Origin of the sequence: Kitasatospora sp. NPDC056184 (assembly GCF_042268405.1) — a bacterium.
Taxonomy (GTDB): domain Bacteria; phylum Actinomycetota; class Actinomycetes; order Streptomycetales; family Streptomycetaceae; genus Kitasatospora.
Genome location: NZ_JBHJUI010000010.1, coordinates 168287 through 225957, shown reverse-complemented (window position 1 = coordinate 225957; position 57671 = coordinate 168287). Strand labels below are relative to the sequence as shown.

General features: G+C 74.7%; 34 protein-coding genes (2 of these 34 running past the window's edge). 15 read left to right on the top strand and 19 right to left on the bottom strand.

The window, feature by feature from the left end; genetic code table 11:
- Nucleotides 1-2009 carry the 5' portion of a transglycosylase domain-containing protein gene (locus tag ACFC0B_RS21540; protein WP_376087868.1) on the bottom strand. It extends 208 nt beyond the left edge of the window, so 2009 of the gene's 2217 nt are visible here — the first part of the coding sequence; its start codon is at nucleotides 2007-2009; its stop codon lies off the left edge, out of view.
- 402 nt (nucleotides 2010-2411) lie between these two features.
- On the opposite strand from ACFC0B_RS21540, the gene ACFC0B_RS21535 reads away from it, so the two are divergent.
- Nucleotides 2412-3356, top strand: coding sequence for an ROK family protein (locus ACFC0B_RS21535; protein WP_376087865.1), 945 nt, complete (start codon nucleotides 2412-2414; stop codon nucleotides 3354-3356).
- 178 nt (nucleotides 3357-3534) lie between these two features.
- Here ACFC0B_RS21535 and ACFC0B_RS21530 read toward each other — a convergent pair whose 3' ends face one another.
- From ACFC0B_RS21530 to ACFC0B_RS21520, 3 genes are all read right to left on the bottom strand, one after another.
- A complete protein-coding gene (locus ACFC0B_RS21530; RefSeq protein WP_376087862.1) occupies nucleotides 3535-4131 on the bottom strand; it encodes an acyl-CoA thioesterase in 597 nt (198 codons plus the stop codon).
- A complete protein-coding gene (locus ACFC0B_RS21525) occupies nucleotides 4128-4433 on the bottom strand; it encodes a hypothetical protein (protein ID WP_376087859.1) in 306 nt (101 codons plus the stop codon). Before ACFC0B_RS21525 ends, ACFC0B_RS21530 begins: the two co-directional genes overlap by 4 nt.
- A 305-nt stretch (nucleotides 4434-4738) precedes the next feature.
- A complete protein-coding gene (locus tag ACFC0B_RS21520) occupies nucleotides 4739-5731 on the bottom strand; it encodes a DUF6528 family protein (protein WP_376087856.1) in 993 nt (330 codons plus the stop codon).
- Between the two features lie 155 nt (nucleotides 5732-5886).
- Here ACFC0B_RS21520 and ACFC0B_RS21515 point away from each other — a divergent pair, with 155 nt between their 5' ends.
- Nucleotides 5887-8277 carry an ATP-binding cassette domain-containing protein gene (locus ACFC0B_RS21515; RefSeq protein ID WP_376087853.1) on the top strand — a complete coding sequence of 797 codons (2391 nt, stop codon included), beginning with the start codon at nucleotides 5887-5889 and terminating at the stop codon, nucleotides 8275-8277.
- Between the two features lie 64 nt (nucleotides 8278-8341).
- Here ACFC0B_RS21515 and ACFC0B_RS21510 read toward each other — a convergent pair whose 3' ends face one another.
- From ACFC0B_RS21510 to ACFC0B_RS21500, 3 genes are all read right to left on the bottom strand, one after another.
- Nucleotides 8342-9715, bottom strand: coding sequence for an NAD(P)/FAD-dependent oxidoreductase (locus ACFC0B_RS21510; RefSeq protein ID WP_376087850.1), 1374 nt, complete (start codon nucleotides 9713-9715; stop codon nucleotides 8342-8344).
- A gap of 130 nt (nucleotides 9716-9845) precedes the next feature.
- Nucleotides 9846-10439 (bottom strand): hypothetical protein, encoded by a 594-nt coding sequence (locus tag ACFC0B_RS21505; RefSeq protein ID WP_376087847.1) that lies wholly within the window; start codon nucleotides 10437-10439, stop codon nucleotides 9846-9848.
- A 107-nt stretch (nucleotides 10440-10546) separates the two neighbouring features.
- Nucleotides 10547-11029 (bottom strand): cysteine/serine endopeptidase inhibitor, encoded by a 483-nt coding sequence (locus ACFC0B_RS21500; RefSeq protein ID WP_376087844.1) that lies wholly within the window; start codon nucleotides 11027-11029, stop codon nucleotides 10547-10549.
- 192 nt (nucleotides 11030-11221) lie between these two features.
- Between ACFC0B_RS21500 and ACFC0B_RS21495 the strand changes: the two genes are divergently transcribed.
- The 9 genes from ACFC0B_RS21495 (at nucleotide 11222) to ACFC0B_RS21455 (ending at nucleotide 22369) form a co-directional block, all read left to right on the top strand.
- A complete protein-coding gene (locus tag ACFC0B_RS21495) occupies nucleotides 11222-11428 on the top strand; it encodes a hypothetical protein (RefSeq protein WP_376087841.1) in 207 nt (68 codons plus the stop codon).
- A gap of 532 nt (nucleotides 11429-11960) precedes the next feature.
- Complete coding sequence (locus ACFC0B_RS21490; protein ID WP_376087838.1) at nucleotides 11961-12926, top strand: TauD/TfdA dioxygenase family protein; 966 nt, start codon at nucleotides 11961-11963, stop codon at nucleotides 12924-12926.
- A gap of 28 nt (nucleotides 12927-12954) precedes the next feature.
- Nucleotides 12955-14223, top strand: a complete 1269-nt coding sequence (locus tag ACFC0B_RS21485; RefSeq protein ID WP_376087835.1) for an ROK family protein — start codon at nucleotides 12955-12957, stop codon at nucleotides 14221-14223.
- A complete protein-coding gene (locus tag ACFC0B_RS21480; protein WP_376087832.1) occupies nucleotides 14220-15803 on the top strand; it encodes an ABC transporter substrate-binding protein in 1584 nt (527 codons plus the stop codon). Before ACFC0B_RS21485 ends, ACFC0B_RS21480 begins: the two co-directional genes overlap by 4 nt.
- An 18-nt stretch (nucleotides 15804-15821) precedes the next feature.
- Nucleotides 15822-16766, top strand: coding sequence for an ABC transporter permease (locus ACFC0B_RS21475; RefSeq protein WP_376087829.1), 945 nt, complete (start codon nucleotides 15822-15824; stop codon nucleotides 16764-16766).
- Nucleotides 16767-16769: 3 nt separating this feature from the next.
- A complete protein-coding gene (locus ACFC0B_RS21470) occupies nucleotides 16770-17630 on the top strand; it encodes an ABC transporter permease (RefSeq protein WP_376087826.1) in 861 nt (286 codons plus the stop codon).
- Nucleotides 17627-19276: an ABC transporter ATP-binding protein gene (locus ACFC0B_RS21465; RefSeq protein ID WP_376087823.1), complete on the top strand. Its 1650-nt coding sequence runs from the start codon at nucleotides 17627-17629 to the stop codon at nucleotides 19274-19276. The genes ACFC0B_RS21470 and ACFC0B_RS21465 overlap by 4 nt, the downstream gene beginning before the upstream one ends.
- Nucleotides 19273-21645 carry an arylsulfatase gene (locus ACFC0B_RS21460; RefSeq protein ID WP_376087820.1) on the top strand — a complete coding sequence of 791 codons (2373 nt, stop codon included), beginning with the start codon at nucleotides 19273-19275 and terminating at the stop codon, nucleotides 21643-21645. Before ACFC0B_RS21465 ends, ACFC0B_RS21460 begins: the two co-directional genes overlap by 4 nt.
- An 88-nt stretch (nucleotides 21646-21733) precedes the next feature.
- Nucleotides 21734-22369: a 4'-phosphopantetheinyl transferase gene (locus ACFC0B_RS21455; protein WP_376087817.1), complete on the top strand. Its 636-nt coding sequence runs from the start codon at nucleotides 21734-21736 to the stop codon at nucleotides 22367-22369.
- 165 nt (nucleotides 22370-22534) lie between these two features.
- On the opposite strand, the gene ACFC0B_RS21450 is transcribed toward ACFC0B_RS21455, so the two are convergent.
- A complete protein-coding gene (locus ACFC0B_RS21450; protein ID WP_376087814.1) occupies nucleotides 22535-23101 on the bottom strand; it encodes a response regulator transcription factor in 567 nt (188 codons plus the stop codon).
- 253 nt (nucleotides 23102-23354) lie between these two features.
- On the opposite strand from ACFC0B_RS21450, the gene ACFC0B_RS21445 reads away from it, so the two are divergent.
- Both ACFC0B_RS21445 and ACFC0B_RS21440 read left to right on the top strand, forming a co-directional pair.
- A complete protein-coding gene (locus ACFC0B_RS21445) occupies nucleotides 23355-23939 on the top strand; it encodes a hypothetical protein (protein WP_376087811.1) in 585 nt (194 codons plus the stop codon).
- Nucleotides 23940-23958: 19 nt separating this feature from the next.
- Nucleotides 23959-25200: a sensor histidine kinase gene (locus ACFC0B_RS21440; RefSeq protein WP_376087808.1), complete on the top strand. Its 1242-nt coding sequence runs from the start codon at nucleotides 23959-23961 to the stop codon at nucleotides 25198-25200.
- 31 nt (nucleotides 25201-25231) lie between these two features.
- Here ACFC0B_RS21440 and ACFC0B_RS21435 read toward each other — a convergent pair whose 3' ends face one another.
- Nucleotides 25232-26311 carry a polysaccharide deacetylase family protein gene (locus ACFC0B_RS21435; RefSeq protein WP_376087805.1) on the bottom strand — a complete coding sequence of 360 codons (1080 nt, stop codon included), beginning with the start codon at nucleotides 26309-26311 and terminating at the stop codon, nucleotides 25232-25234.
- 192 nt (nucleotides 26312-26503) lie between these two features.
- Here ACFC0B_RS21435 and ACFC0B_RS21430 point away from each other — a divergent pair, with 192 nt between their 5' ends.
- Entirely contained in the window at nucleotides 26504-28102 is a 1599-nt protein-coding gene (locus ACFC0B_RS21430; protein WP_376087802.1) for a CehA/McbA family metallohydrolase, read from the top strand.
- A gap of 287 nt (nucleotides 28103-28389) precedes the next feature.
- On the top strand, nucleotides 28390-28818 hold the full coding sequence (locus ACFC0B_RS21425; protein ID WP_376087799.1) for a hypothetical protein: 429 nt from the start codon (nucleotides 28390-28392) through the stop codon (nucleotides 28816-28818).
- A 301-nt stretch (nucleotides 28819-29119) separates the two neighbouring features.
- Here the strand turns inward: ACFC0B_RS21425 and ACFC0B_RS21420 are convergent, their stop codons facing one another.
- From ACFC0B_RS21420 to ACFC0B_RS21375, 10 genes are all read right to left on the bottom strand, one after another.
- Nucleotides 29120-29716, bottom strand: coding sequence for a sigma-70 family RNA polymerase sigma factor (locus ACFC0B_RS21420; protein WP_376087796.1), 597 nt, complete (start codon nucleotides 29714-29716; stop codon nucleotides 29120-29122).
- Between the two features lie 277 nt (nucleotides 29717-29993).
- Entirely contained in the window at nucleotides 29994-31163 is a 1170-nt protein-coding gene (locus ACFC0B_RS21415; protein ID WP_376087793.1) for a S8 family serine peptidase, read from the bottom strand.
- 602 nt (nucleotides 31164-31765) lie between these two features.
- Nucleotides 31766-35137, bottom strand: a complete 3372-nt coding sequence (locus tag ACFC0B_RS21410) for a right-handed parallel beta-helix repeat-containing protein (protein WP_376087790.1) — start codon at nucleotides 35135-35137, stop codon at nucleotides 31766-31768.
- 92 nt (nucleotides 35138-35229) lie between these two features.
- A complete protein-coding gene (locus ACFC0B_RS21405; protein WP_376087787.1) occupies nucleotides 35230-36705 on the bottom strand; it encodes a hypothetical protein in 1476 nt (491 codons plus the stop codon).
- A gap of 106 nt (nucleotides 36706-36811) precedes the next feature.
- On the bottom strand, nucleotides 36812-53905 hold the full coding sequence (locus ACFC0B_RS21400; protein ID WP_376087784.1) for an EndoU domain-containing protein: 17094 nt from the start codon (nucleotides 53903-53905) through the stop codon (nucleotides 36812-36814).
- A 70-nt stretch (nucleotides 53906-53975) separates the two neighbouring features.
- Nucleotides 53976-54293 (bottom strand): hypothetical protein, encoded by a 318-nt coding sequence (locus ACFC0B_RS21395; protein WP_376087781.1) that lies wholly within the window; start codon nucleotides 54291-54293, stop codon nucleotides 53976-53978.
- Nucleotides 54286-54720, bottom strand: coding sequence for a YbaB/EbfC family nucleoid-associated protein (locus tag ACFC0B_RS21390; protein ID WP_376087778.1), 435 nt, complete (start codon nucleotides 54718-54720; stop codon nucleotides 54286-54288). Before ACFC0B_RS21390 ends, ACFC0B_RS21395 begins: the two co-directional genes overlap by 8 nt.
- 109 nt (nucleotides 54721-54829) lie before the next feature.
- On the bottom strand, nucleotides 54830-56974 hold the full coding sequence (locus tag ACFC0B_RS21385) for a hypothetical protein (RefSeq protein ID WP_376087775.1): 2145 nt from the start codon (nucleotides 56972-56974) through the stop codon (nucleotides 54830-54832).
- Nucleotides 56975-57091: 117 nt separating this feature from the next.
- On the bottom strand, nucleotides 57092-57529 hold the full coding sequence (locus tag ACFC0B_RS21380) for a hypothetical protein (protein ID WP_376087772.1): 438 nt from the start codon (nucleotides 57527-57529) through the stop codon (nucleotides 57092-57094).
- Between the two features lie 19 nt (nucleotides 57530-57548).
- Nucleotides 57549-57671, bottom strand: partial view of a hypothetical protein gene (locus tag ACFC0B_RS21375; RefSeq protein ID WP_376087769.1) — the end only. Its footprint extends 180 nt past the window's final position; only the last 123 of its 303 coding nucleotides appear in the window; the start codon falls outside the window, past its right edge — the gene reads right to left on this strand; the stop codon is at nucleotides 57549-57551.

Below are 57671 nucleotides of genomic sequence, written 5' to 3'. Positions count from 1 at the left end.
GCGCGGTACTTCCCGTTGATGGTGATGTTGCGCATCTCCACACCCCCGGCCGGGCCGCCGAGCCAGACCGAGGTGGCGAGCTGCGGGGTGTAGCCGCTGAACCAGGCGGCCTTCTTGTGGTCCGAGGTGCCGGTCTTGCCCGCGATCTGCCGGTCGCCCTCCAGGCTGAGCGCCGAACCGGTGCCGCCGCTCTCGGTCACCCCGTTCAGGATGGTGTTCAGCACCTTGGCGGTGTTCTCGGAGAACGCCGTCTCGCAGCGGGCGGGCGGGACCGTGACGTCCTTGCCCTCGACGGTGGTGATCTTGTTGATGGCGACCGGGGCGCAGTACGTGCCGCCGGACGCGAAGGCCGCGTAGACGCCGGCCATCGTCAGCGGGCTGACCTCCTCGACGCCCAGGGCCATCGCGGGGACCTCGTCCAGCGGCTTGCCGCTGGCCCGGGAGGTGATGCCGAGCTTGTTGGCCATCTGCTTGACCGCGCAGAGGCCGATCTCCTGCTCCATCTGCACGAAGTAGGTGTTCACCGAGAGGGCCATCGCCTGCTTCAGCTGGTACGGCCCCTTCTCGCTCGCGGACTCGTTGGGCACCGTCGTCTTGGGCTTGCCGGTGTTCTTCCAGGTGCCGTCGCAGGTCTTCATCGTCGGGTACTCGATCCGGTTCGGGGACGAGTACTCCTGGGTCGGCGGCAGCCCCGCCTCCATCGCCGCGGCCGCGACGACCGGCTTGAAGGTGGAACCGGGCTGGAAGCCGTTGCCGCCGCCCATCGCCGCGTCGACGTTGAGGTTGACGACGGTCTGGTTCTTGGAGGGCTCCAGGCCGTACGGGCGGGTCTGGGCCATCGCCAGGATCTTGCCGGAGCCCGGCTCGACCATGCTGGCCGCGGCCGAGACGCTGTCGGTGACCCGCACGTTGGAGCTCACCGCCTTCTGCGCGGCGGCCTGCTTCTCCGGGTCGAGGGTGGTGTAGATGTTCAGACCGCCCTGGTCCCAGAACTTCTTGCGCTCGGCGGCGGTTCCGCCGAAGACCGGGTCGTGCTTCACCACCTGCCGGACGTAGTCGCAGAAGAAGCCCATGCCCTCCTGGGCGGTGATGCAGCCCCGCTGCGGGTCCTTGTACTTCAGGCCCAGCGGAGTCGCCTTGGCCTCCTTCGCCTGTTCCTCCGTGATGTGCTTGTTCTCCAGCATCTTGTCGATCACGGTGTTGCGGCGGTTCAGCGCGGCCTGCGGGTGCGCCTTCGGGTCGTACTGCGAGGGGTTCTGGACCAGGCCGGCCAGGGTGGCGGCCTCGGCGACGGTGAGGTCCTTGTTGGACTTGCTGAAGTAGCGCTGGGACGCGGCCTCCACGCCATAGGCGCCGTTCCCGTAGTACGTGATGTTGAGGTAGTTGGTGAGGATCTGGTCCTTCGTCAGGTCCTCCTCCAGCTTGATCGAGATCTTCAGCTCCTGGATCTTGCGGCCCAGGGTCTTGCGCATGGCCTCCCGGACGGCGTCCTGGTCGTCGCCGGCCTTCTCGATGTTCACGTTCTTCACGTACTGCTGGGTCAGCGTCGAGGCGCCCTGGGAGGCGGTGCCGCTCTCCGCGTTCTTGCTGATCGCGCGCAGCACGCCCTTGAGGTCGACGGCGCCGTGCTCGTAGAAGCGCGCGTCCTCGATGTCGACCTGCGCCTGCCGCATGTACGGCGACATCTGCTCGGCGGTGACGACGGTGCGGTCGCGCTCGTAGACCTTGGCGATCAGCCCGCCCTTGGCGTCGAAGACCTGGGTGGCCTGGGTCAGCGGCGGCGTCTTGAAGTCGTCCGGAATGTCGTCGAACCCCTCCGCCGTGTTCTTGGCGGTCAATCCGAGTGCGCCCGCGGCGGGCAGGGCGAGGCCGGCGAGCAGTGCACCGGACACCACGCTCACCCCCAGAAAGGTCGCGCCGTAGCGGGCGAACCGCAGCGCTGAATTCCGGGAAGGAGCGGGAGGCTCGTCTTCGGGTGCACTCCATATCGGGGGGAGATTCGATGCCATGTCGGAATGCTAGCCCTCGATCCTTGTGGATCGAACAGTTTTTCGCGGCGGACTGTCACAGCTCTGCAACAGGCCGGGCGGGCGACCGGAACCCGACAAATTGTGCACGAACTTCGATGTTGCGAAAGGGTATTGGGCACGGCACCCCGACACCACTGTGACGCGGTGGGAGCGGCGAAAGGTTGCGCACCCCCGGGAAGGATCCGGGCCGCCGGTTCGGACCGGAACGGCCCGAAAGGGCAGCCGGTCCGCCCCGCCGCCCCTTCCACCCCGCGCTTCACGCCGCCGACCCGATCCTGTTTGCTGGTGCTGTCCTGTCCCACCCAGCACTGTCCCGTCCAGTCCTGTCCCGCCCGGTCCGCCGGACGCCCCCACCCTCACCCCCGCCCGGAGCCACCCGCCATGACCGCACCCTCGCCCCACGCCTCCGGCCCGCTGTTCGCCGCCGTCGACATCGGCGGGACCAAGATCGCCGGGGCGCTCGTCGACTCCGCCGGGGCACTCGCCCACCGCGTCCAACTGCCCACCCCGGCACGGGAGACGGGAGCCGAGGTGCTGGCCGTCGTGCACAAGGTGCTGGACCACCTGGCCGCCGCGCCGGAGTGGGGCGAGGCCACCGCCGTCGGTCTCGGCAGCGCCGGCCCGGTGGACCTCGCCCGGGGCACCGTCAGCCCGGTCAACATCCCCGGCTGGCGGGAGTTCCCGCTCACCGCCGAGGTCGCCGCCCACCCCGCGGTGGGCACCCGCCCGGTGGCGCTGGCCGGGGACGGCGTGGCGATGGCGGCCGCCGAGCACTGGCGCGGCGCGGCCCGCGGCGCCGACAACGCGCTCTGCCTGGTGGTCTCCACCGGGGTCGGCGCCGGCCTGGTGCTGGACGGGGCCGTGCGCCCCGGCCCCAGCGGCAACGCCGGGCACCTCGGCCACATCACCGTCGACCTCGACGGCGAGCCCTGCCCGTGCGGCTCGCGCGGCTGCCTGGAGGGCATCGCCAGCGGCACCGCGATCGCCCGCCGGGCCCTCGCCGGGGGCTGGCGGCCCGCCGGGGACGACCGCTCGGCGCGCGCGGTCGCCGAGGACGCGCTGGCCGGGCATCCGGTGGCCCTGGCCGCCTTCGACCGGGCGGCCCAGGCGCTGGCCGCCGGGATCGCCGCCACCGCCGCCCTGGTCGACCTGCGGCGGGTGGTGGTCGGCGGCGGGGTGGCCATGGCCGGCCCGGTCCTGTTCGAGCCGCTCGCCCGCCATCTGGACCGCTACGCCGCGCTGCCCTACGTCCGCGGGCTGGACGTGCGGCGCGCCGAACTCGGCACCGACGCCGGGCTGATCGGCGCGGCCGCGCTCTGCCGCTGACCGGCGGCACCCGGTCCCCCGTCGCATCCCCCGCCACCGCATCGGAGTTCGTCCCCCGGCGGCTCGACCTTCCGGCCCGACCGCACCCCCGGCCGTCGCCCCGTCCCCTGTCCGCACAACCAAGCAGGATCCTGCCCCAGCAGGATCCTGCCACTCATCGATCGGGTCGCGGCGGAGGTCAGCGGGCGCGACGCCCGTCCGGGATCACCGAAACGCCCCTGGTGAGGGCAGCGGGGTTCGGCAGGCATCGACGGGCCTGGTGGTGCCCGGAGGACGCCGTGGAGAGCGACCCGCGCGGCGAGGCGATCGCCACCCGGGGCGGTACCGCCGGAGCCGCCTCGTCGGAGAGGAACCCGGAGAGGAACCGTCGCTCCGACGGGCTGAGCGTGCGGGACCGGCCGGAGACCGCGTCCCTGGCGACCACGACCGTCCGCGCCCGCATGAACGTGTGCGTGTCACGGCACACCTTGACCACCACGTGTGCGGAACTGCGCCCCAGCCGTTCGACCGCGAGCCGCACCAGCAACGGTTCCGGCCGGTGGTGCAGTTGTTCCAGATAATCGATCTCGTGCCGGGCGATCAGGAATCCGGACGGGAACAGCGATTCCCGGACGGCGACCGCGTGGTGGCAGAACAGGTCGTAAATTCCCTCCTGCACGTACGAGACCAGCCGGGCGTTGTTGATGTGCCCGTTCTCGTCGACGTCGGCCCACCGGGTGGGACAGACCACCACATGGGCGTTGACGTCCACCGCCTGGGTGGCTGCCGCGCTCACCGCTGCTCTGCCGTGGAACCGGTGAGCAGCAGCGCCCGGCGCAACCGCGCGTAGTAGACGGCGTGTTCGGACGCCATCCGGGCCGCGGTCCAGCCCTCCTCGGCGGCCTCGGCGGCGGCTTCGACGACCAGGCTGTCGAGCACGCCGTCGACCGCCCGGCACAGATCCGCCACCGCCGCGAGGCGGTTGACGACCTCCGTTCCGCGGAACGCCGCGCGGGCCGGGAAGGCCGCCAGCGATTCCACTGCGAGCCGCAGCTCGTCGACGGCCTCCGACCTCGATTCCGAAACGAAATTGCGCACAGTTCTCTCCCTGAATGGATGGGGATGGGTAGGGCATTTCTGGATGGTGCGAACCCGCCGAGCGGGCCCGGATCCCCCCGGCGCCATGGACGCTATCCCAGCCCGGGGCGCTACCGGGAGGTATACGGAACCGGAGCGGAAACTGACCACTATTGGAGTAGTTTGGCGTTGCATAAAATCAGCCGCATCCACCGAATGCCAGCCCGGTCCGGCCCGTCCCCCGCCCCTTCCCCCGGTCGTTCCCCAGGTCCTTCCCCCCGTCCCTCCCCCCGTCCGTCCCCCGGTGCCGCCGACCGCCCCCGGGCTCATGCCCCGCTCCCCCAACTGGTCCACCAGCGCGCCTTGTAGAGGTGCGTGCCGGGCAGGCTCCGGCTGCCGTCCGGGCGGTGCAGGGTGAGCACCGAGGTGCACCAGGAGCAGGGCCCGGCGTGGTCGGGGGCGGCGGTGAGCAGCCGCCCGGTGACGGGCTCGTCGCCCACGCTCTTGATATCCCGCTCGGCCCCCTCGGCGCCCAGCCGGATCCGGGTGAAGCGGTCCGCCGCCGGGTCGAAGCGCCACAGGTGCGCCGCCGTGCTCACCCAGAACCGTCCGGGCGCGGCGAGCACCGGCGCCAGGTCGTGGCCGCCCGGCTCGGGCAGCGGCACCGTCCGCACGGCGGTGAGCACCGGCGCGGCCGCGGTGCCGCCCACCCGCAGCGCGGTCAGCGTGTCGTCGCCGAGGGCCCAGAGCAGGCCGGTGCGCCGGTCCCAGTGCACCCCGTGGGCACCCGGCAGCCGGAACTCGGCGTGCGCGGTGCTGCGCGGTCCGCGGGAGGCGGTGTACAACCGCACCCAGCCGCCGGTGGAGGCGGCGACGGCCACGTTGCCGTCGGGCAGCAACTCGGCGCTGTGCGGGTTGGCGTGCGGTCCGGTGTCGGCGGCCCACGCGGCCGCGCCGGTCACGGTGTCGACGAGGGCCGCCAGGCCCCCGGAGGCGGTGACCAGCAGGTACCGACGGCCGTCCCGCACCCGGCTCTTCGCCTCGTCCGGCAGCGCCCAGGTGCGGCGCGGGTCGAGGTCGGCGAGGTCGCCGGCGGTGTCCGCGGACCACGACCAGACCACCGGCTGCCGGTCCGGCCCGCGGTAGGCGATCAGCTCGTCCGCGCCCTGCACCACCAGCACCCGCCGCGAGGCCTGGTCCACCACGGCCACCGCCCACCCGAGCCGCACCCCGGCGGCCGTCGCCGGTACCGCGCCGGCGCCCACGACCAGGGCCGCCAGGGCCGCCGTCGTCCGCCACAGCCGTGCCCGCTTCGACACCGCCGGCACCTCCCGTCGTCCGTGCCCCGCCACCACCGTGCGGTGCGCCCCGGCCGGCCGCCAGCGCGCGGCCTCCGACCGGCCTAAACACCGCTTGTCGTACCCGGCTGGTTAGATCGGAACCGGAGGGCACGGCGAGAGGAACCGGAGAGACGATGAGCACGGGCACGAGGAGCGGCGCGCAGGACCCCGAGCCGCACGCGGCCGACACCCACGATCTGATCCGCGTGCACGGCGCGCGCGAGAACAACCTCAAGGACGTCAGCATCGAGATACCGAAGCGCCGGCTGACGGTGTTCACGGGCGTCTCCGGCTCGGGCAAGAGCTCCCTGGTGTTCGACACCGTCGCGGCGGAGTCGCAGCGGCTGATCAACGAGACGTACAGCGCGTTCGTGCAGGGCTTCATGCCGTCGGTGGCCCGGCCCGACGTGGACGTGCTGGACGGCCTGACCACCGCGATCATCGTCGACCAGCAGCGGTTGGGCGCGGACCCGCGCTCCACCGTGGGCACCGCGACCGACACCAACGCGATGCTGCGGATCCTGTTCAGCCGGCTCGGGCAGCCGCACATCGGCTCGGCCAAGGCGTTCTCCTTCAACGTCGCCTCGATCAGCGGGGCGGGCGCGGTCACCGTGGAGCGCGCCGGCAAGACGGTCAAGGAGCGGCGCAGCTTCAGCATCACCGGCGGCATGTGTCCGCGCTGCGAGGGCCGGGGCTCGGTCTCGGACATCGACCTCGCCCAGCTCTTCGACGACACCAAGTCGCTCGCCGAGGGCGCGATCACGGTGCCCGGCTACACCGGGGACGGCTGGATGACGCGGATCTTCAGCGGCTCCGGCTTCCTCGACCCGGACAAGGCGATCCGCGACTACAGCGAGCGGGAGTTGCAGGACTTCCTGTACCGCGAGCCGACCAAGGTGAAGGTCAGCGGCATCAACCTCACCTACGAGGGGCTGGTCCCGAAGGTCCAGAAGTCCATCCTGTCCAAGGACCGGGAGGCGATGCAGCCGCACATCCGGGCGTTCGTGGACCGGGCGGTCACCTTCGCCGCCTGCCCCGCGTGCGACGGCACCCGGCTGACCGGGGCCGCCCGTTCCTCGAAGATCGGCGGGATCAGCATCGCCGACGCCTGCCGGATGCAGATCAGCGACCTCGCCGCGTGGGTGCGCGGCCTCGACGAGCCCTCGGTGGCCCCGCTGCTCGCCGCGCTCCGGCAGACCCTCGACTCCTTCGTGGAGATCGGCCTCGGCTACCTCTCGCTGGAGCGGCCGGCCGGCACCCTGTCGGGCGGCGAGGCGCAGCGGGTGAAGATGATCCGCCACCTCGGCTCCTCGCTCACCGACGTCACCTACGTCTTCGACGAGCCCAGCACCGGCCTGCACCCGCACGACATCCAGCGGATGAACGGCCTGCTGCGGCAGCTGCGGGACAAGGGCAACACGGTGCTGGTGGTGGAGCACAAGCCCGAGGTGATCGCGATCGCCGACCACGTGGTGGACCTCGGTCCGGGCGCGGGCTCGGCGGGCGGCACGGTCTGCTACGAGGGCTCGCTGGAGGGCCTGCGCTCGGCCGGCACGGTCACCGGCCGGCACCTCGACGACCGGGCCTCGGTGAAGAAGGCGGTCCGCACGCCCACCGGCAAGCTGGCCGTGCGCGGCGCCTCCGCGCACAATCTGCGGGACGTCGACGTGGACGTCCCGCTCGGCGTGCTGGTCGTCGTCACCGGGGTGGCCGGGTCGGGCAAGAGCTCGCTGGTGCACGGCTCGATCCCGGCCGGGGAGGGCGTGGTGTCCGTCGACCAGAGCGCGATCCGCGGCTCGCGGCGCAGCAACCCGGCCACCTACACCGGTCTGCTGGAGCCGATCCGCAAGGCGTTCGCCAAGGCCAACGGGGTCAAGCCGGCCCTGTTCAGCGCCAACTCCGAGGGCGCCTGCCCGACCTGCAACGGCGCGGGCGTCGTCTACACGGACCTGGCGATGATGGCCGGTGTGGCCACCACCTGTGAGGACTGCGAGGGCCGGCGGTTCGACGCCTCGGTGCTGGAGTACCGTTTCGGCGGCCGGGACATCAGCGAGGTGCTGGCGATGCCGGTGACCGAGGCGGAGGCCTTCTTCGCCGACGGCGAGGCCCGCACCCCCGCCGCCCACCGCATCCTGTCCCGCCTGGTCGACGTCGGCCTCGGCTACGTCAGCCTCGGCCAGCCGCTCACCACCCTCTCCGGCGGCGAGCGGCAGCGCCTCAAGCTGGCCACCCACATGGGCGACAAGGGCGGCGTCTACGTCCTCGACGAGCCGACCACCGGTCTCCACCTGGCCGACGTCGAACAGCTCCTGGGCCTGCTGGACCGCCTGGTCGACTCCGGCAAGTCCGTCATCGTCGTCGAGCACCACCAGGCGGTGATGGCCCACGCCGACTGGATCATCGACCTGGGCCCGGGCGCCGGCCACGACGGCGGCCGCGTCGTCTTCGAGGGCACCCCGGCCGACCTCGTCGCCGCCCGCACCACCCTCACCGGGCAGCACCTCGCGGAGTACGTGGGCGCCTGAGTCCCCGCTGCCCCGCTGCCCCCGGGCCCGGCCGTTCCACCGGCCGGGCCCGGGGGCTTCCCGTCTACCGGCCGGCGACGGTGTCGGCGAGGCGGGCGAGCGGGGAGGTGGTGGGTCGGCGGCGGGCGGCCTCCCGGCGGTCGGCGGTGTGGTAGGCAGCGTAGAGGGCGTGGACGCCGAGCCAGCGGAGGGGTTCGGGCTCCCAGCGGCGGACGGTGTGGCCGACCCAGGGCAGGCGGGTGAGTTCGGTGTCGTGGCCGAGGACGAGGTCGCGCAGGGTGCGGCCGGCCAGGTTGGTGGTGGTCACCCCGCTGCCGACGTAACCGCCGGCCCAGCCGAGGCCGGTACGGGGGTCGAGGTCGACGGTGGCGCACCAGTCGCGGGGCACGCCGAGCACCCCGGCCCAGGCGTGCTCGATCCGGGCGGTGCGGGCGGCCGGGAAGAACGCGTGCAGGATCTCGCGCAGTTGGCGGACGGTCGCGGGCTGGGTGGCGCCGTCGACGTCCGTGCGGGAGCCGAAGCGGTACGGGACGCCGCGTCCGCCGAGGGCGATCCGGTCGTCGGCGGTGCGCTGGGCGTACATGTAGGCGTGGGCGAAGTCGCCGAGCACCTCGCGGCCCTCCCAGCCGGCCTCGGCCCAGAAGGAGGCCGGGAGCGGTTCGGTGGCGATCATCGCCGAGTTCATCGGCAGCCAGGTGCGGTGTTCGCCCGCGAGGCCCGCGGTGAAGCCCTCGGTGGCGCGCAGGACGTACCGGGCGGTGACGGTGCCGTACGGGGTGACGGCCCGGGGGGTGCGGCCGCCGCGGATCCCGGTGACCGGGGTGCTCTCGTAGAGGTCGACGCCCAGCCGCTCGACGACGTCGGCGAGGCCGGCGGCGAGCTTGGCGGGCTGGACGCGCGCGCCGTGCGGGCTCCAGACGCCGCCGAGGGCGCCGGCGACGCGCAGCCGCTCGGCGGTCTCGGACGCGCCCAACTCCTGGACGCGGTCCGGTCCGTAGCCGCGTTCGGCCTCGGCGAAGGCACGCAGGCGGGCGAGTTGGGCGGGGGTGCGGGCGACCTCCAGGACGCCGCCCCGCACCACGTCGGCGTCGATGCCCTCGGCGTCCAGGGTGTCGGCGACCTCGCCGACCGCGGCGTCCATCACCCGCTGCATCGCGGCGGCGGGCTCCCGGCCGTAGCGGCGGGCGAAGGCGCCGCGCCCGGCGAAGCCGTTGTAGAGCCAGCCGCCGTTGCGCCCGGAGGCTCCGTAGCCGCAGAAGCGCTGCTCCAGGACGGCGATCCGCAGTCCCGGCTCGGCCTTCTTGAGGTAGTAGGCCGTCCAGAGGCCGGTGTAGCCGCCGCCGACCACGCAGACGTCGACCTCCCGGTTGCCGGGCAGCGCCGGCCGCGGCTCGGGCAGCCCGAGCCGGCCCCACCAGAAGGACACTCCGCCGTTCACACCCGTGCCACCGGATCCCACGGACCCCGACCTCCACCTCGCGCCGACCGTTTCCCGGACGCTATGCCCGCCCGCCGCCCGGGAACCACCGACAGCCTGCAAGAATCCGGGCCCGGGCCCGAGCACCCTGTCAGGTCCGCAGCCGGTCGAGGACCTCCCCGGCCTCCGCGTCCTCGTCCGCCTCGCAGGCGGCGAGGCGGGCGTCGAAGGCCGCGTCGCGGGCGCGGGCTAGGGCGGCGGCGTCCCGGTCGGGGTCGAGGAAGGCGGAGCGCTTCGGGGCCAGGTGCAGCAGGACGGTCCCGCCGCTCCAGTCGGCGGTGAGCTCGACGAGGCCGGTGTCCTCGCCGGCCATGGCGTCGGCCAGGCCGCGCAGGGCGGTGAGCGCCCAGATCAGGCCGGGGAGTTCGAAGTCCACGCGGGTGTCGAAGTCCACGGCGAGGGCGCCGGTGGACCCGTCGTGGCGGAGGGTGAGGCCGCCGTCCTCGTCGAGGCCGTGGAGGAGGGCGGCGTGGTCGCCCTCGATCCAGCGGTCGCACTCCGCGAGGGCGGCGGGCAGTTCGGCGCGATAGCGCCGGCGGAGGGCCTCGTCGGGCCAGGCGTCGCAGAGGCCGGTCCAGTCGGACCCGGGCCTGGTGGAGGGCGGGGCGACCGGTGAGCGGAGGAACTCCCGCAGCCGCGCCCGCTCCATGGTGACCGCCGCCGCCACCGTGACGTACCTCGCCATGTCCACTCCTCCGCCGGTCCCCCGCCGCGCCCGGTGCGCGGGGCCGATTCTGCCCGCCCCCGCCGACAGTCGGGGCGGGGGCGGGCAGGGCGTCGCGGGGGCGGGCCTCAGCCGAGGGTGGAGGCGGTGACGGGCTCGCCGATCGGGACGTCCCGGCCGGTCAGGCCGGTCTTGACGAACTGCCAGGTCAGCCCGTTGATCACACCCTGGCCGAGGGGTGCGAACTTGGCGAACGCGGGCTGGCTGAGGTCGATGTGGGTGGCGTCGCAGGACGGACACTGGTCCTTGACGGGCACGGTGAGGGTCTTGCCCTGGTAGCTGACCTTGACCGAGATGCCCTGGCAGACCGGGTCGTTGTTGGGGTTGGCGGTGGTCCACCAGGTGTGCGAGACGGCGACGAGCAGTTGGGTGGCGGCGTTGATCCGGGTACCGCAGGCGCCGTAGCCGGCGTCGTTGTAGTAGGTGGCCTTGCCGGTCATGGGCTGGTTGACCGGTATCGCGGCGCTCGCGCTCCCGGCGCTCAGGGCGACGATCGCGGCGGCCGCCAGCGGGACGCCGGCCAGGACCCGGAGCTTCGGAACAACACGCATGCAGTCCTCCCCAGTTGGGTTGTCGGGAAGGACAGTAGGCGGCGGCCGGAGAGGCGGTACAGACATGTGACGTGTTGTCATGAACACAAGTCAAGGAGCTTTACCGGACCGGCCGAAGGAGGGACGATACGTGACCGCACGACCCTTCCGCGCGTTCTGCAGGACGCCCGTTCCCACGCCCTCGGAGGCCCCGTGCGCACCCTCGTCAAGCTCACCGTCCTCACCGCCGTCCTCACCGGAGCGCCGGCCGCCGCCCTCACCGCGCCGGCCGCCGCCGCGCCGGCGCCCCGGGAGGTCAACCAGGGCTACAGCATCCCGGTCGGCGCCGTCACCGACCTCGGCGCGCTCCCCGTGCTCGGCGGCCTCGGCCTGGACTTCGCCCGGCTGCTGGGCGTCTGACCACGCCCGCCCCGCGGGGGCCCGCCCGGACGCACGCCCTCCGGGCGGGCCCCCGCGCCGCCGGCGGAGTTTCTTCCGCTGCGAAAGTTAGTAATCCCGACACGCCCCCGACAGGCGGGAACACGCAGTCGCAGCCCTGCCGTCACCGCCCGACCATCGCCCGCAACACGGCGCCACGCTGCCGCAACACCCCTTCTCAGCGGGCAGAACGGGTGATTGACAGGGAGGCAAGGGCTTCAGCACGATGAGCGCCGAGCCCACTCGCAGCGCCCCGGACCCGGAAGGAGGGCCGATGAGCACCGTTCACCGCACCGCGCCGGCCCGCCGCCGCTGTCGCTGTTGTCGCGGGGCACTCGCCCGCTGACGTCCGGCCCTCCGGCCGCCCGCTCCCCCGGCACCCGTGTGCCGTCCCGCACCCCCTTCCACCGCCCTGCCCGCCCCTCGCCCTGCCTGCCCCTCGCCCTGCCCGGGTGAGCCGCCGGGGCGTACCCGCGCATCCCCATGCCCGCTCCACGAGAGTCGAGGAACCGCCATGCCCACCGCCACCACCCCCGCCCTGCGCCTCACCCCCGCCGCCGGCCGGATCGGCGCGATCGTGCACGACGTCCGCCTCGGCGGCGACCTGCCGGCCGAGACCGTCGCCGCCCTCGAAGCCGCGCTGTACGAGCACAAGGTGCTCTTCTTCCGCGGCCAGCAGCACCTCGACGACGCCGAACACGAGGCGTTCGCCCGCCTGTTGGGCCACCCGGTCGGCCACCCGACGGTCCCGAGCGCCGACGGCCGGTACGTCTTCGAGCTGGACGCCACCAAGGGCGTGCGCGCCAACAACTGGCACACCGACGTCACCTTCGTCCCCTCCTACCCCAAGGCCTCGATCCTGCGCGCCCTGGAGCTGCCGCCGGCCGGCGGCTCCACGGTGTGGGCCAACACCGCCGCCGCCTACCAGGACCTGCCGCAGCCGCTGAAGGTGCTGGCCGAGTCGCTGCGCGCCGTGCACACCAACGACTACGACTACGCGGCGAGCCTCGCGCTGCGCCCCGAGCTCGCCGACAACGCCGAGGTCGCCGACCTCTTCCGCCGGGTCTTCGTCTCCACCGCGTTCAAGACCGAGCACCCGGTGGTCCGCGTCCACCCCGTGACCGGCGAGAAGAGCCTCCTGCTCGGCGCGTTCGCCCAGCGGATCCAGGGCGTCTCGGGCGCCGACAGCAAGGCGCTGATCGCGCTGTTCCAGCGGTACGTGGAGCGGCTGGAGAACACCGTGCGCTGGGACTGGCAGGTCGGCGACGTCGCGCTCTGGGACAACCGCGCCACCCAGCACTACGCCGTCAACGACTACGGCGACGAGCCGCGCCTGGTGCGCCGGATCACCCTGGACGGCGACCTCCCGGCGGGCGTGGACGGCACGCCGAGCCGGCTGCTGGAGCCCGCCGAGCCGCCGCGGGTGGCCGGCCTGGTGCCGGCCGAGCAGCTGGAGGCGGAGGCCGTCCGGAACTCCTGAGCGACCAGAACTCCCGGGAAGGCGAAGCATGTTCACGCAGGACCCGACCGCCACCGCCGCCCGGACGCGCACCGGGGACGCGCGGCGGGACGTCAACGCCGCCGCCGTCCTGCGGGCGGTGCTGGACCACGGTCCGGTGGCCCGCAGCCGGGTCGCCGCGCTCACCGGCCTGAGCCCGGCCGCCGTCTCCCGGCAGGTGGTCGACCTCGCGCGGCTCGGACTGCTCCGCGAGCGGCCCGAGTTGGCGTCCCCCGGCGCCGGGGCGGTCGGCCGCCCGCAGCTCCCGGTGGACGTGGACACCGGCCGGATCGCGGTGGCCGGCCTGCACATCGGCCTGCCGATGACCACCTTCGCCTTCCTGGACCCCCGCGGAAACGTGCTGCACCGGCGGGAGTTGAGCAACCGGGGCCGCACCGGGGCGGCCGTGCTGCGGCCGCTGCTGGAGCGGCTTCCCGGGCTGCTCGCCGCCGTCCCGGACGGCCGCACCGTGGTCGGCCTCGGCGCCGTCACCGGCGGCGCGGTCGACCGCGAGAGCGGGCTGATCCTCCGTCACGATCCGCTCGGCTGGCGGGACCTGCCGCTCGGCGAGCTGCTGTCGGCCGCCTCCGGGCTGCCCGTCCAGGTGGACAACCACGCCCGGGCGCTGGCCCAGGCGGAGATCCTGTTCGGGCACCCGGCGGCCCGGCGCTCGATGGTGCACCTGTTCGTCGGCCACGTGGTGGACGCGGCGCTGGCCGTGGCCGGCACCGTGCACGCCGGCCCGGCCTCGCCGACCGGGGAGATCGCCCATCTGCCGGTGCCGGACAGCGACGCGCCCTGCCACTGCGGCCGGACCGGCTGTCTGGCGGCCGCCGCCTCGGACACCACGCTGTTCGACGCGGCGGCCGCCGAGGGGATCACCGAACGGCCCGACCGCGCCGCGCTGGTGGCCGCCGTCCGGGCCGGCGACCCGCGGGCCGACCGGCTGGTGCGGCGGCGCGCGAAGACCGTCGGCCGGGCGCTCGGCCTGCTGGCCGACGTGATCAACCCCGACCTGCTGGTCCTGACCGAGCACTTCACCTCCCTCGACCCGGCCTACCTGGAGGTGGTGCGCGCCGCGTTCGCGCGCGGCTCGCACCTGCGGCGCGACACCGGCCTGGTGATCGCCCAGCGGCGCGGCGCCGACGTCCTCGCCGTGGCCGCCGGGGCGGCCGCGCTCGGCGCCCTGTACGCCCGACCGGTGCACGCCCTGACGACCGCCCCTCCGCCCCACCGACCGACCCCGACAGCTCCTTCCCGCAGAGGATCCCACTCGTGACCAGCCTCCCCACCGCCTCCCCGCTCTCCCGCCGGGCGCTGCTCCGCGGCGGCCTCGCCGGCGCCGGACTGCTGGCCCTGGCCGCCTGCCGCTCGGCCGCCGACACCGCCGCCGGCCGGTCCTCCGGCGACGCGTCGGGACCGCGCCGCGGCGGCGTGCTCACGGTCGGCACCGGCGTCGACTTCACCCCGGCCCTGCTGTTCGCCCAGAGCGCCAACACGCTCGTCCAGCGCCTGGTCTTCAACACCCTGACCCGCTACGACGACCAGCTGAAGCCGCAGCCCGAGCTGGCCACCTCCTGGCAGGTCGCCCCGGACGGCACGAGCGTGACCCTCAAGCTGCGCGAGGACGTCACCTTCCACGGCGGGCGCCGGTTCACCGCCGACGACGTGGTGTTCGCCGTGAAGAACCTGCAGAACCCGGCCCGCTCCGCCCAGTTGCGCTCGACCGCCGCCGCCGTCACGGACTTCCGCAAGAACGGCGACTTCGAGCTCACCCTCGTCCTCGCCCATCCGGTGAGCAACATCTTCGACCTCTTCGAGTTCATGATCATCCCCGACTCCGCCACCGTCGAGGAGGCCTTCGCCGGGACGAAGCTGGTCGGCACCGGCCCCTACACCTTCACCGAGCGCAAGCCCGGCAGCTCGCTCACCTTCGCCCGCAACGCCTCCTACTGGAACCCGGGCCGCCCCTACCTGGACGGCGTCGAGATCCGGGTCGTCCCCCAGGCGGAATCGCTGCTCTCCTCGCTGAAGACCGGCCAGACCCACCTGTCCTACAGCGTCCGCGGCAAGGACGTCGCCACGCTCAAGGGCGACCCGCAGTTCCGCATCACCCCCTACGACACCGGCTCCGGCGCCCACTACATCGGCGTCAACCTGACCGCCGAGCACGTCGGCGACCGCCGGGTGCGCCAGGCCATCGCCTGGGCCGTCGACCGCGAGCGGCTGGTCCAGCAGGCGCTCGGCGGCTACGGCACCGTCTCCGCCACGCCCTGGCCCAGGTCCTCCCCCGCGTACAGCGCGGACGCCGCCGCCCGCTACCGCCACGACCCGGACCGCGCCCGGCAGTTGCTCAAGGACGCCGGCCTCTCCGGGATCAGCCTGCCGTTCGCGCACAGCAACGACCCCGGCAACACCGCCATCGCGCAGATCCTCCAGTACGACCTCCAGCAGGTCGGCATCGAGACCGTGCTGCAGCCCACCGACTCGCCCACCATGCAGAAGCAGCTCATCTCCCAGACCATGCCCGCGCTGTGGACGCTGAGCCACGGCTTCGCCCAACTCCACCCCGCGACCCTGGCGGTGAGCGCCTACCCGTTCAACGAGGCCAAGAACAGCTCGCACTTCACCTCGCCCGCCTACACCGACATCGTCCGGCGCGCCTGGAAGCGGCCGGACAGCGACAGCGACGAGGCCAAGGAGCTCTACCGGCAGATCACCGACGTCCTGCTGGAGGAGCAGTTCGTGATCGACCTCGCCATCGCCGGCCTCACCGAGGTCGCCGGCGGCAAGGTCCGCGGCGCCACGCTCAACAAGTTCGGCTACCTCAACCTCGACGACGCCTACCTCACGGCCTGACGGGACGGCCCGAACCCGATGCGAAGCTTCCTCCTCAAGCGGCTGCCCTCCGGGCTGCTCGTCCTCCTCCTCGCCTCCTTCCTGGTCTTCCTCATCCTGCGCCTGATCCCCGGCGACCCCGCCACCACACTGGCCGGCCCCGACGCCGGACCGCAGGCCGTCGCCGCGATCCGCGCCCAGCTCGGCCTCGACCGGCCGCTGCTGTCCCAGTACCTGAGCTGGCTCGGCGACCTGCTCACGGGGGACCTCGGCCCCAGCTACGCGATCGGCGGCCAGGTCGCCGACCTGATCGGCGACGGCCTCGGCGCGACCGTCCAACTCACCGCCGCCGCCCTGCTGCTGGTCGTCCTGCTGGCCCTGCCGCTGGGCGTGCTCGGCGCCACCGCCCGGCGCCGCCCGGTCGCCGCCGCCGTACGCGCCTTCACCACCGCCGTGCTGGCCGTGCCGCCGTTCGTCACCGGTGTGCTGCTGGTCCTGCTGTTCGCCGTCACCCTCGGCCTGCTGCCGGCCGGCGGCCACGAGTCACTGCTCGACGCCCCCGACCTCGCGCTGCAGTACCTGCTGCTGCCCGCCGTCTGCCTCGCCCTGCCCAGCGCCGCGGTGCTCGCCCGCTACCTCACCGACGGCATCGACCGGGCGCTCGCCGAGGACTACGTGCGCACCGCCACCGCCGTCGGCGTCTCGCGGCGCCGGATCGTCTGGCGGCACGCCCTGCCCAACGCGCTGCCCTCCGCCGTCACCGTGCTCGGCCTGCAGATCGGCCACCTGGTCGCCGGGGCCGTGCTGGTGGAGCGGATCTTCGCCTGGCCCGGGCTCGGCCAGCTCGTCGAACAGGGCGTGCTGCGCCGCGACTACCCCGTGGTGCAGGCCCTGCTGCTGCTGATCGTCGCCGGCTACGTCGCCGTCCAACTGCTCACCGACCTCGCGTACGCCTGGCTCGACCCCCGGATCCGGTGGGAGTAACCGATGACCGCCCTCACTGCCCCCGCCCCGGCGCGCCCCGCGCGCGCCACCGTCCGCAACCGGTACCTCGCCGGGCTGCTGACCGCGCGCGGCCTGACCGGGCTCGCCCTGGTCGGCACCGTCGCCCTGGCCGGCCTGCTCGCCCCGCTGCTCACCGACCGCGATCCCGACGCGCAGGGCCCGCTGGCACTCGCCGGGCCGAGCGCCGAGCACCCGTTCGGCACCGACGACCTCGGGCGGGACCTGCTCAGCCGGGTCCTGCACGGCATCACCACCGACCTCGCGCTGACCTTCGGCGCCGTGCCGGTCGGGGCGCTGCTCGGCTGCTCGCTCGCCCTGCTGGCGGCCTCCCACCGCTGGGCCGACACCGCCGTGCAGCGGGCGTTCGACCTGGTGCTCGCCTTCCCCGGGCTGATCCTGGCGCTGGCCGTCACGGCCGTGCTCGGCCCGGGCCGGTGGCCGGTGTTCATCGTCATCGCGCTCGCCGAAGTGCCGCTGTTCGGACGCCAGCTGCGCTCCGGCATCCTGGTCCAGCGGGAGCGCGAGTACGCGCTGGCCGCCCGGGTCGGCGGCGCCTCCCGGGTCCGGGTGCTGCTGCGGCACGTCCTGCCGAACGCCGTCGACCCGCTGATCGTGCAGACCGCGGTGGCGCTGTCGGTCGGCGTGTTCATCGAGGGCGCGATGAGCTTCCTCGGGCTCGGCGTGCGCCCGCCGGAGCCGACCCTCGGCTCGATCCTCAGCCAGTCCGTCGGCTACCTCTCCACCCATCCGACCTTCGCGGCCGTCCCGCTGGCCGCGACCACCGCGCTGGTGCTCGGCTTCACGCTGATCGCCGAGGCCCTGAACCGGGGGATCCGCCGATGACCAGCAGCACACCCCACCGCACCGTCCTGCGGGTCAGCGGCCTCACGGTGGCCTTCGACGGCACCACCGCCGTGGACGGCGTCGGCTTCGAGCTCGCCGCCGGGGACACCCTCGGCCTGGTCGGCGAGTCCGGCTCCGGCAAGTCCACCACCGCGCTCGCCCTGCTGCACATGCTCCCGGCCGGCGGCCGGATCACCGGCGGCTCGGTCGAGCTGGCCGGCCAGGACCTCGCCGCCCTGCCCGAGAGCGCCCTTCGCGCCGTCCGCGGCCGGCGGATCGCCATGGTCTTCCAGGACCCGATGTCCTCGCTCAACCCCGTCCTCACCGTCGGCAAGCAGCTCGACGAGGCGCTGCGGGCCCACGGCACCCACCCCGACAAGCGTGGACGCGCCGCCCGGGCCTTGGAGTTGCTCGATCTGGTCGGCATCCCCGACGCCGCCGGGCGGCTGCGGGACCACCCGCACCAGTTCTCCGGCGGCCAGCGCCAGCGCATCATGATCGCCCTCGCGCTGGCCAACGACGCCGAGGTGCTCGTCGCCGACGAACCGACGACCGCCCTCGACCCGACCGTCCAGCAGCAGATCCTGCGCCTGCTCACCCGGATCAACCGGGAGACCGGCACCGCGCTGGTGGTGATCAGCCACGACCTCGGGGTGATCGCGCAGACCTGCCGCCGGCTGCTGGTCATGCGGCACGGCCGGATCGTCGAGTCCGGCGACACCGCCGAGGTGCTCACCGCGCCGCAACACCCGTACACCAAGCAGCTGCTGGCCGCCGTCCCGCGTCTGGAGGCGCCCTCGGAGGCCGCCGCCAACAGCGCGCCCGGGCCCGAGCCGCTGCTCACCGTCACCGGCCTGCGCAAGACCTACGGCCCGCGCCGGCGCGCGGTCACCGCGCTGGACGGCGTCGACCTGGTGCTGCACCCCGGCGAGACGCTCGGCCTGGTCGGCGAGTCCGGCTCCGGCAAGTCCACGCTGGCCCGCGCGCTGGTCCAGGTGCACGCCCCGAGCGGCGGCGAGATCCGCTTCCGGGGCCGGGAGTTCGGGCGCGGCGGCGAGCGGGCCGCCCGGCGCGAGGTCCAACTGGTCTTCCAGGACCCCTACGCCTCGCTCAACCCCCGGATGACCGCCGGGCAGATCGTCGCCGAGCCGCTGATCGCCCACGGCCTGGGCGACCGGGCCGCGCGCCGGCGGCGGGTCGCCGACCTGCTGGAGCAGGTCGGCCTCGACCCCGACAGCGCCGACCGCCACCCGCGCGCCTTCTCCGGCGGACAGCGCCAGCGCATCGGCATCGCCCGGGCGTTGGCGCCCGAGCCGAGCGTGCTGATCTGCGACGAGCCGGTCTCCGCGCTGGACGTCTCGGTGCAGGCGCAGGTGCTGGACCTGCTCGCCCGCCTCCAGCGCGACCTCGGCCTCGCCCTGCTGTTCATCGCCCACGACCTCGCGGTGGTCCGGCAGGTGAGCCACCGGATCGCCGTCATGCACCGCGGCCGGATCGTCGAGACCGGACCGGCCGACCGGGTCGTCACCGCGCCCGAACACCCGTACACCGCCGAACTCCTGGCCGCGGTCCCGCGCCTGGACGCCCGCCCTGACACCCGCCCGGACACCCGGCCCGCCACCCTCACCGCCCGGAGCACCGCATGACCGCCTCCCCCGCCTCCCCCGCCTCCCCCGCCTCCCCGGCGTCCCCCGACGCCGCGCCGCACCGCGACCCGTACGCCGGCTTCCCCGGCACCGTCGGCCGCACCTTCCGCGAGTCCACCCCCGCCTGGCCCGACCGGGTCCGCCCGCGCGAGGGCTCGCCCAACATCGTCGTCGTCCTGGTCGACGACCTCGGGTACAGCGACATCGGCCCGTTCGGCGCCGAGATCCCCACCCCGGCCCTCGACGGCCTCGCCGAGCGCGGCGTCAAGCTCGCCAACTACCACACCATGCCGCTCTGCTCCCCCGCCCGGGCCGCCCTGCTCACCGGCCTCAACCCGCACCGGGTCGGCTACTCCTTCGTCGCCAACGCCGACCCCGGCTTCCCCGGCTACGGCATGGAGGTCGCCGACGACATCCCCACCCTCGCCGAGCTGCTGCACGACGCCGGCTACGCCACCTACGCCGTCGGCAAGTGGCACCTCACCCGCGACTCCGCCTCCAACGCCGCCGACAACCGCGCCAACTGGCCGCTGCAGAAGGGCTTCGACCAGTACTACGGCGTCCTGGAAGGCCTGACCAGCCTCTTCCACCCGCACCAACTCGTCCGCGACAACAGCCCGCTGGACATCGACGAACTCCCCGACGGCTACTACTACACCGACGACATCACCGACCGCGCCATCGACATGGTGACCTCGCTGCGCGCCCACGACGGCGACAAGCCGTTCTTCCTCTACCTCGCCCACAACGCCGTGCACGGCCCGCTGCAGGCCAAGCCCGAGGACCTCGCCCGCCACCGGGGCCGCTACGACGGCGGCTGGGACGAGCTGCGCGCCGCCCGCTTCGCCCGCCAGCTCGCCGCCGGCCACTTCCCGCCCGGCACCGAACTGCCGGAGCGCAACGCCGAATCCGGCTACGAGGTCGGCCCGTGGAGCGCGCTCACCCCCGCGCAGCGGCAGCTCTACGCCCGCTACATGGAGGTCTACGCCGCCATGGTCGACAACGTCGACCAGAACCTCGGCCGGCTGCTGGACACCCTCGACGCGCTCGGCGAACTCGACAACACCATCGTGGTGTTCACCTCCGACAACGGCGGCACCGGCGAGGGCGGCGCCGAGGGCACCCGCAGCTACTTCAGCCGCTTCGTCCACCACCCCGCCCTCCCCGAGGACTGGAACCCCGACGTCGAACGGGAGGTCGAACTGATCGGCGGCCCGCGCTCGCTGGTCCACTACCCGCGCGGCTGGGGCATGGCCTCCAACACCCCGTTCCGCCTCTACAAGGGCCAGACCCACGCGGGCGGCGTCCGCGTCCCCTTCGTGCTCTCCTGGCCCGCCGGCCTCCCGCGCGCCGAGGGCGACCCCGGCGTGCGCACCCAGTACCAGTACGTCACCGACCTGCTGCCCACCCTGCTCGACCTGGCCGGCGTCGAACGGCCCGCGCGGCGCGGCGGCACCCCCGTGCAGTCCCCGGACGGCTTCGCCTTCAGCTCCGTGCTGCGCGACCCGGCCGCCGACTCCACCCACCCCGAGCAGTACTGCGAGATGACCGGCAACCGCAGCTACTACCGCGACGGCTGGAAGCTCGTCACCCTGCACCGCCCCGGCGCCCCGCACGACGACGGCGAATGGGCGCTGCACGACCTGCGCACCGACCCCACCGAGATCCACGACCTGGCCGCGGAACACCCCGGCCTGGTCAAGGAGTTGTCCGCCGCCTGGGAGGCCGCCGCCTGGCGCAACGGCGTCTTCCCGCTCGCCGACGGCAGCGGCGCGCTCGCCCGCCGCCACCCCGACGACGCCCGGCTGCGCCGCCCGCTGCGGCTGCTCGCCGGCACCCCCGAGCTGGAGCGGTACCGCTCGTCGCGGCTGATCTCCTTCCGCTCCTTCACCATCGAGGTCGAACTCGCCCGGCACGGCGCCGAGGACGCGGGCGTGCTGGTCTCGCACGGCGACCAGGGCGGCGGCTACAGCCTCTACGTCGAGGACGGCCGGCTGCGCTTCGCCTACAACCAGTACGGCGAGCTCTTCGAGGCCGACGCCGGCCCGCTCGCCCCCGGCGCCCGCCTGGTCACCGTCGAGGCGACGGCGGTGGCGGGCCTGCGCTGGGAGTTCCGGCTGCTGGTCGACGGCGCCGGGACCGGCCGGCTCGGCCCCGTCCACCAGCTCATCGGGATGGCCCCGTTCCAGGGCATCAGCGTCGGCGTCGACCGGAAGTCCCCGGTCTCCTGGCCGCTGTACGAGCGCCACCGCTCCTTCCGCTACAGCGGCGGCCTGCGCGCCGTCACCTACCTGCCCGGCGACCCCGCCCCCGACGACCCGGCGACCGTCGCCGACGCCCTGCGGAAGGCGGCCGCCGCCTTCGAATAACCGATCAATCCGCCGATCATTCAGCCGATCATCACGCTATCCTCCGGATGGCTCGTGTCATCCGTCGTCCGTCCTGTCCGGGGGAACAGTGATCAGCGAAATCCTGCCCGTGCCCGTCGTCGTCGAGACCGCCTACTCCGACCCGCCCGAGGCCCGCCTCGAACCCGAGGAGCAGGCGGTCATCGCCCCCGCCGTCGAATCCCGCCGCCGCGAGTTCACCACCGTGCGCCACTGCGCCCGCCTCGCCCTGACCCGCCTCGGCGTCCCGTACCGGCCCCTCCTGCCCGGCCTGCGCGGCGCCCCCGGCTGGCCCGACGGCGTCATCGGCTCGCTCACCCACTGCGCCGGCTTCCGCGCCGCCGCCGTGGCCCGCGCCGAGGAGGTCCTCTCCGTCGGCATCGACGCCGAACCCGCCCTCCCCCTCCCCGAAGGCGTCCTCGACGCCATCGCCCTCCCCGCCGAACAGCGGCGCAACACCGCCCTCACCGCCGCCCATCCCGACGTCCCCTGGGACCGCATCCTCTTCAGCGCCAAGGAATCCGTCTACAAGACCTGGTTCCCGCTCACCCAGCGCTTCCTCGACTTCTCCGAGGCCGACCTCACCCTCCACCCCGACGGCACCTTCACCGCCACCCTCCTCGTCCCCTCCCCCCTCCCCACCCTCTCCGGCCGCTGGCGCGTCCACGAGGGCCACCTCGCCACGGCCATCACCGTCCTGCGGTAGGCGCCCCGCCACCCGTGCGTCCGTCGCTGCCGGCGCCCACGGCGCGCCCGTGCGGCAGGGGGTCGCCGGCGAGGAGTCCGTCCGCGAAGCCCGCGGGTTCGATCTTCGAGCCGACCTGCGGGAAGCGCGGCGGCGCAGCCCGATCCGCTGATCGCCGGGCGGTCGTCAGATCCAGCCGTGGCGGCGGGCGTGGTGGAGGGTGGCGGCGGGGTGGGGGGTGCCGAGTTTGGTGGCGGCGGTGGTGAGGTGGTGGCGGACGGTGACCGGGGGGAGGGTGGTGGGGGTGCCGGTGGCGGCGAGGTCGAGGATGTCGAGTTCGTCGGCGGTCAGGACGGTGGTGTCCGGGGCCAGGGTGTCCGGGTGGACGTAGCGGGCTCCGGCGTGGACGGTGCGGACGACCTGGGCGAGGTGGGCGGCGGAGACGCCGCGCGGCAGGAAGCCCCGGGCGCCGGCGCGCAGGGCGCGGCGCAGGTCGCCCGGGCGGTCGTGGGTCGTGATGATCACGGTCGGGCAGGGCGGGAGCGGTGCGCCGTCGAGGGCCGGGGAGCGCAGGGCGAGGACGGCGACGTCGGGTCGCCGGCGGACGGCCAGGGCCGTCGCGGACGGGGCGGAGTCGGCCTCGGCGACGACGGTGAGGCCCTCCTCCAGGGCCAGCAGGGCAGCCAGCACCGCCCGGCGGCCGGGCTCGTCGTCGGCCAGCAGGACGCGGAGGGTGGGGAGGCGCTCGGTCATGCGGTTCAGCCTCTCAGCGGCCCCGGGGTGACAGAAGTGCGTGTACTCACCGAGGGTAGTCAACTTTCTCATGGGCGGCCCGTGACAAATGTCATGACGGAGCGTCACCGGATGGGACCGGAGCCGGAAAGTTCGCAGGTCGGGGCAGAGGTGGGGCCGGAGGCTCATGCTCCTGGGACAAGGGGGGAGGGAGGGTGGGGGTAGGTCGCCCGCAGCGCTGGAACGCGGGCGGAGATGATCACGAGGTGTCACCATGAGTAACGATTCTGTGAGCGGTATCCCCGCGCTGGCGGTGAGTGTGCACACTCAGGAGAACGGCGGGGTGGTCGGCGAGCGGCTGGGCTACGGGCTGCTGACCAGTACGGCGACGGTTCTGGTGCCCGATCCGCCCGAGGCGCTGGCCAATCCGTGGCGGAGGTTCACGGCCCGGATCTCGCCGTCGCCGGGAGGCGGCGAGGAGGCGGTCGTGGTACCGATCGGCGGCGTCAGCATCACGGCACTCAACGGCGACGGGATCACCACGGCGGCGGCGGTGCTGACCCTGGTCTGGGACGAACCGTTCCCGGTGGTGGCCGTCAAGGCCACGAGTGCGCGGTTGGCCGACACCCTGCTGCACAACCACGGCGACCAGTGGGCGACGTACGCCGAACTGGGCTTCCGGGTGGTGCGGCCCGAGCAGGCCGGTCCGCCGGACACCTGGTGGCTCAAGGCCTCCGAGTCCGGCACCGGGGTCGCCGGGAGTGCCAGTGACTACGCACGGGGTACCTGCTGCAGCAGCCGGGTCTGCTGCAAGGCGCCGCCGCAAAAGGCTGCGGGCATCGGCTCGGCGGCGGCGTGAACCGGGGCGGCGGGTCGTGATGGCAGCGGTCGCACAGGAGCGGGGGCAGGCGCGGCGGCCGGGGGCGGCGCGGTGGCTGCGGTCGGTATGGCTGCAGGACACCGCGCTGGCGGTGACGGCGATCATCCCGGAGTTGCTCTACTTCGGCTCGCTGGTCGCCCCGTGGGCGGACTGGAAGCAGCGGATCGGCATGCTGCTGCTCGCCCTCGCCGAGGCGCTGGCGCTGGTCGTGCGGCGCCGCCGTCCGCTGGCGGTCTTCGCCGCGGTGTGGGTGATCGCGGTCACCTCCGACCTGCTGTCGTGGGCCAACGCCCTCGACTACACCCCGTGCTTCGGCCTGTACATCGCCCTCTACACCGTCGCCTCGCAGTACCGGCAACGGGTGGCCGTGACGGTGCTGGTCCTCAGCCTCGTCCCGATGGGGATGGCGATCGCCGAGACGATCGGCGACTACGAGGGCCCGTTGACCACCCCCGTGCTGGTCGCGAACATCGCGTTCTACGTCCCGGTGACCCTGCTGGTGTGGGGGTTCGCGCGGTGGAGCCTGGCGACGAGGACGGAGGCGCAGCGGCACCGTGAGGAGGTCACCGAGGCGCGGCTGCGGGTCACCCAGGAACGGGTGCGGATCGCCCGGGAGCTGCACGACATCGTCGCCAACGCCGTCGCGGTGATCGTCATGCAGGCGGAGACGGCGCGGGCCACGGCCCTGGAGGACCCGGCCCGCGGCGAGGCGTTCGCGCACATCGAGGCCCTCGGCCGGTCGACGATGGCCGAGCTGCGGCACATGCTGCGGCTGCTGCGCAGTTCGGAGGCGGCGACCCAGGACGGGTACACCCACGGGCTGGGCGATCTGGACCGGCTGCTGGCGGACGTCCGCAAGGCCGGCGTCCGGATCTCGCTGGAGACCAGGGGCACGCCGCTGCGGGTCGACGACAGCGTCGGCCAGACGGCCTACCGCCTGGTCCAGGAGGCCGCCACCAACATCACCAAGCACGCCGGCCCCGGGACCCGCGCGGTGGTGCGGATCACCTGGGACCGGGCGCTGCTGATCGAGGTGGTGGACGACGGCGCCGGGCGCCCGCCGGGCGGGGAGGCCGAGGTGCACCCGGAACTGTCGACCGGGCACGGGCTGCTGGGGCTGCGCGAGCGGGTGGCGCTGTACGGCGGGCTGCTGAGCGCGGAGCCCTACGGGCCCGGGTTCCGGGTGGCGGCGGCGCTGCCGGTGTCCACGACGAGTGGTGCGGCGCCGGTGCCGCGGTGAGCCGGCCACCGGCCCCGCACCGGCGGTGCGGCTACCGGAAGGCGTCGGAGAGCCGGACGAAGGTGCGGCCGGCGGCCAGCAGGGCGGGGAGGGCGGCGGCGACGCCGCGGGCGGTGCCGGAGGCGGGCCGGTTCATGTGGGCGATGACGATGCCGCCCGGTGCGGCGTCGGTCAGTTCCCGCTGGACCTGGGCCGCGGGGAGGGTGGCGCCGCCGTCGGCGTTGGTGCTGAATCCGGCGATCCGCTGGCCGAGGTCGGCGGCGATGCGGGTGGCGACGTCGTCGTAGTGGGCGGTGCCCGAGCGGAAGAAGCGGGGCGGGCGGCCGAGGAGGGCGGTGAGCCCGGCCAGGTTGCCCGCGATCTCGTCGTAGACCTCGCCCGGGTCGCGGGTGCCGGCGATGCCGTAGGCCGAGCGGCCGGTGACGGAGAGCGGGCGGTGGGCGGTGCCGTGGTTGGCGATCTCGAAGAGGGGGTCGGCGGCGAGGTTCTCGAAGACCCGGGGGTTGGCGTCGATCCAGCGGGCGTTGAGGAAGAGGGTGGCGGGGACGCCGTGGGCGCGGAGGGTGGCGACGAGGGCGGCGTCGTAGCCGGAGCCGCCGGAACCGCCGCAGGCGTCGAAGGTGAGGGCGATGGCGGGGGCGGCGTCGGGGAGGGTGGTGAGCACGCCGGGGACGTCGAGGCCCCAGGCGGTGGGGACGGCACCGGCGTAGCGGGCGGTGACGGCCGCGCGGGCGGGCAGCCCGGCGGACGGCGCGGGGGACGCGGAGGGGACCTCGGACGGCGCGGGGGACGCGGAGGGGACCTCGGACGGCGCGGGGGACGCGGAGGGGGTGGCCGACGCGGAGGAGACCTCGGACGGTGCGGCGGATGCGGAGGGTGAGGGGGACCCGGAAGGGGTGGCCGACGGCGGGGCGGGCGCGGACGAGGTGGCCGACGCGGAAGGGGTGGCGGAGGGCACGGGCACGACGGACGCCGACGCGGCCGAGGACGGGGCCCCGGTGGGCGGCGCGGCCGTCGGCGGCCGGGCGGGCGGGGCGGCCGGGGTGGGCGCGCAGCCGGCCAGGGCGGTGCCGGCCGCGGCCGCCAGGAGGGTCCGCCGACTGAGTGCCATGAGAGCTCCGAACCTGTCCGACCGTCAGGGACCACCGATCCACGCCCCTCCATTCAGAGCCGCCGCGGCCGCCCGTGCAAGCGGGCGCGGCCTTCACGGGGCTGCCGCACGGCCGTGGGGCCCGGCTCACCGGAGGTTCACCGGGAAGGGTACGAGACTCCGCTGACATCCCGGCGAGAGCGGAGGCTTCCGATGGCGCAGGACAGGCACGAGGACGGCACGGCGGCGCGGCTGGGCCGGCGCGGACTGCTGGCGGCGGGGGCGCTCGGGGCGGTGGCGGCGGCCACGGCGACCGCGGGCGTCGCCCAGGCGGCCGACGGCGGGGCGGGCGACGGCGGGGCGGGCGACGGCGGGGCGGGCACCGAGCGGACGATCACGCTGACCGGCAAGCTGCCGACCGGTTCCCCCGACTTCGTCCACCTCCCCTTCGACGTCCCGGCCGGCGTCCGCGAGATCGCCGTCTCCTATCAGTACGACAAGCCGACCGTCCCGCCCGGCACCCCGGGCAACTCCTGCGACATCGGGCTCTTCGACGAGCGCGGCACCGACCTCGGCGGGCGCGGCTTCCGCGGCTGGTCCGGCGGCTTCCGGACGTCGTTCGCGGTGAGCCGGGAGCAGGCCACCCCCGGCTACCTGCCGGGCGCGATCCGCCCGGGCCGGTGGCACGTCGTCCTGGGGCCCTACCAGGTGGCGCCGCAGGGGCTGGAGTACCGGGTCGACGTGACGCTGCGGTTCGGCGCGCCGGGCGGCGAGTTCACCCCGGCCTACCCGCCGGAGCGCGCCCGGGGACGCGGGCGGGCCTGGTACCGGGGCGACTGCCACCTGCACACGGTGCACTCCGACGGGCGCCGCCAGCCCGCCGAGGTGGCCGCCGGCGCGCGCGAGGCGAAGCTCGACTTCATCGTGTCGACGGACCACAACACCACCTCCTCCCACGGGGTGTGGGGCCCGCTCGCCGGGCCCGACCTGCTGATCGTGCTCGGCGAGGAGGTGACCACCCGCAACGGCCACTGGCTGGCGCTGGGGCTGCGGCCGGGCCAGTTCGTCGACTGGCGCTACCGCTCGCGCGACGAGGCCTTCCCCCGGTTCGCCCGCCAGGTGCGGCGGCAGGGCGGGCTGGTGGTGCCGGCACACCCGTACTGCCCGTACGTCGCCTGCCAGTGGAAGTTCGGGTACGAGGACGCGGACGCCGTCGAGGTGTGGAACGGCCCGTGGACGTACGACGACGAGTCGGCGGTGGACACCTGGGACGCGCGGCTGGCGGTGGCGCTGCGCGACGGGCGGTCCTGGCTGCCCGCGATCGGCAACAGCGACGCGCACAGCGTCCCGCAGGTGATCGGCTCGCCGCACACGGTGGTGTTCGCCGAGGACCTGAACCGGGACGCCGTCCTGGCCGGCCTGCGCGCCGGCCGCAGCTGGCTGGCGGAATCGGCGGCCGTCCAGCTGGAGTTCACCGCGACCGGCGGCGGCCGGCAGGCCGGGATCGGCGAGGAGCTGGCCGTGCCGGCGGACGCGCCGGTGGACGTCCGGCTCGCCGTCTCCGGGGTGCCGAACGGCACGGTGCGGTTCCTGACCGACGAGGGGCAGCTCCACCAGGAGTCGCTGCCGGCCGAGGGCGCCGGGACGGTGGTGTGGCGCACCACGGCCTCGCTCGCCGCGTTCGTCCGGGCCGAGGTCCGGCACCCGAGGGCGGACGGGACCCCGGGCCGGGGCAACTCGATGGGCCCGGACCTGCCGTGGGGTCCGATGGCGGCGCTGACCAATCCGATCGTGCTGCGGGCGCGGAGGTAGCGGGGAGGCGGCCGGGAAGCGGGGGGACGGCGAGGGGACGGCGAGGGGGTGGCGGGAGGTCCGGGGAGAGGGGACTTCGGGGCGTGCGGTGGACTAGGTTGATCTCCGACAGCAGTCACTCATATGACGAGACGGTCGGCTGTCCGTATGTACGGGTTCGCCCGCACGCCTTCCGGCCGTCCCGCCCCCCATTCCCCGTCCGTCCCCGGCCCGCGAAGGGATCAGCAGCTGTGAACCGTACGACCGTAGGTGGGCCGGAGCTCGGAGGCGGACGGGGGGCGGGCAGCGTGGTCGTCCTCTCCGACCCGGCCGCCGGCGCCGGGAGCGGCGCGGTCGCCCCGCTGGTCGCGGACGCGCTCTTCCCGAGCGTCCACCTGCGCGCGGAGGACTTCCGGCGGTCGGTCCGGCAGGGGTACGTGGAGGCGGACCGGCCGGAGGCGCGGCGGCAGAACGTGACCGCGCTGGCGGCCACCGCGCAGGCCGCCTTCGCGTTCGCCTCGGGCGGCTACCAGGTGGTGGTGGAGGGCTCGGTCGCGCCGACGGCGCTGGACACCTTCCGCCGGGAGAGCCGGGCGACGGGGGCGGCGCTGCACTACGTGGTGCTCAACGGGGGCGCGGTGGCGGAGACGGACGGCTCGGCCACCGAGGACGCCGAGGTCACGGCCGACGCGGTGCTGGCCGGGCTGCGGCGGGGGGCGTACCTGCTGGGGTGGTGACCCCGGGCGGGCCGCCCCGGTGCACGGGGCGGCCCGGGGTCACGAGGTTCACGCGATTCACGCGGTTCACGCGGTTCACGGGAAGGGGGCGGTCCGCCGGTCCGGGGGTGACCGGCGGACCGCCCCTGCGGCCGGGCGCCCCGGTGTCCGCGCTCCCACAAGGGCGGACACCGGGGGCGGCCGTCGGCCCGGCGCCCGTACGGGGGACGAGCGCCGGTGGCGGTGCCGCCACCCTGAACTACGGACGGCGGGTCAGGAACGGTTCATTCCGCTCCACTTCCACGGCCGGTCCCGGTTCCCGTCAGCCCGCCCCGGCCATGCCGTGCGCCTCCAGGATCGGCCGCAGGGCGCGGACGGCGTAGAAGTTGCGGGACTTGACCGTGCCGAGCGGCACGCTCAGCAGCTGGGCCACCTCGGCCATCGACCGGCCCTTCATGTGCAACTCGACCAGCACGTCCCGGTGGTGGGGCTGGAGCTCGGCCATCGCCACCGCCATGTCCCGGGCCACGAGCACCTCGTCGTACGGGTCGTGGACGCCGGCGCGGTCCTCCGGGACATCCCCCGAGACCTCCTGGGCGCGGGCGGCCGCCTTCCGGTAGTGGTCGATGGCGATCCGGCGCGCCACTGTGAACAGCCAGGGGCCGCTGTGCTCGGGTCCGCGGTGCATGGCCGCCGGGTTCTGCCAGGCGCGCAGCAGGGTCTCCTGGACGATGTCCTCGGCCTTCCCGCGGTCGCCGCTGGTCACCCGGAGCATCGCCCGGAGCAGGTAGCCGCCGTGCAGCCGGTACAGCTCGGCGAGGGTGTCCTGGTCCAGGGTGGGCCGGGCGGGCGCCGGTACGACGGGCCCCCCGGCGTCCTCGGTGGTCGTTCCGGCGTGGGCGGTAGCGTCGATGGCCACGGCTGTTGAGCCCCTTACGACATTCGTCATTCGTCGGTACCCGGTCGGTGGTCGACGGTCGGTACCTGGGTCGATCGCTGTCTCGGCGCGCGGGGGCAGGCCACGGCGTACGGGCCGCTCTCCCCGGGCGCTGCCACGCTTGCAGCCGGCGCCAACGGCGGGCCAACGCGGACGCGGACGGCGGCGTTGGCGCGACGTTGGGGGCGCGTTCGCGGGCCGCCGGGGGCCGCCGGGGGCCGGGCGGCGACCGGCCGGGGCCGTCACCCGGCCGGAGGCCTCACTCCGGGCGGCGGCCGCCCCGGTTCCGTCCGGCGCGCACCGCGGCCGCGGCCAGGCCGACCAGCACCGCGCCGCCCAGGCTCACCCCGGTGACCGCCGACGCCAGCCGGTGGGCCGAACGGTCCGCCGGCGGCGGCACGACGACCGGCTCGGGAGCGGGCCGGGCACCGGCGTCGGCCGCCGGGGCGGTGGGCGAACCCCCGGCGGCCAGGGCCGTCATCGGGTCCACCGTGCCCCAGCCGACCGCCGGATCGGGCAGCGCCGTACCGGGCCGGTAGGCCGTGGTCCGCAGCCGCTCGGCGAGCTGGTCGACGGTCAGCGAGGGCGACCGGCCGAGCACCAGGGCCGCCGCCCCGGCCACCAGCGCCGCGGCGTAGCTCGGACCCGAGGCGGTGAAGGTGCCGCCGCCCGGCCCGGCGGCCAGCAGGGCCTCACCGGGCGCCACCAGGTCCACCCGCGAGGCCCGCCCACCGGTGCCGGCCGAGCCGGCGGCGGACGCGGCGGACGCAGCGGACGACTCGGCGGACGCCGCACCACCCGCCGGGGCGCCGTCGGCGCCGAGCGCGGCCACCGCGAGCACACCCGGGTAGCCCGCCGGATACACCGGGGCCGCGGTCGACTGGCCGTCCGGGCCCACCGGCGCGACCAGCAGCATGCCCTTGGCGGTGGCGTAGGCGACCGCCTCGGCCAGCACCGGCGCCGCCTCCGCGACCGGCGTCGCGACCACGGCGATCCGCGCGCCGCCGTCCGCCGCGGCGCGGATGCCCCGGGCCAGCAGGTCGGCGCTGGTGCTCCCGGCGTCGTCGGTGACCGCCACGGCCAGCACCTTCGCCCCGGGCGCGAGGCCGGACGGGGCGCCGTCGGCCGTCCGGCGGCCGGCGATCAGGCTCGCGAGGACGGTGCCGTGGCCGACGCAGTCCCGGCCGGCGTCGCCCTCGCCGTGCAGCCGCGGCCCGAGGCCGAGCCGCCCGGCCAGCGCGCCGGTCCCGGCCCCGGCCGAGGCGTCCACCCCTGACCCGATCACCGCCACCGTCACCCCGGCCCCCCGGCTCAACGGCCACACCGCCTCCGGCCGCAGGTACGCCTGCGCCCACCCGGCCCGGTCGGCCACCTTGCCCGAGGGCTTGCGGCACCCGTTCTGCCGCACGTCGGACACGGTCTGCCCCATCGCGGGCAGCTCCGCCGCCCCCGGCGACGCCCCCCCGGCGGCCGGCACCGGCGTGGCATCCCGCAGCGTCGGCTCGGCAGCGGGCCGCCCCTGCGCCGCCACGGCCGACGCCCGTCGAACGGTCGCCCCGCCCGCGGCCGCCCGGCCGTGGGGGGCGGACGGGGACCACACCTGCGGGCCGAGCCCGGCAGCCACCGGCGATCCGGGGCGAGCGGCACCGGCGGCGACCGACCCGGCCGACCCCGGCGCAGCGGACGGCCGGATCGCCGCGCCCGGCGGTCCGGCAACGGCCTCAGGAAACCCCGCCGAGACCGCACCACCGACCGACACGCCCGCGGCCGACCCGCCGACCGCCGAGGACCCGGGCAGAACCGCCCCATCGGCGAACGGCCCGACAGCCGCCGGGGGCGCGACCAGAGCCGCCCCACCGACGAACGGCCCACCGACCACCGGTGGCCCGGCGGCAGCCATCGGGGCGAGGACGGCCAGGACGGCGAGGCCGCCGACGGCCGCGGCGCCGCCGCGGGCGGCCCCGGCAACACGGGCGACTCCGGCGGCACGAGGGGCACCGCCGGCTCCGGCGACGCCGGCAGCACCGGCGGTCATACCGGGCTGCCGGAGCGGTCCACGGCGATGTCCTCGGGCAGCAGCAGGCTCAGCTCCGACAGGTCCGCGACCTCCAGGCGGCTGAGGCGGCCGGCCTGGCGGGTGATCATGCCCTCCAGGGTCTGCCGCGCGAAGCGGCCGTTGCCGAAGGTGCGGTCGCGCGGGACGGCGGCGAACAGGTGCTCCAGGGCGGCCAGGGTCTCCGGCGCGCACGCGTACCCGGCGGAATCGGCGTGGTTGCGCACGATGGTCACCAGCTCGGCGTCCGTGTAGTGGCCGAAGTCGATCTGGCGGGAGAACCGGGAGGCGAGGCCGGGGTTGGAGGACAGGAAGTGCCGCATCTCGTCCTCGTAGCCGGCCACGATCACCACCACCTCGTCGCGGTGGTCCTCCATCAGCTTCATCAGGGTGTCCACGGCCTCCTGGCCGAAGTCGCCGCCGCCCCCGTGCCGGGGCGTGAGGGTGTACGCCTCGTCGACGAAGAGCACGCCGCCGCGGGCCCGGTCGAAGGCCTCCTTGGTGAGCTGGGCGGTGTGGCCGACGTAGCGGCCGACCAGGTCGGCGCGGGCCGTCTCGACGAGCTGGCCGCCGGGCAGCACGCCCAGTTCGGCGAGCAGCCGCCCGTAGAGCCGGGCGACCGTGGTCTTGCCGGTGCCGGGCGGGCCGGCGAAGACCAGGTGGTGGCTGATGGTGGCGGTCGGCAGGCCGGCCTCCTCGCGGCGGCGGACCTGGCGGATCAGGTTGACGAGGTCCTCGACCTGGGCCTTGGCCGCGGGCAGGCCGACCAGGGCCTGGAGCTCGGCGAGCGGCTCGGTGCCGTCGGCCTCCTTGGCGGGCGGTTCGAGGTCGACGCCGACGTCCCCGGGGACGAGCAGCGCGAGGTCCTCGTCGCTGATCTCGGCCTGCTCGGCGAGCCGGGTGGCCTGCCGGTCGACCATCTCCTCGAAGACCTTGCGGGCCGAGCGGCCGTTGCCGAAGTCCTCGCCGCGCGGCATCCGTTCGAAGAGGACGGTGAGCGCCGCGCCGGTGCCCTCGGCCAGCTCGTAGCCGTGGCCCGAGGCCGCGCGCTCGACGATGGTGACCAGCTCGTCGACCTCGTAGTTGGCGAACTCCACCGTCCGGCTGAACCGCGAGGCGAGGCCCGGGTTGGAGGACAGGAAGTCGCCGATCTCGGCGGAGTAGCCGGCCACGATCACCACGACGTCCTCGCGGTGGTCCTCCATCAGCTTGACCAGGGTGTCGATCGCCTCGCGGCCGAAGTCGGGCCCGGAGCCGGAGCCGGACCCGGCCGAGAGGGTGTACGCCTCGTCGATGAACAGCACGCCGCCGAGCGCCTGCTGGAACACCTCGGTGGTCTTGATGGCCGTGCCGCCGATGATCGAGGCGACCAGGTCGGCCCGGGCCACCTCGGTCAGGTGCCCGCTGCGCAGCACGCCCAGCTCGGCCAGGATGGCGCCGTAGAGGCGGGCGACCGTGGTCTTGCCAGTGCCGGGCGGGCCCGCGAAGACCAGGTGGCGGCTCATCGGCAGGGCCGGCATGCCGGCCAGTTCGCGGCGGCGGGCCAGCTTGTTGAGGTTGACCAGGGTGGCCACCTGCTCCTTGACCCCGGCCAGGCCGACCAGCGACTCCAGCACCTCCAGCGGGCCGGGCGGCGCGGCCGGGACGGCCGGGCCCGCGGCGGCCGCACCGGGTTCGGCGGTCGGGCCGCCCTCCTCGGCCGGGGCGGACGTGCCGTCGGCGCGCGCGGTGCCGGTGGCCGCGGTCGCGGTGCCGTGCGCGTCGGGCAGGCCGTTCTCCTCGCTGGTCAGCTGCTCGACGGCGAGCCGTTCGCCGGGCACGGTCTGCCGCAGGCCGGAGCCGCGGTTGCGGGACAGGGTGCAGCCGGTGAGGCGGACGGCGTCGGTGGAGTCGAGCCGCACGCCGTCGCCGATGTTCTCCACGGCGTCGACCTGGGCCAGGACGGCCCGCCCGCCGGCGCCGATCCGCACGCCGTGCCGGCGGTTGCCGTGGCTGCGGACCCGGGTGCAGGTGAGCTCGCCGCCGTCGTCGACCGCGAGGCCGTCCTCCCCGGAGCCGCTGATCTCGCAGTCGCGCAGCGCGGCCCGGCCGACCTTGCCGACCAGGACCCCGGTGCCCCGGGCGCCGCGCACCACGGCCGCGCCGACGAAGGTGTCGGCGCCGTCGGCGATCCGCAGCCCGGCACCCCCGGCGTCCACCACCTCGACGCCCTCCAGCCGGCCCCGGCCATCGCGCAGCGCCTCGACGCCGTCGGCGCCCGCGCCGGTGACGGTCAGGTGCCGGACCCTCGGGTTGGCGCCGCCGCCGATCGACACACCGGGGCCGGTGACGTCCCGGACCTCCAGCCGGTCGATGTCGGCGGTGCTCTCCTCGGCCAGTTCGACACCGGCCCCGCCGCAGTCCCGCACCACGGTGCGGGTCAGCACCGGCCCGGCGGACTCCCCGACCCAGATGCCGGTGCCCTCGGCGCCGGACACCTCGCACTGCTCGAACTGCCCGCGCGAGCGGCCGGTGATGTGGATGCCGTGGCCGGCGGTGCGGGCGGTGGTGCAGCGGCGCAGCTCGGGGTCGGTGCCGCCGGCCAGCGCGATGCCGTGGCCGGCGGTGGCGCTGACCGTGCAGTCCTCCAGCACCACCCGCGCCTCGGAGCTGATGTACACGCCGATGGCGGTGTCGCGGACGGTGGTGCGCAGCAGCCGGGTGGTGGAGCGCTCCTCCAGGGCGACGGCGGGCTTGTCGGTGACCGAGATCTCGCAGTCCTCGAAGGTGCCGCGCGCCTCGCCGTTGGCGCACACGCCGTTGCCCCGGGCGTCGCGCAGCACGCAGTTGCGCAGCAGCGGGTTGGCCCGCTCGCCGACCACCACGGCCGAGGTGCCGAGGTGTTCGATGACGCAGTCCTCGATCACGCTGGTGCCGGTGGAGGTCTCGACGATGCCGGCGCCGGCCGGGTTGGTGACCCGGCAGTCGCGCATGGCGAGCGAGCCCTGCTGGCGGGTGAGGACGGCCGTCCAGGAGCTGCCGACCACCTCGCAGTCGGAGAGCGCGGCCTGCCCGCGCGGCACGTCGACGGCGGGCAGCTCCTCGTCCTGGCCCTGCACGACCAGGCCGGTGAGCTGGACGGCCTCGGCCACCACCTGGACGACGCAGCCGCGCCGGGCGGTGATCCGGACGCTGCCGCGCGGCTCCTCGGCGGTGATGGTGACCATCTTGGTGATGACCAGGTTCTCCTCGTAGCGGCCGGGGCGGACCGAGATCACCGCCCCGCTGCGGGCCGCCGCGAGCGCCTCGCCGATCGTGCGGTACGGGCCGCCGCGCTGCTCCGGGCACACCGTCAGCACATGGCGCGACATGGCCTTCCTCTCCTGGGGGTCTTCGTCGATCGTCGTTCGTCGATCGTCGGGTGAAGCGGGTGGAGCGGGTGGAGCGGGGGGATCGGGGGCCGTCAGGACGCGGTGCAGTCGGCGCGGACGGCGGAGGCCGCGATGTGCGCCTTGTCGGTGGCGCTCCCGCCCCAGTCGACGCCGCGCGAGTGCAGCATCACGGCGATCTTGCCGCCGCTCACCGCGTACGTTCCGCCGGCGGTCACCCAACTCCCCCGGCTGGTGGTCTGGTTGACCGAGAACTCGCCGATCTTGCCGCTGTTCGGCGTGGAGGAGCTCTGGACGGTGTAGTACGCGGGCGCGCCGCCGACGGCCTTGATGTCGGAGTTGTTCGGCACGTACACGGAGATCTTGCAGGTGCCCGTCACGACCGGCGCGGTGGAGAACGTCCAGACCACCGAGTTCTCCTTGTCGTCCGTGTTCGCGGCCCCGGACATCGGCATCGACACGTACTTGCCGTTGCAGCCCGAACCGCTGTAGCCGCCCGTCGAGCTGCTGGTCCAGCCCGTGGAGCCCTGCTCGTACCAGCCGTTCTGGGCGTAGGCGGCGGAGGACGTGCCGCAGTTGGAGCCGCCCACGGCGCTGTAGGTGGCCTTCGCCGCGGCGGGCGGCGGGGCCGGCTGCTGGGTGGCCGGCGGCGGGGCGGGCTGCTGACCGGTGGCGGGAGGGGCGGGCTGCTGGCCCGTGGCGGGCGGGGCCGGCTGCTGGCCGGAAGCGGGCGGGGCGGGCTGCTGACCCGTGGCTGGCGGGGCCGGCTGCTGACCGGAAGCGGGCTGCTGCACCGTCTTTCCGCCGCCGCTCTGCTGGTTCGACGAGCCGCCGCCGGTGGCCGCCTTCCCGACCGGGGCGCCGCCCGGCTGGGTCCCCTGGTTCCCCTGGGTACCGGTTCCCGGGACGAGCGGCACGGCGCCCTCCGCCGGAACGCCCGGGGTGAGGGCGACCCCCGGCACGGTTTCCCCCGTCCCCGCGGCCGCGTCGGTCGGCAGCGGGGTCGGGGCACCGGTCACCGGCGGGTCGGTCGGCGCGGGCGCCGGGGGGACCTCGTCGATCTGCGGGCCGTCGACGAGCTGGTGGTCCGCCTGGTTCACCCCGCGGCCGTCGCCCTTCTTGTCCTTGGCGCCGCCGGGGCCGTCGGCGATCAGGAACGGCAGGCCCATCAGCACCACGCCCGCCGTGGCGGCGGCGACCAGCGCGGGCCGCTTGAACCGCCGACGGCCGTGCGGCTCCTCGGTGTCGAGACCGTCCGGGTACTCCGCCTCCAGGGGGACGGGCTCCAGCGCCCCGGGCTCCTCCCCCGGGCCGTGGCCGGGCTCGGCCTCCGGCGCGGCGGCCGGCCCCTCCGGCGTGGCCGGCCCGTACTGCGGCACGGCGACCTGCTCGGTCGGCGCCTCCGCCGTCACGGGAGCGGCGGAGGCGGCCGCCGACGCGGCGGGCACGGCCGGCGCGGCCGCTTCCTCCTCCATCTCCCACTCCATCGACGGCAGTTGGATGCCCGTCGCCCCGCCCCGAGCCCCGTTCCCGCCCGTACTCGTGCTCACCGCAGCTCCTCGGCCTCGGATGCAGTCCCCTGTCGACGGGACCACCCGGCCGACAGGACCTCGGGTGCTCCCACTCCCTCACTACGGCCCGGCCCCGCCGGACGGTTCACCGGCCGCCGCCGGGGCCGTTCGGCACCAGTTGCCGGAAGACGTCGTCCGCCAGCCCCTGCTGCGGGCCCGGGTTCGGGGACAGCGTCCCGTTCGGCCCCGGGACCACGTGGTCGACCTGGACGGGCGGCGGCACCTGACCGTTCTGCACCGGCACGGGCGGGGGCACGGGCTGCGGCACCGGCGGCACGGGCTGCGGCACCGGCGGAGGCACGGGCTGCGGCACCGGCGGCTCCGGTGTCGGCTCCAACCGGAAGTGCCGGACGCTGTCCCGGGCGATCCAGATGTCCTCCGGCCCCCGCGGGCCCTCCACCCGCCGTACGAACCCGCCGGTCACCTGGACCTCCACGTCGACCGCCCGCGGCAGCCCGCCCAACAGCCGGCGCACCCGCTTCTCCAGCGCGCTGCCCCGGTCCCTGAGCTCCTGGGCGGACCGGGCGGAGTCCCCGCCCGGCTCGGTGTCCAGGGTGATCACGATCCGCGGCACCTGGCTCGCGCCCGCGCGCCGCATGCCCCGCTCGACCGCGTCGAGCAGGCCGTCCGGCCGGTCGAAGCGCTCGGCCTGCAGGTGGATCACGCGGCGGTTGTCGCCCGGCGGCGGGAACCGCAGGTCCTGGGTGGGCTGCAACGGGAACTCCCAGTGCGCGGTCACCAGCCCGCGGTCCGGCGCGGGGCTGTCGGCCCGGCCGAACTGGCGGGCCATGTCCTGGAGCTTCCGCCGCTCCTCGTCCGTCACCCGCCCGCCCTCGGACAGGGTGCGGAGGCGGTCCAGCGCCTCCGCCCCGGCGCCGCCGGGGTCGGCGGCGAGCCGGAGCAGCCGGTCCAGCCCCCGCAGCCACTGCCGGGTCTCCGGGGTCGCCGTCGCGAGCGCGTCGGGGAGGAGCCCCAGGGCCGTGCGGCCGACCCGCAGCAGGTCCGCGCGGTTCACCGGGTCGGCCGCGTCCAGCTGCAGCGCGTCCGCCACCCGCTCCAGCGCCTGCGGGGAGGCGTCGCGCAGCCGGAGCTCGCCGTCGGACGCGTCGGCGCGGAAGCTCAGGTGGCCCGCGGCCGGCACGGTGGTCTGCTCGGTGTCCCGGGTCGGGATGTCGATCTCGACCGGCACGAACTCCTTGCGGACCACCTGCTCGTCGCCCTTGCGGTAGACCACCTCCACCTCGGCGAGACCCCGGTACTGCGCCGTCGCGGTACGGATCTTGGCGGCGTTCAGGACCTGGCCGGCCTCGACCGTCGAGGTGTCGCTGCGGCGCTGGTAGGCGAGGTCGCCGTAGCCTCCCGCGCGACCTCCCAGCTTCTGCTGCTCCGTCACCTCGAACTGCGCGCCGAGGGTGAGGCGGGAGGCGACCTGCAACGAGCGCTGCGCGCCGGTGCCGGAGCCGACCGGGGCGGAGTTGGCGGGGCTGGCGTCGGCCACCGGGTCGGTCCGGTGGAACTCCAGCTCCGTGATCTTCACCCGGACCTCCACCCGGGAGTCGCCGGCCGGCCCGTCCGGATGGATCACGTGGGTGGCGTTCCCCGGGCCGTCCAGCACGGTCGGCGCAACGCCGTCGCCGCCCGGGGCGGGATGCTGGACCGGGGTGACCGGGCTGGTGAGTCGGCTCGCCAGGGACACCGGATCGAGCATGCTCTGCACGGTGCCCTGGAGCTTGTCCCAGGTGGAACGGCCGAACAGGTCCTCGGCGCCGGCCATCAGCTGCCGCTGCACGCCCTGGGTGATGCCCACCGAGCGCACCACGTCCGTGTCGAGCAGCCCGTACGTCCACACCCGGGCGGGCGGCTGCTGGACGATGACGTCCTCCGTCAGGTGGTCGCCCAGTCCGCGCAGGCCCGCGCCCCGCGGGGCGTTCACGGTGTCGAACCCGTCCGGGACGGCGCCGTCGACCCGCAGGTGGGGCGGCGGCGCCGTCCGCGCCTCGGCGGTGGCGACGACCGTCTCCAGCCCGAGGGGGCGCCCGAAGTAGGTGTGCTTGACCCCGAGCCCCGACGCCCACTCCACCTCGAAGTGCAGCATCGCCTCACCGGTGAAGACGCTTCCGGGGACCTTCGCCTTGGTGGTGTTGCCCGAGCCCACCCGGCTGCTCCGGAACTCCTGCACCTCGTGGCCGGTGGCGCCGGCCAGGGTCAGGCCCGCGTACCAGGTGCCGTCCGAGACGGTCGCGCCGAGACGCAGCTGGTGGCCGGAGCCGCGCCCGCCGCCGGTCACGCCGTCGGCGGTGGTGTGGGCGTGCTCGGTCTGCACCCCGGTGTTGAACTCGGTCGTGGTGGTGTTCCCGGTGTGGGTCAGCTGCTTGACGGACGCACCGATCCGGATGATCACGTTGCCGTCGGAGACCACCAGCCGGCGGCCGTTCATCATGCTCTTGAGCTGGTCCTGGAGGTTGTTGGGGGTCAGCACCTCCAGCAGCCGCTCCCGGACGGCGGGCCGCTCCTTCAGCCAGTCGGCGACGCTCTTGTCGCCGAACTTCGCCGGCGAGCCGCCCGGTCCGGCGAGGACGGCCTCCCCGAAGTCCAGCGGCCGGCCGCGGACGGTGGTGCGGACCGGGGCGAACACGTCGGTGACGACGTCGGACGAGCCGAGCACATGGGTCTGCCAGACGCGGTCCGGCGCCCAGACCCGGTCGGCCACCGCGCCGTACCGCGGCGTGATGACGTCCACGACGGCCCGGACCGCGGGGAGCGGCGTCCCGCCCCGGAGCAGTCCGGCGGCCCTGCTGGTGCGGACGTCCACCTGGAACACGGCCGTGGCCTCGGAGACGTCGCCCGTGACGGTGTTCTTCCCCCGGCTGGTGGCGCTGCCGGAGCTGTCCAGGGCGTACCCGGTCGACCGGTCGTGCCGGTGGAGGTAGTCGCCGGACATGCCGGCCTTCTCGCCGACCTTGCCGTTCACGTTGGCGTTCTCGGTCCAGCGCATCCGCTCGTCGTGCGAGATGCCGTGACCGGTCCGGTTCTGCGAGCCGACCTCGAACTCGGAGTTCGGCACCTCCCGCTGCCGGACGGGGGCCGTCTCCAGCCCGGCCCTGACCACGACCTCGGCCGACCAGGTCGGCCCGCCGACCTTCACCTTCAGCGTCCCGCCCCTGGTCAGCTGGGACAGGTTGGCCCTCAGCACCGCCGGCGCGAGGTCCTCCTTGAGCACCCGGAGCACCTGCGGGGACAGCGGCCCGCAGCGGTTCTCCAGCTCCCTGGTGACCTGGGTGACGACCGCCGCGGCCTGTCGCTGGTCCCGGAAGGCGACCACGGCGGAGGTGCCGAGCTCGGTGTCGCGCCGCCCGGCGAAGGGCGGGTTCGGCGCGGTCGGGGGGGCCGCCGGAGGCGTGACGGCGCGGGTGACGCTGACGTCGGTGTCGACCGGCCGTGTGACCGGCACGGCCGGCCCCCGCCCCTCCAGGGTCACCGTCAGCCGGGTGTGCGCCCGGTAGATGTCCTGCGGCGTCCGGATCTTGCTGTTCCCGTAGAGCTTGTCGGCGGCGCCGTCCCGGACGGCGGTGCGGACGCGCTTCTGGCCGCCGACCGCACCTTCGAGGTTGGCCTTGTCCGCGGGGAAGCCGCCCCGGAACTGGCCGACGGTGTGCTTGCCGGTCACCCGGCGCTCCGCCGTGAAGGTGCTGCTCTCGTTCTGCCGGCTGAGGTCGGCGCTCGGACTGGTCCGGAGGGGGTCCATCCCCTCCAGGGTCGCGGTGACGGTCACCTTGACGCCCCGGTCGCGCAGCGAGTCCACCAGGGCGGACACCTTCCCCTGGTCGAAGGTGGAGAGTTCGACGGCGTCCCCGCGCGTCATCGCGGTGAGCCCGGCCGCCACCGCCGGCTGCGAGACGAGCTGCATCACCTCGTCCCGGATGTCCGGCCAGAGCGAGCCGTAGTACGCCTTCCCCGCCGCTTCGAGATCGTTCCGCAGCACACCGAGCGGCCCGATGTCGCGGACGACGGTGGACTCCGGCAGCCCGTCGGCCAGCGGGCGCGCCCACGGGGTGGCGGTCGGCTCCGGCGCCCTGAGCTCCGCCTGCGGGAGCAGCGTCCGGAACCCGACCGGCACGTCGACCGTCCCCAGCTCCCGGTCGCCCTTGCGGACCACCACCACGAGCCGGCCGTCCCCTTCGAGGATCGCGCCCGGTTCCTTGGTCTTGGTCGTCAGGCCGGTCTCCAGCGTCCGGCCCGAGATCCGGACGGTGTCGGAGCCCCACCGCTTGCCGCCGAACAGGCCGCCGTGCAGCTTGAGCTTCTCGTGCTCACCCCGCACACCGCCCTCGGCCTGCAGCAGCCCGCTCACCACCTTCTGCTTGACCCTCGTCAGCACGGACCCGGCACCGGTGTTGAACTCGGTCTCCTTGGTCGTGGCCGCCACGCGCAGGTCGCGCTTGACCGCCAGCACCTCGACCGTGAGCTTGGTCCCGGGGAGCTTGACGACGACGGACTCGCCGTTGGTCATGCCCTTGAAGTCCTGGTGCAGGCGGTTGTAGTCGAACTCGGCCACCAGCCGGTCGGAGAGCGCCCGGGCGTTCTTCCCGAGCGCCTCCCGGGCGGCCGCGTCCGTGCCGAGGGCGTCGATGACCCCCGCCATGACCTGCCGGCGGGTCGGCTCACCGGCGCCCAGGTCGACCATCGGCAGGTTCTGACCGCCGTTGCCCGCCTCCCGCAGCCTCGGCGCGCCCGTGGCGTGGATGTCGAGCAGCACCTGGGTGCCGTGCAGCCGGGGCTCGGTCAGCCTGGTCCGGTCGGCGACGGCGAGGTCCGCCCCGGTCCGCGGGTCGATGAACGCGCCGTTCTCGTCCACCGTCTCGCGCCGCGGCATGGCCACCTCGACGGGCGTCTCCAGGACCTGCCGGTTCGGCCGGTTCTGTGGGTTCTGCGGGCCGTCCTCGGTCCCCCGCGCGCCCTTCGGCTGGTACGCCACCTCCAGGTGCAGGGTGCCGCCGAAGACCGCGGTCGTCTCCGTCGTCTTCGCCCGCGAGAAGAAGCGCGAACCGGTCGTCAGGCCGTCGCCGCTCACCCGGTCGTGCTGTCCTCCGGCGCTGAGCACCGCGCGGAACGCCTTGGTGACGTCGAAGCGCCCCTGGAACCCTCCCCCGAAGCGCCAGCGCCGGCCGCTGTCCGTACCGAGCGTCACCTGGCGGTCGGTGCCGCTCTCGTACTCGAAGGCGGTCACGGTCCGGCGGTGGGTCAGGCCGTTCACCCGGCCCCGGAGCGTGATCGTGCCCTCCCGGGCGTCGGTGCCGACCGGGATGTGCAGGACCTCGCCGCGGGAGAGGGCCGTCACCTTGGAGCGCAGGCCCGGACCGCTCAGGACGCTCTCGGCCAGGGTGCGGGCCAGTGCCTCGCGGTTCGGGGTCTTCGCGGGGAGGGCCTGGCCGATCCGGTCGGCGAGCCGGGTGACCAGGTCGCTGTTGGGCCCGCCGAGGCCGGTCACCATGTGCGAGGCGGAGAGCACACCGTCCCGGGCGACCGAGACCGGCGGTTGCGGAACCTTCCGCTCCCGCTCCTCGGCCTCGCGCTTCGCCGCTTCCTCGGCCGCCTTCTTCGCCGCCTCCTCGGCCGCCTGCCTGGCCTTCTCCTCGGCCTCCCGCTTCGCCGCCTCCTCGGCCGCCTGCCTGGCCTTGTCCTCGGCCTCCCGCTTCGCCTTCTCCTCGGCTTCCTTCTCCTCGGCCTCCCGCTTCGCCTTCTCCTCCGCCTCCTTCCTGGCCTCCTCCTCCGCCTTCCTGGCCTCCTCCTCCGTCTTCCGCGCATCCTCGGTCGTGCTGAGCGGCTCCTCCCGCTGCTTCCGCTCGTCGTCCGGGCGGACGGCCGTGAAGCCGTCCCGCTCGTCGTGGTGGAGCAGGACGGGGTGGCCGTCCTCCGGACCGAAGGTGAGCGGGTTCCCGCCCGGCTCCCGGACGTCCATGAGCGAGACCTTCAGCTTCAGCGCGCTCGCCGTGACGACGGCGAGCGCGTCGCGCACGACCGGTGAGCGCAGCTCCGTCCACTCCGTCGCGTCGCGGAGGAGTTCGACGCGCACGTCCTCCCACGGCCCCACCTCGCGGCCGCTGCGGGCGGCCCACTCCTGGTAGCGCCGGTACGTCTCCCGCGCGACCTCGGGCTCGGCGGTCAGCCGTTCGACGACCAGTTGCTTCAGCCTGGTCTCCACCTCCGCCGGGTCGGGCACCTCGTCCCCGAAGACGTGCCGCAGCACGTCCGGGCCGTCCCCGACGAGTGCGCGCAGCAGCGGCGAACCGGCCGGCGGCGTCCGCTCGTCGTCCCGCAGGACGGGCCGGGGCGGCTCCTCGATCCGGTGCTCGACGGGAGCGAACGTCTGCGGACCCGGGACGTCCTGGCCGATGACGACCTCCCGGGAGGGGGCCGACGGTCCGAAGGCCGCGCGGACGCCACCGTCGTGGTCGACGGCGACCAGCCGCAGGTTGTAGGTGTGGGCCAGCAGCGGGGCGAGTGCCCCGCCGAGGCCGCCGTCGCCGTCGTAGTTCCCCGCCGCCAGGTCGTGCCGCAGGCCGCGCAGCCCGTTCGCCGCCTCGGAGGCCGACGGATGGTCAGGACGGAAGCCGAGCACCACTTCGAGCGGAAGATCGGGGGCGCGGGTGGCCTGGAGGTACTCGGCCACGTCGTTCATCATCACCCGGTGCAGCACCCACCGGGGCGCGTCCTCCGTCAGGCCGTGGCGCTCGCGCACCTCCCGGACGAGGTCCGGCAGCGCGGTCGCGACGGCCTCCAGCAGCGGGTCCCCGCCGTCGACCCGCAGCACCGGTCCCTCGACGGTGTGGGTGACGGTCACGGGGACGTGCTCCGGCACCCCCCGTTGGCCGGCGCCGGGCGCGACGGTCGTGGGGGTGTGCAGGTGGGTGGCGACGGGTGAGTCGAGGGACGGATGCGCGGGGACGTGCAGCTGCGGCAGGTCCCGCTGGTCGCGGGTGCCGCCGACCTCGACGATCACCCCGTTCACCAGGCGGATCCGCATCTCGACCTCGCCCATCGGCCCGACCACGGTGCCGTTGTCCACCGGGCCGAAGCGCTGGAGGTGCTGGTTGACGACCGCGACCGCCGCGTAGCGGGTGTCGTCGGCGGTCCACTGCCGGGGCAGGCTGCGGTCCTGCGGGAGGGCGCGCGGGTCGGCGGTCCAGGCGCTCTCCGCGAACCTCGGCCGCAGGCTCTCGACGTCGAAGACGGGCCGCACGGCGGGCGGCTGCTCGCCGGGGCGCAGCGGGCCGGGCTCTCGCAGGTCGGCGGGGACGTCGGGTCGGCCCACGTCGTCGAGCAGTTCGTCGCGGGTGAGCACGTGAGTGCCCAGCTCGGCGACCGTGGCGTCGAAGACGTCCCGCCGGTTGGCGACGGCCAGCGGGCCGAGGACGTCCGCGAGGACCGGCCGGACGCCGGGGCGCAGCGTGACGGTGGAGTACGCGCCGGCCGGCCCGTCGGCCTCGGCGAGGATGACGGTGACCAGCGTCCTGGGCGCGGCGCCGCCGGGCTGCGCCTCCTGCACCCGGCGGCGGACGAAGGTGTCCACGCCGTGCTGGAGTTCCCGGTCCGCCGCGGCCCGCTGCTCGGGCGTCATGCCCGCCTCGTACTGCCGGTGCACCCGGAGGGTGATCTCCAGGCCGTCCTGGCCGGAGTCGAACACCGACCGCCGCACGGACACCGAACGGCCGTCCAGCAGGATCTCGGTCGGCTCGGAGTCCGCGTACACCCGGGCGTCGTCCCAGCCGGTCAGGGGCTGGGCGGCGGCCGGGCGGTGGGCCAGGTGCTGACCGTCCCGGGAGATGCCCTCGATCCGCACGCCGTCCGACTCCCCCACCCAGTAGTAGGTGCGGCCGTCGTCCTGGTACGTCCGGTGCTCGGCGCCGTCGTGGGCCTGGTCGACGTGGGTGAGCAGCTGCTCGGCCGTCCAGGTGCGCGGATACATGGTGCGCACGCCGTCGCCGTCCACCGCGGTCCGCCAGCGGGTCCGGAAGTCGGCCAGCGCGGAGCTCGGCGCGACGGTGGGGTCCAGGAAGGAGACCCTGGTGTGGTAGGTGCCGTTGTGGATCGGCTCCGAGCTCGCCTCGACGACCGCGCCGTGCGCGCGGAGCGTGCTCGCCGGGTCCGGGGTGACGGCCGGGTCCAGTTCGTGGTGCACGCCGGTGAGGTTCTGCCGGTCGCCGTAGCGGGCGACGTCCTCGGCGCGCTGGCCGAAGGCGCCGAAGCCCTGGCCCTGTCCGGGGTGGTCGACGGGCAGCGGGTTGGGCCGGAAGGGCTGCGCGGGACGCTGCGGCGCGTTCGTCGGCGGCAGCTGCGTCGGCTGGGCGTCCGACGGGCGGAAGGACAGGAACGTGCTGCCGTGGAGGTCGCCCTCGATCCGGATCCCGGCGTACTCGCCCGTCCAGCGGCGGCGCCCGGACCCGAGGTCGGTCACCCCGCCGGTGCGCAGCGCGTCCAGGTAGGCCTGCTCGGCGGCGTACACCGCGTCGTCGCCGGTCCAGTTGCGGGGGAAGAGCCTGCGCTGCTGCGGCGGAGGGGGCGTCGTGGTGATCAGGTCACCGGCCTGGGCGGGACCGTCCACCAGGCGTCCGCCGGGCCGGGGGGCCTGGGCGGGGATCGGCGCGTACTCGGCGACCACCACGCCGTTGTGGAACTGGCCGATCACCCGCTCGGGCCCGGTCCGGTCGGAGCCGGCCGGGGGCAGCAGGTGGCCGCCGGGGGTGCGGAGGTCGCCGTGCAGCGAGGACTGCCGGGCGATCAGGTCGAACGCGGCCCGGGGCGGGAGTCCCCCGGGGCCCGGGGCCGGCCGGACGGTGCCGAACGACCCCTCGACCGCGGCGCCCAGCTCGCGCAGGTTGCGGGGGGCGAGGACCGTGTGGAACTCGCCGTCGCCCGCCGTGTTGCCCGCGTTCTGGTCGAAGCGGATCCGGCCGTGGTCGGCGAACTTGGAGCCCATCAGCCCGCCGTCGGGGTAGCTCGGCCTGGACCGCGTCTCGCGGTAGGCGGTCGTGCCGTTCTCGTCGGTGACGGCCTCGCGGGAGCTCCGTTCCCGGTACTCGTCGGCCAGGCCGAGCAGGTGGCCGAACTCGTGGGCCACCGTGCGGTCGTCGCTCCCCAGCGCCCAGCGGGTGTGGTCCTCCCGGTCGCTCCGGTCCACGACCTCGACCCGGTGGTGCGGGTCTCCGCCGGCGTCCACGAACTCGGGCCGGACGACGAGCACGTCGCCGTCGGGCAGCAGGTGCCCGGTGTTGTAGAAGGCGTCCACGCCCTGCCGGGCGCGGATGCGCAGGTCCCTGACGGCGGCGGCGTGCTCCGGGGTGTCCGGGAGCCCCGAGGCGTCGAGGTGGATGCGCACCACGATCTCGGTCGCGGAGCGGCCGTCCGCCAGGGTGCCGCGGCGTGCCTCGAAGAGCCGGAACCGGGTGGCGACGTCGGGGTGGAGCTTCACGTCGGAGGGCGGCCGGACGAGGACGGCGTCGGTCACCTGGTGCAGCTCCAGGTGGGGCGGTGTCGGGTACTCCTCGGCGTCCGGGGTGCCGTGCACCGGCTCGTCCCCGGAGAGCGACCCCTCCATGTCGGCGTCGTCGTCGAAGAAGAAGGAGTAGTCCGAGCCGCTGTCCTCGTCGGAGCCCGCGTGGCCGTCGCCGTCCTCGGAGGCGTCGCCGTCGTCGGAGCCCTCGTGCATCGGCACGTCGCCGTCGTTCCCGGCGGCGGGGTGGTGCGGGACGTGCGGGGAGCCGCCGGGGGCCGGCGCCGGGCGGTTGAGCTGGGGCGGGAAGACCGGGTCGCCGAGCACCTTGACGCCGGTGATCCGGTAGCTCGCCCAGTCCCGGACGATCTCCAGGTCGACGCCCCGGTACCGCCTGGTGCCGACCACCGTGGGGGGCGTGCCCGGGGTGTCGCCGGTCGGGGGCGTGCCCGGCACGTCGTGGTCGCGGACGAGGACGTCGCCGCGCGACACCGCCCGCTCGACGAAGTAGCGGGCGTCGTCGCGGGACCAGGTGGCCGGCAGGCCGCCGGCCCTCGGGGTCCAGTCGGCGGGGAAGTCGAAGTTCCGCGGGTTGACGTCGCGGTCCGCCGTCGCCCGGCTGACCGTGGCGGGGCGTTCGTCCGTCCCGGGCGTGCCGGGCTCGCGCAGCGGCGGCGCGACCGGGCGCGGGTCGCCGTGCGGCGTCCAGCCGGTGGCCGGGGCCCCGGTGCGGGCGTAGTCAACGAGGTCGGGGAAGTGCTGCGCCGGGTCGGCGAGGTCGGGCAGGAGGGTCCTCAGGTCGACGCCGCCGTCCGGGAGGTCCCCGGTGACGTCCACGGTGCGGTGGCCGGGGCCGTCCCGGTCCGTGAACTCGACGACCAGCCGGACCAGCGGGCCGCCCGGGTCGCGGTGGTCCGCCGCGTACCGGTCGGCGGCGTCCTGCACGGCGGCCCGGTAGGCCTCGATCCGGTCGGGCGCGGTGCCCTCGGGGAAGCGCAGCCGGACCGGCGCGGTGAGCTCGACGCCCTCCTGCCCGGCGGCGAAGCGGACGTGGCGGACCGTCATCGCGGCGTCGCCGGGGCCGTACTCCACCCGCTGCGGGGCGGACCGCTCGACGACCTCGTCGGTGCGCCAGCGGGTGATCGGCTGCTCCGCGGCCGGGCGGTGGACCAGGTGCAGCCCGTCGCGGGTGATGCCCTCGATCCGCACGCCGCGGGCCTCGCCCACCCAGTGCTCGGTGCCGCTGCCGGGCGGCTGCGGGTCGCGCCGGGCCGCGTAGGCCTCCCGGACGGCGGACAGGATGTCGGCCGGCGTCCAGTGGTCCGGGTACAGGGTGTGCGCGTCCGCGTCGGCGCGGCGGTGCCAGCGGGTCGGGAAGTCCGCCAGCGGCGCGTCCGGGGCGACGACCGGGTCGAGGAACCAGACCCGGGCCCGGTACGTGCCGTTGTCGTTGGTGTGCAGCGGTGTCGGGTCCACCCGGATGCCGTGGGCGTCGGCGACCGGCCGGGTCGGCCGGCTGTGCACGCCGGTGAGGGCGTGGCGGTCGCCGAACAGCGCGTGGTCCTCGGTGCGCAGGCCGAACTCCCGGGGGCCGCGGCGCAGCGGTTCGAACGCGGGGACGACCAGGCCGCCCTGGTCGTCGGAGGGGCGGAAGGAGACGAACTTCCCGCCCTTCACCTCGCCCTCGATCCGCACCCCGCCGTACTCGCCGGTCCAGTGGTAGGTACTGTCCCCGCCGACGACCCGGCCGGTGCGGCGGGCGCTGTGGTAGGCCTGCTCGGCCGCGTACACGGCGTCGTCGGAGGTCCAGTGCTCGGGGAACATCGTGCGCGTGGTGCGGCGGGGGCGCACCCCGGGGGCGGTGCCGAGGTCGTCGGCGGAGGCGCTGCGGCGCACCGCCTCGGGCCCGGTCACCTCGACCCGGAAGGTGCCGTTGCGGTGCTCCGAGCCGGCGATCCGCCGCGGCCGGGGCAGGTCCGAGCCGGGCGGCGGGGAGAGGTGGCCGCCGGTGCCGCGCGGGGGGCCGTCCAGCGCGTTGCGCCGGGCGTCCCCGCCGAAGACGGCGCGCGGCGGCACCCCGCCGGGCGTGGCCGGCCGGCCGGGGGCGCCGAGCGCGGAGTCGAGGACGGAGCCGAGGTCGCGCAGGTAGCGCGGCGGCAGTCCGAGCGCGGGGCGGACGCCCTCGCTGGTGCCTTCGCGGTCCTGGTCGATCAGGAACTGGCCGAACCGGTCGCGCTCCTGGGAGGCCATCAGCCCGCCGTCCTGGTGGACCGGACGGGGACCGAAGCGGGCCTCGCGGTACTCGTCCGGCAGGCCGAGCGCGTGCCCGAGTTCGTGGGCGAGGACCCGCTCGTCGGTGTCGAGGGTCCAGTCCGTCATGGACTCGCGGTCCGTACTGGCGTGCAGGGCGACGGTGTGGTGGGCCTCCTCCGGGTTGTCCACGAAGGTCACCTCGACGCGGAGCAGTTCGCCGCCGGGCAGCCGCTGGCCCCGGTTGAAGTGCTCGCCGACGCCGCGCCGGGCCCGGTCCTGAAGGGTCTGCACCCGGGCGTCGAGGTCGGGCGCGGCCGGGCCGGCCACCCGCGAGGTGTCGAGGTGGAGCCGCAGCCGCAGCACGGCCTCGGTGTCCCCGTCGGGCAGCCGGACCCGGCTGGCCTCGAAGGACTGCCAGCGGCGGCCGGACAGCTGGTTGCGGAACGCGTCCGCGGGCGGGCGGATCTCCGCGGTGGCGAGGATCCGGCGCGGGCCGGCGTCCAGGAGCGGCGGCGGGGTTCCGTCGCCGGCGCCGAGGGCCCGGAAGGCGGTGATCCGGCCGTCGGCCACCACGACCTCGACCAGGGTTCCGGCGACGGTGCCCCGGCGGCGGCGCGGTTCGGGCTGCGCGGGGTCGAGGAGGTTCTGCCCCGGGCCGCCGTCGCCGACCGCGACCGCGTGCGCGGCGTACCGCGCCTCCTCGGACGTCCAGCCCGGCGGCAGCCCCTGCGGGGACTGCTCCCAGGCCGCGTCGGTGAAGCGGGGCCGCAGGGTCGGCAGGAGGTCGGCCAGTCCGTCCGTGGTGCGCGGCGGCGGACCGGCCGGCGGGGGCGTGCCGGGCTCGCGGAGGTCGCCCGGGACGAGCGCGGCGCGGAAGCCCTCGCCCTCCGGCGGGGCGAGGCGCGTCGCCATCATCTCCAGGTCGTGCTGGGCGCCGGCGTCCAGCAGCGGCCCCAGGTGGTTCCGCAGCACCGGCGCCGCACCGGCCGCGACCGGCACGCTGGAGAACGCCCCGGCCGGGGTGTCGGTGAACTCCAGCCGCAGGGACAGCGGGGTGAGGGAGAACTGCCCGCGGACCAGCTCGTCGGCGGCGGCCTGCAACTGCCGCCGGTACGCGAGGACGTCCGGGCCCGCCATGCCCTCCCCCGGCGTCAGGTGCAGCCGGACGGTGAGCTCGACGCCCTCCTGGGTGGTGTCGAACACGGCCCGCCGGACGGACACCGGCTGGCCCGTCCCCACGGTCCGGGTGACCGGCGGGGAGTAGGCGACCACCCGGTCCCCGTGCCACTCCCCGTACTCGCCGGTCCGCCAGACGGGCTGCCGGTCGGTCGGCCGGTGGACGAGGATCCGCCCGTCCCGGACCAGGCCCTCGATCCGGACGCCGTAGGCCTCACCGACGATGTGCTCGGTCCGGCCGTCCGGGAGCAGGACCACCCGCCGGGGTTCGTTGAACAGCGCGTGCTGCGCCGCGTAGCCGGTCTGCGCCGGCGTCCAGGCCTCCGGGTAGCGCATCGGCGGCGGACCGTCCGCCGGCCGGTGCCAGCGGCTGGGGAACTCGGCCAGCGGGGAGTCCGGCGGCAGGGTCGGGTCCAGGAACCAGACGTGGCCCCGGGAGGTCAGGTTGGGGTGGAGGCTCTGGGGGTCCGGCGCCGCCGTGTGGATGCCGAGCGCGCCGCCCTCGGCGCCGCCGAGCAGGTGGTGGACGCCGGTCATCGCGCGCCGGTCGCCGAACCCGCCGCCGGTCCCGGACGGCGACAGCGGCGCCGGCCGGTCCGGGGCGTACGGGGGCGGCGGCTGCGTGCCCTGGTCGTCGGCGGGCCGGAACAGGGTGATCCGGCCGTCCTGCTGCTCGCCCGTGATCCGCACGCCCGCGTACTCGCCCTCCCAGTGCGGGGCGGTCGGGTCCAGGCCGCGGTTGCGGGCGTCCGTGTAGGCCTGCTCGGCCGCGTACACGGCCTCGTCGGCGGTCCAGTGCGGCGGGAAGAAGGTCCGGCCCGGCTCCCCGGTGCCGGCCGACGGCGGCAGCTGCACGGTCCGGTTGGGGTTCTCGTGGAACGGCGCGTCCGCGTGGGCCTGCTGGACGGCGGGCCGGAACAGGTGGCCGCCCGCGCCGTCCCGGCCGTCCGCCCCGTACAGCGAGGCGGTGCGGACGGTCGGCCCGACGAGGGGCGCGGCCGGGCCGGCCGCCGGACCCTCGGGCCCGTGGTCGGGGGTGAACGCGTCGTCGAGGGCCGCCCCCACCGTGCGCAGGCCGCGCGGCGCCGGGCCGGCGTCGACCCGGTCGGTGCCGCCCACCCGGTGCACCACCCGGGGCCCCTCGCGCAGGCCGAGCACGCGCCCGATCTCGTGGCCGAGCACGTCCCGGCCGGCCCGCAGCCCCCAGTCGCCCTCGTTCTGGCGGACGGTGCGGTCGTGCAGCCGCACCGTGTGGTGGGCGGTGGCCGCCGAGCCGGTGAACTCGACCCGCACCCGCAGCACGCTGCCGTCGGGCAGCCGGTGGCCGTTGTTGTACGCGTCGGCGACGCCCGCCAGGGCGCGGCGGCGCAGCGCGGCGACCGAGGGGCCCGAGCCCGCCGGCAGGGCCGAGCCGTCCAGGTGCAGCCGCAGCACGAGTTCGGTGGCCGGTTCGCCGGTCGGCAGGGTGCCGCGCCGGGCCTCGTACGGGCGGAGCGGGGAGGGCGCCTCGTTGGCGGCGCGCGGGCCGGCGGGCGGCTGGACCTGTGCGGTGGTCCAGCCCGGCCGCAGGTCCGATCCGGCGGTGGGCGGAGCGGCGGGCACGGTCGGCGGCTGGTCGGCGTCCGTCGGCTGGGGCAGGGGCTGCTGCTGGGTCTGGTCCGGCTGGTGCTGGGGAGCCTGCTGGTTCTGGGGGCCCTGCTGGTTCTGCGCGTCCGGCGTCGTGAGGTGGTCCGCGGTGCTGCTGGTGGCGATGTGCGGCACCTGCTGCTCGGAGCCGGCGCCGCCGTTCCGCCGGCCGCCCGGGGTGAGCGGCGGCTCCGGCTTGGTGCCCTCGGCCGGCGGCTTGGGGCCGGCGGGCGGCTCGACGAGCGTCGTCTCGGAGTCGTTGCGTTCGAGCCGGCGGGTCGTCTCCTCCGGCCCTCCGGTGGAGGTCGTTCGGGCGGTGGCGGTGGCCTGGTCCTGCGGGTGGGACGGCGAGGACGACTGCGACTGCTGGGTCCTGGACGCCTGCTGGACGTCCGGGGTCGAGGAGGTGCGGACCCGGGTCGGCTCCTGCGGCGGGGCCTGGCCGTCCTGGCTCCTGCCCGGCGCCTTGGCCTCGTTCTGGGACTTGCCGTCGCTCTGGGACTTCCCGTCGTTCTGGGACTTGCCGTCGCTCTGCGTCCTGAGCGGCTCCTGCGGCTTGTTCTCGCCCGGCCCCTTCCCCTGGCTCGCGTTGTCCTTCGTGCTGTCCTTCGTGCTGTCCTTCGCCTGCTCCTTGGGCTGGTCCTTGGGCTGGTCCTTGCCCTGGCCCGGGCCGCCGTCCTGGCTCTGCGTGCGGACGGCGTCGCCGGTCGGGGCGGGCGTGGCGTCGCCGTCCTCGTCCCGCAGGCCGAGCGCGACGAGGTCCTCGTCGCTGAACACCAGGCTCGGGTGGATGTCCCGGAGGGCCTCGGCGAACGCCTCGCCGTACCCCTCGACCTTGGCCTGCGAGAAGGCTTCGATGATCTGGCCGCGCAGCTGCTCGGGCGTCGGGTCCTCGCCGAACGTGCTGTCGCCGAACGCGTCGCGGAACAGCCTGGCGTTCTCCTCCGCCGGGTCCGGGTGGCTCTTCGGGGAGCCGCCCGCCTCGACGCCGCCCGCCTCGACCTGCGCGCCGAGCCGGGGCACCAGCAGCGGGGCCGGATTGCCGGAGAGGTTGCTCAGCACCGACAGGATGCTGAGCGGGTGGTACGGCGGGAAGTACTTGCCGTCACCGGGCTTGACGTTGGCGTACTGAAGCTCCCGGACCCAGTCCATGTACCGCCCCATGACCGGGGAGGCCGCGTGGTGCAGGCCGCGCGCCATCAGGCCCATCGCCATGCCGGAGCCGAAGGTCGCCAGGGTGGTGGTGAACTCGTGGTTCTCGGTGAACAGCAGGTTGTAGAAGCCCTCGACCAGGTTGCCCTGGACGCCCTCCTTGAGCTGCTCGCCGACCGCGTAGCCGAGGTGGAACATCCGGTTGCCCTGCGGCATGTCCTCGGCGAGGTCGACGAACCTGCGGGCCAGCGCGCCGACGCCGCGCTCGCTGAAGTCGCCGCTCACCTCCATCATGCCCTTGAGCCCGACGCTGAGCGCGGTGTGCTCGGCGGTGTTCTTGCCCCAGTTCTTGACGAAGAGTTCGCCGAAGTCCTTCCCGAGGGCCCTGGCCGCGGCCTCCCCGCCCTCCTTCTTCATCAGCTGGCCGAGGTGCTTCTCGAAGACCTCGCTCAGCCGGGTGCTGAAGCGGTCGGCGGCCTTGGCGCCGGCCTTCTCGAAGCCGACCCGCAGGACGTTGTCCGAGGACTCCAGCAGCTTGCCGAGGTCCCGCGCGAAGGCCCGGGAGGCCGTCTTGTCCAGCCAGTTGGTGGTGCCCTCGGTGGCGCTCTTGCCCGCCACCGCGCCGACCTTGCCCAGCGCGCCCTCCGTACCGGCGGTGACGCCCTTGAGGCCCGACTTCCCCGCGGCTTCGAGCGCCTCCTTCAGCGCCTTCCGGTCCCCGTTGATCATGAAGTCGGCCAGCTTGTCGGCCGCCAGCCGACCGCCGTTGCGGCCGAGCAGCCGGCCGAGCAGCTTGCCCAGGCCCATGCCGATCAGGTTCAGCGGGCCGGAGATCACACCGCCGATGACGCCGAACAGGACGGCCTGCTTGAGCGCCTCCTTGTCGATCTCCTTGCGGTTGCCCTGCCCGATCTGGATGCCCTGGATGACCAGGTCCATCGTCAGACCGCTCATGATCCCCGCGAAGGTGTGCAGCAGGATCGTCTTGAACAGGAACTTCATCAGACCCTTCAGCACCTCGCGGGTGAGAATGGTCTTCAGGGTCACCTCGGCGAGGCTGCCGCCGAAGGTGAACGGCGCCCAGAGGATCGCCAGCGCGATCTCCACCAGCAGCTGGACGAGCTGGGCGATCGACATCCACTTGCTGTACTCGGCGGCGGTGGCCACGTCGTTGGCGCAGTTCGCCAGCGCGTCGGCGGTCTTGACCGCCGCCGCGAGGTAGTCCGACCCGCCCGTCTCCCCGATGAACTGGCGCATCTGCTCGGAGAACTGCCGGGCGGACTGCCCCTCGAACTGCTGACGCGCCTTGACCGCGACCTCGGCGATCAGCCGCCGCAGCTCGGGCAGCTCCTCCGCGAGCCTGCGGTAGGCGTCCCGCACCTCCCGCAGGTCCCCCTCGTTCACTTCCGGCCAGGGCATGCCGGTGACCTTGCTGAAGAAGTCGGCCGTCGTCTTGTCGACCGTGATGGAGGAGTAGGGCACGGGGGTTCGGCCTGCCGTTTCCGGTTGTTCCAGGGGTACTTCGGTGCTGCCGCCGCGGCGCGGCCGACTTCTAGAGCCCCGAGGCGAGGGCGCCGGCGTCGTCGTTCGCGCGGTCGAGCTTGTCCGCCAGGCGTTCGCCGTTCTCGCCGACCGAAGCGACCACCTGGCGCACCTTCTTGAGGAGTTCCTCAAGGTTGGCGGTCGGGTTGTCGACCTGCGCGTGGTACTGCTTGCCGATCTCGTCGTTGCCGCCGACCGACTTGTTCAGCCGGTTGATGATCTTGACGTTCTCCTCGATCTCCTTGAGGAGCTCCTTCAGCTCGGTGAACTCGCCGAAGGACTTCTTCATGTACTCGGTCTTCGCGAGCACATTGGGGTCCTCAGCCACCGAACTCCTCCTGCTTGCGGGCCTTCTTCTTCTCGTCCTCGAAGCCGGGGCGCATCGACCACAGCGGCTCCAGCAGGTCGTCCAGCTCGGTTCCGCCGGTCATCGAGAGCCGCAGGGACTCGCCCACGCCCTCGAACTCCCTGATCCGGGCGGCGACCTGCTCCCCCACCTTGGCCCGCGCCTCGTTGAGCACCTCCTTGAGCTGCTCGGCCAGCTCGGCCGGGGCCTTGTCGCGGTAGCCGGTGTTGTGGAAGGTCAGCGCGACGACCTGGCCCTGCGGACCGACCTTCACCGTCACCAGGCGGTCCTTGGAGGTGACGGAGGCGGTGAGCTTCGCGAGCTCCGCCTGCGTCTCCTCGGCCTTGGCGAGCTGGGTGCGCATCGCCTCCATGGTCTGGGCGATCTGGTCCGCGAACGGATTGCTCATGACGGGTTCCTCGTTTGCTCGTTCCGGTCGGGACGGCGCGGCGGCCGCGGGGCGGACGCCCGTCCGGGGGTCCGGCACCGGGAGCCTGCGCCCGGTGCCGGGGGCGGCGTCAGCGGCCGATGACGCCCTCGACGGCTCCGGTCTCGGTGCCCCAGACCTCTTCGTCCTCCGCCAGCCAGGTGGTGCGCTGGCGGTCCTTCTCGTTGGCACCCCCCGCGCCCCCGGCGCCCATGCCGCCGGGCGGCATCATCGGCGGCATGCCGGTGCCGCCGGTGGTGTTCACCCGGCTCCCGTTCAGCGCCGCCTGCTCGGCCGCGGCGGCGCGGGCCGCACGCTCCGCGGCGATGCGCTCGGTGGCCGCGTCGGCGGCCGCCTTGAGGGTGGTCGGGTCCCCGCCGGTGGCGAAGCCCCGCGCGTTCGTCCCGGCGACGGCGCCGGTGATCGGGGAGATCCCGCCGGGGCCGGTGAGCAGGGATCCGCCCGCGCCGCCGCCGGACCCCAGCAGGCCGGAGCCGCCGATCCCGGAGGCGCCGAAGCCGAAGTCATTGGGCGCGAGCAGGTCGTCGCCCCGGTCCAGGTAGTTGCGGCCGAGGTCGTCGAGGGCCTGCCGGCTCTGGGTGACGGGAGTGCCCTGCCCGTCCAGCAGGGTGCCGTCCGGGGCGATGGTGTAGTCCCGGCCGACCACCATCGGGTTGCCGCGGCTGTCCAGGACGGGTCGGCCCTCGCTGTCCACCACCCGGCCGTCCTCGGTGACCCGGGAGCCGGGCGGCACGACGACGTTGCGGCCGCCGGAGCCGACGCCTCCGCCGACGCCCACGCCTCCGGTCCAGGAGCCGCCGCCGGGCAGCGTCGGCCCTCCCCCGGGAACGCCGGTGCCGCCGCCGGGCAGCGTGGACCCGCCGCCGGGCAGGGTGCTCCCGCCACCTCCGCCGCCGCCGATGCCGATCTCCGGCGGCTTGGGCAGGCTGGTGGGGGGCTTGGCACCGCTGCCGCCGGCTCCGGCGCCGGTGTTCCCGGTGTTCCCCCCGATGCCGCCGATGCCGCCGATCCCGCCGGTGCTGCCACCGCCTCCGCCGCCGTCGAGCTTGAAGTCCTTGTTGCCGGACCCTCCGCCGAGGTCCTGCTTGATGTTGTTGATGTCGTCCTTGATGTCCTTCGTGGGGTCGTCCTTGCCGCCCGCTCCGGCGCCGCCGGTGCCGGGCGGGACGTCCACCTTCGGCGCGACCGGCGGCGGCATCCGCATCTCGACCCGGGGGTGGCTGGCGTTGAACCGGTTCGAGAGGGTGGTGTAGGCCGTCTCCAGGAAGATCAGCGCCCTGGTCGCCTCGTTGTCCAGCGAGCCGAGGTTGCCCAGCCAGAGCTCCTTGGCCCGGACGACGACCTTCTCCCAGAACTCCTTGGTGTCCGGGTCGCCGAGCGGGGAGGTCACCTTGAAGGTCAGGTCCGAGGCGGTCTCCGCACTGGAGAGGTGGGAGGACTTGAGCGCCGCGTCGTACTCCGCCGGGGTCAGCTGCTGGATGTAGCGGACCTCGACCGTGGCGGTCCTCATGGCGTCGGCCAGGGCGTCCTGGAGCGCGAGGGCGGGGTGGTACAGCCGGGTGTTGCGCCAGTTGGTGAAGCCGATGTGGAGGATGTCCAGGGAGGTCTGCAGCTGGGGCAGCACCCCGTTCAGCGCCGCCTCGACCCCGTTGTCCGCCAGCTGGTTGCGGAAGCTGGCGATCTCGCCGTAGTAGGCGCCGAGCACCGTGTGGAACGCCCCGGCGGCGCTGCCCTGCCAGTCCCCGTCCGGCGCGTCGACCTCGTCGACCCAGGCCTTGGTCTTGGCGGCCCAGTCGTCGAGGACGAGCCGGACCTGCTCGTGGGCCTTCGCCACGCGCATGAAGGCACCCAGATCGACCCGGTCGTTGGCGAACGGCGGGTTCCGCAACGGGCTGAGGATGTTGAGGAACTCGTGCTGCCAGCGGTCGAACGGGGAACCGGCGTTGATGGTGGAGTAGTCGAAGTTGATCCCGTAGGTCAGACAGCCGTAGCGCTTGATGTCGTAGCCGTCCGTGTAGTGGAAGTTCCAGCCCCACCAGGCGTCGTGCGGCATCCCCTCCTGACCGGAGGTCTTCCACTCCGAGTAGATCTGCCGGTCCCCGTTCCCGTCGCCCGGCGGCCACTTGACGTCCTTGCCGGCGACCGCGCCGCGGTCGACGAGGCTGGTCTGGGCCGACGACGCGAAGATCGCGAGGACGTCCTCCCACTTACCCACGGTGATTCCCTTCGGCCGGACCGGCGCGGTCGGATCGGATCTGAGCGGCCCCGCGGGGCCGGTGGCGCGGGCCGGCCGGCGCCTCGGCCGGCCCGCGTGACGACACGGCGGCCGGGGTCAGCGGCCCCCGGTGCCGGTCCCGGAACCCCCGCCGGGAACGACGTCGTTGAGGATGTACATCAGCTCGGCCACGGTGAGGGCGTCCTCGGAGCCGTTCTGCAGGATGAGGTCGGCGTTCTTGAGGTCCAGCTTCATCTTCTGGGCCTGGGTGTTGACGCTGCCGAAGCCGTTGTTGACCGCGGCGAAGTAGTTCTTGAACGCGGTGGCGAGGATCCCGATGGAGGGCGCGGTCCCGCTCGGGTTGCCCGCCAGCAGGTGCGAGGGGTGCCCGGTGCTCACCAGGCCGCCGTCGGTCGCGTAGAGGCCGACGTCCCTGATGTTCCCGTTCTGCACGTACGCGTCGATGATCAGCTGGAGCTTCTTGTCCGCGAACTCCGCGATGTAGCCCTCGGTGATCTTGGTGACGCCGCCGGGCTCGTTGTCCTTGTCTCCCATGGCGTGTCGGCTCCGGCCGTCAGCCGATGCCCTGGCCGGCGTGGTTGTCGGCCTGCCACAGGACGTGGTGCATCTCGGCGAGGGCCTTGGTGGCCTCGTCGATGTCGTTGATCATCGCGAGGTCGAGCCGTTCGAGATCCTT

What these genes read in the sequence shown, in the direction of transcription:
- ACFC0B_RS21470 (WP_376087826.1), top strand. Translation starts at nt 16,770, where the DNA reads ATGACCGCCCTCACTGCCCCCGCCCCGGCGCGCCCCGCGCGCGCCACC.
- ACFC0B_RS21475 (WP_376087829.1), top strand. Translation starts at nt 15,822, where the DNA reads ATGCGAAGCTTCCTCCTCAAGCGGCTGCCCTCCGGGCTGCTCGTCCTC.
- ACFC0B_RS21415 (WP_376087793.1), bottom strand. Translation starts at nt 31,163, where the DNA reads ATGGGGCAGACCGTGTCCGACGTGCGGCAGAACGGGTGCCGCAAGCCC.
- ACFC0B_RS21450 (WP_376087814.1), bottom strand. Translation starts at nt 23,101, where the DNA reads ATGACCGAGCGCCTCCCCACCCTCCGCGTCCTGCTGGCCGACGACGAG.
- ACFC0B_RS21430 (WP_376087802.1), top strand. Translation starts at nt 26,504, where the DNA reads ATGGCGCAGGACAGGCACGAGGACGGCACGGCGGCGCGGCTGGGCCGG.
- ACFC0B_RS21490 (WP_376087838.1), top strand. Translation starts at nt 11,961, where the DNA reads ATGCCCACCGCCACCACCCCCGCCCTGCGCCTCACCCCCGCCGCCGGC.
- ACFC0B_RS21465 (WP_376087823.1), top strand. Translation starts at nt 17,627, where the DNA reads ATGACCAGCAGCACACCCCACCGCACCGTCCTGCGGGTCAGCGGCCTC.
- ACFC0B_RS21515 (WP_376087853.1), top strand. Translation starts at nt 5,887, where the DNA reads ATGAGCACGGGCACGAGGAGCGGCGCGCAGGACCCCGAGCCGCACGCG.
- ACFC0B_RS21505 (WP_376087847.1), bottom strand. Translation starts at nt 10,439, where the DNA reads ATGGCGAGGTACGTCACGGTGGCGGCGGCGGTCACCATGGAGCGGGCG.
- ACFC0B_RS21440 (WP_376087808.1), top strand. Translation starts at nt 23,959, where the DNA reads ATGGCAGCGGTCGCACAGGAGCGGGGGCAGGCGCGGCGGCCGGGGGCG.
- ACFC0B_RS21485 (WP_376087835.1), top strand. Translation starts at nt 12,955, where the DNA reads ATGTTCACGCAGGACCCGACCGCCACCGCCGCCCGGACGCGCACCGGG.
- ACFC0B_RS21535 (WP_376087865.1), top strand. Translation starts at nt 2,412, where the DNA reads ATGACCGCACCCTCGCCCCACGCCTCCGGCCCGCTGTTCGCCGCCGTC.
- ACFC0B_RS21445 (WP_376087811.1), top strand. Translation starts at nt 23,355, where the DNA reads ATGAGTAACGATTCTGTGAGCGGTATCCCCGCGCTGGCGGTGAGTGTG.
- ACFC0B_RS21380 (WP_376087772.1), bottom strand. Translation starts at nt 57,529, where the DNA reads ATGGGAGACAAGGACAACGAGCCCGGCGGCGTCACCAAGATCACCGAG.
- ACFC0B_RS21460 (WP_376087820.1), top strand. Translation starts at nt 19,273, where the DNA reads ATGACCGCCTCCCCCGCCTCCCCCGCCTCCCCCGCCTCCCCGGCGTCC.
- ACFC0B_RS21410 (WP_376087790.1), bottom strand. Translation starts at nt 35,137, where the DNA reads ATGTCGCGCCATGTGCTGACGGTGTGCCCGGAGCAGCGCGGCGGCCCG.
- ACFC0B_RS21390 (WP_376087778.1), bottom strand. Translation starts at nt 54,720, where the DNA reads ATGAGCAATCCGTTCGCGGACCAGATCGCCCAGACCATGGAGGCGATG.
- ACFC0B_RS21435 (WP_376087805.1), bottom strand. Translation starts at nt 26,311, where the DNA reads ATGGCACTCAGTCGGCGGACCCTCCTGGCGGCCGCGGCCGGCACCGCC.
- ACFC0B_RS21500 (WP_376087844.1), bottom strand. Translation starts at nt 11,029, where the DNA reads ATGCGTGTTGTTCCGAAGCTCCGGGTCCTGGCCGGCGTCCCGCTGGCG.